Genomic DNA, 44,320 nt, shown 5'->3' on the forward strand with positions numbered 1-44,320 from the left:
ATTTTGAAGGAACATATTTATAAGTTATACCTTCAAATTCAAAATCAGAAAATCTTTTCGAAGAGGATACATATATTTCGTAAAACACCTGATTGGATATTCCCATATATTCGAAAGCAGAATGATGCGATATATAAGCAGTTTCATTTATTGCACAGGCAATATGATACTTTGTAGCTATAACCTGTCCGTCAGCTATGTTAATGCAAGTATAAAGGTTGTTTCTGATTTTTTTTACAAACCCCTTTTTAGAAAGTCTTAACACAAGAGAAGAAGCAGTTTTTTTATTGCCTACAAGATTGCATACATCGTTCAAAGTAAAAGTAGTCATTTTTGAAAGCTCTGCATATCCGACCATGTAATCACCTCTTTAAACCAAGCGATATTTTCTTTGATTATAAAGATTTTCAGCCAAATTTTAAATAATTATATTATTTCTTTAAATATATCACGTTATTCTTTATTTGCAAAGGTATTTTTGAAAAAATTAAAGTGGAAGTAGTAAATAAAACTTGCAGGCTTATTCGCGCTCCCGCGGCTGCCGTATCTTTAAGGTGATTTTCAGATAGTCGTTATAATCCTTTCCTCTCTTCGGCGGTTCGTCGGAAACGGCATAGATGGACGGAAGGATAGTCTTGATAGTTTTTGCCGCCAGCCGTCCAGCCATGTCGTTGTCTGTCCAGGTGTAAAGCGATTTCCTTAATTTGCGGGAAGTCTTTTAAGTATTGCATGAGTGCAGCGGGTGGGGTGCTTTCCGCAAACCCCATCCTCGCCGGAAGGCAGCCGGTCTGTCATAATAGACTGGAAAGCAAAAGGATGTATGTCTATTGGATGTCAAGGGTCAAGATGAACTCGCTTACGCTCACCCTTGAGATCCTCCAATAGAGTGCATAGATGATGGCAAATGAAGTATCTATGGAGCGTATCAGAGATTGGGTTGGTCATAGCGACATCCGGACAACGGTTAACATCTATGGGCATCTGGAATACCAATCAAAGAAAAAGACAGCAAAGATTATCGAAAAGTCTTTGCCTTTTAAAAAGGTAGGAGCCGCTAATGTTTAGTATTAACAGCTCCATGATGGCGGAGGGTTAGGGATTTGAACCCTAGATACCTTGCGGTACACTGGTTTTCGAGACCAGCTCCTTCAGCCTCTCGGACAACCCTCCAAGTTAAATTATCTAAGTGACCCGGATAGAACTCGGATAGAACAGCTCAAAAATTCATTTCTATTCGAACTCCAAGGTCAGTAGAAACTGCATAAAATCAAGGTTTTCGGCTGCAAGACTTCCCCATTGCCCAACACATTTCGAGTCGTGCGCCTTAGACCAGCTCAGCCATCTCTCCGCGTAAATGCATAATCCTATATTAGTATTAATTACAGAAGAAAACAATGAACCTTACTGCACTATTTTAACACATGGAAGAGATACAAATCAACAGGTAACTTTGGCTTTTTCCCTCAATTCTTTGAAAAAATTCTTAAGTATTGAGGAACACTCTTCTTCCATAATACCATATACAACATTTACCTTATGGTTAAATTTTTCTATGCCCAGTATGTCAATTACAGAACCAACAGCACCTGCTTTTGGGTCTGCGGTTCCAATATATACTGTCCTTATCCTAGCCTGTATAAGCGCTCCTGCACACATGACGCATGGTTCAAGGGTTACATACATGTCACAATCATTAAGCCTCCACAAACCAAGTTTTTTACATGCTTTTTTTATAGCGCTTATTTCAGCATGGAGGGTTGCATCATTTTTCAACTCCCTTTCATTGTGGGCCCTGGCTATTATATTATTATCTTTAACAATTATTGCACCAATAGGAACTTCTTCCTTTTTATATGCTTTTAAAGCTTCTTTGTAAGCTTCATTCATAAACCGTTCATGGTATTTATGGTCATGTATTTTATTATAAGCCAAACTTTATCCTCATCCTCCTGTTTCATCATCTCGCGTATTAATCAATTTAAAGATTGTCTTAAAAAGATTATACCTTTTAGAAGCAGATTCAGGCAATAGTTAACTGACCTCAAGATTAATTTTAAAACGGTTTATCCATATTGTCAAAACTTTTTAAATCTAAATTTCTTATTCGAATTTTTGCATTGAAAACTGTTTTCAAATATTAAAAAAATACCCCCAACTTTTTGCAGGGGTGTTTATCATATTTTGTGTTATCTTGTTTTGTTAACTTAGTTTATTTCATTTTCGTGCTATTTGCTATTTCTATTTCTATTTATATTGCTTTTACTTGTCTTTAGAGCCTCTCTATATACATAGTTACAATATGAGGCTTTTTGAGTATTTTGAGAATTTTTATATTCCTCCTTATTTAAATTTTCCGCAGATTTTTGAGGAATATTTTCTGTTTCAAAATCATACATGCGGATTTTTCTTTGGTTGATCGAAAAAGGGTTAGGATGTTTTTTTGTGAGTTCAAGTAGTTCTCTGTAATTCATATTAAAACCTCCTTTATACTTGTATATTTGTAAATTTGAAGTGCAAGTATGCACTTAAATTCATCATAACTTAGTGTCATTCCGGAATTTTTTAGTCTTCCAACTTATTACGCAGCTTAATTATGTTCTAATATATTATATTAAACGAGTTAAAAATTGTTGAATTTATGTAAACAAAAGAGGTATTAAAACTGAATTGAAATAAATATAACAATAAATATAACAACATAGCATAAAATCTTTATTTTCTTATCATCATAGTTTATAATTATGTTTAACATTAACTTACCGGATTTTTAAAGAATGGGGGGGCATAATATACATGGATAATAATTTCCTTTACATTGGTGATAGGGTAGAAATATTTGTAGATACTTGGCTTATAGATAAAATGGATAATGTTTGTCTTAAACTGCATCGACCCGAAAAAAGAGAGATAGTCTTAAGAATGGATAAAAGTTGGGAAGGAAGATGCAGCGGAATATATGTTACAGTATTCAAAGATGAGGATAAAATAAAGATGTACTATAGAGGATTAACTCTCTCCGATATATCGCAAGAACAGGTAACATGTTATGCAGAGAGCAGCAATGGTGTTGATTTTATCCGTCCATCATTGGGATTATATGAGTTTGAGGGGTCAAAAGATAACAATATTGTTTTAAAGGGTAAGGATTCTCATAACTTCGCTCCTTTTAAGGACGAAAACCCGGATGCGGTTCCCGGACAAAAATATAAAGCGCTGGGAGGATTACCGCCTGAAGGCCTTACAGCATATTGCTCGGCTGATGGAATACAGTGGTCAAAGATGCGTGAAGAACCTGTTATAACTAAAGGAGAACTGGATTCACACAATATTGCATTCTGGGATACTGTAAAAAGACTCTACAGGTGTTACTCAAGATATTTCCAGAAAGTTGAAGATAAAGACCTATGCAGTAATATGAATAGCCTTTGTAGGGCTATACAAAGTTCATCCTCAAAGGATTTTTTAAACTGGGATACGCCACAGCCCAATATTTATACGGGAAATGTACCGTGGGAGCAATTTTATACAAATTCCACCGTACAGTGTCCAGGAGCACCTCATATTTATCTTTCATTTCCCAAAAGATTTATACCAAAAAGAAAAAAGGTAAAGGAACACCTGGTAGATGGGGTATCCGATGCCGTGTTTATGAGCAGTAGAGATGGAATTCACTGGGACCGTACATTTATGGAAGGATGGGTAAGACCAGGGCCTGATATAAGAAACTGGACCGACCGAAACAACATGGTGGCATGGGGAATAGTTCAAACTTCTTCCGATGAGTTTTCAATGTATATTAGTGAACATTACAGGTGGGAAGATGCATATATACGAAGAATGACAATAAGGCGGCATGGCTTTGGTTCAGTAAATGCCGGCTGGAAAGTCGGAAGCTTTATAACACATCCGGTCGTCTTTAAAGGGAAAAACCTGGTATTGAATTACTCAACTTCTGCAGCAGGATTTATAAGGGTTGAATTGCAGGATGAATCAGGTAGGACAATCCCGGGATTCGGCTTTGAAGATATGGAAGAATTGTACGGAGATGAACTCGATGGGATAGTGCATTGGAAGTGCGGTTCGGACATCTCCGTGCTTGCGGGGAAACCAATCAGGATTGCTTTTAAGATGAAAGATGCGGATATATTTGCTCTATGTACAAGAGGGTGAGGATACTGTCATACTTGTCATCTTATTAAAATCTTATTAAATTATACAATTTTAACGGCACAGAAAGAGGTGATAATATGTTTTCTGATATTGATACTCCTTCATTAATAGTTGACATTGAAAAAGTCAAAAGAAATTTAAAAAGCATGGCCGATTATACCAAAGCATCACAGTGCAACTTAAGGCCCCATGTTAAAACCCACAAAATCCCTGAACTTGCAAAACTCCAGCTTGAATATGGCGCTACGGGAATTACATGTGCTAAATTGTCCGAGGCTGAAGTAATGGCTGATGCAGGTATATCAGATATATTTATTGCTTATCCCGTGGTAGGGGCAAAAAAAATCGAAAGAGTTGTAAACCTTGCAAGCAGAATACGGCTCATAGTAGGTGTCGACAGCGAGGAAGGTGCACTGGCACTGTCTGAGGCTGCTCAAAAAGAAGGAATAACATTGGAAGTGAGAATGGAAATTGATATTGGCCTTAAACGTACGGGCGTACCTTATGAAAAGGCGGTTTCCTTCGGTAAATGGCTCAATGGATTGCCCGGTATTTCATTAACAGGAATATATGCTTACAGGGGGTTGATATCTAAAAACGACGGAGCAGATGGAGGTGACCTTTCCGGAAGGCAGGAAGGTGAAGAGCTTTACCAGGTTGCTAAGAGATTGAGAGATGGGGGAATAGATATAAGGGATGTTAGTGGAGGTTCTACTCCTACAGGGAGATATGTAGCAAAGGTGAAAGGGATTACTGAAATAAGGCCGGGTACATATATATTCAATGATATGATGCAGGTAAAGAACAAAACAGTATCAATTGAAGATTGCGCAGCTTCAGTGTTAGTAACAGTTGTAAGCACTCCATGTGATGAATATGCTGTTATTGACGGGGGAAGCAAGGCATTTTCAACAGATGTACCTTTAAAAACAGCTCCGTATTTTTTTGATGGATACGGAAGTATTGTAGGAAATGATGACCTGGTTTTCAAGACGCTCTATGAAGAACATGGAATTGTTGTAAGCAGGTCCGGTAAAACAGGATTAAAGCCGGGTGATAGGCTTTTAATTATTCCAAACCATATATGCCCCACTGTTAATCTTTACAACCATGTTTATTTTTTTGAGGAGCACCAGAAATTACGCAAAGTTAATGTTGAAGCCAGAGGTAAGTTATATTAGATAATACTATATCAAGTTAAACATATTATATTTTTTATTTTGATTTAGTATTATATAAGATTTAGTATTATAATTAGTATATACATACCGGAATTATATTATAAGTTGTATGGATAGGTTATATAAATTCATCTTTTAAGGGGTGAAAGAGAAATGTGTATTTATGAAAGAATGAAAGAATTGGGAATTGAACTTCCTAAACCTGCTATACCCATGGGAGTATATTTCCCTGCCAAAGAGTTTGGAGAAAAATTTGTTTATATCTCAGGGCAGGGTCCTATTGTTGATGGCAAACCTTTATATGTGGGTAAAGTAGGAAAGGAATTGTCCCTGGAAGAAGGGCAAAAAGCAGCATATGCATGTATGCTGAATATTTTAAGCGTACTTAATGAAAAGATAAAAGACCTTAATAGGATTAAAAGTGTAGTAAAAATTCTGGGATTTGTAGCGTGTACCGATGACTTTTACGATCAGCCCAAAGTAATTAATGCAGCCTCACAGTTGCTTGTTGATATCTTTGGAGAAGAAATCGGCAAAGCTTCAAGATCCGCTGTTGGGACTAATGTATTGCCGAGCAATATACCTGTAGAAATTGAAGCCCTTTTTGAAATCAAGTAACTGGTAACACGAAATAGATTATCTGGTTGGATAAGGAAATGCTTATGGGAAGGAGAATATATGATATAGTATAAGTATTTTATTATACATAAGGGGATCATTTTCATTTTTTATTTAAAGAATGATCCCCTTTTTTTGAAAATATATCCTTAAACACATACCTGAGGGTTTTTACCTGGTGCGCCCAAAGGGATTCGAACCCCCGGCCTGCGGTTTAGGAAACCGACGCTCTATCCTGCTGAGCTATGGGCGCATATAAAATAATTTCTACAAAATAATTATAGAATGGAATTAGACGTTTGTCAACCGTTTTGAGAATACTTCGGCTTAAAGATAACGTTTTATATTAATAAAGGGATGCAGCCTTATTCATATTGATTTTGCAAACCTGTATAGTGTATAATTCTTACATTGGATTTTTTGTTTCATATGTACAATGCCAGGAGGGGAACAAAAAGAAATGGATACATTTATTTACATAATAATTAATATAATACTTCCTATTTTTTTCCTCATTGCTGTGGGCTTTATTGCCCAGAAAAAATTGAAAATGGATATTAGGACTCTTACTAAATTGAATATATACATATTCGTACCTGCCCTTTTATTTTTAAAAATATATGAAACTCAGGTTACACTTAAGTTTTTCAGCCAGGTACTTGTTTACATTCTCTTAGTGCAAGCAGTTCTGTTGCTATTGGGGCATCTGGTTTCAAAAGTATTTTGTTACAGCAGGAGTATTAAAAAAGCTTTCTGTAATTCACTGCTTTTTTTCAATAGCGGTAATTATGGTTTGCCCCTTGTTGAACTGGTTTTCAAAGGTGACCCGGTAGCAGTTACATCCCAGGTGTTTATCATGCTTATTCAAAATATTACTACTAACACTTTTGGGGTATTTCAGGCCAGCTCAGGGAATTCAACTACCAAAAAAGCTTTAAAAAATATCTTAAAGATGCCTTCAATTTATGTGATCTTTTTAGTAATCTTGGTTAAAGCTTTTCATATTACTATGCCTGGGTTGGTGTTGGTACCGTTAGGATATATTGCAAAGGGCTTTATTGCTATTGCGCTGGTAACCTTGGGAGCACAGCTTTCTGAAATAAAGATTGAGATTAGAGTCAGGGACATCCTGGTATCTACCTTAACAAGGCTTATACTTTCGCCACTGCTGGGGTTCCTTCTGGTATGGGCAATGGGAATAAGAGGCATTCTTGGCCAGGCATTAGTTATCGGTGTATCGACGCCTTCGGCTGTCAATACCGCACTTCTTGCAAAAGAATTTGACAATGAGCCGGAATATGCATCTCAAATTGTGTTTGTATCTACAATACTGAGTGCATTAACAGTATCTCTTGTAATATATCTTACAGGCCTATTTCTATAACTTAATAGGCTTGTTGCTATAATTTGACAGCTTATTCCTGTGAAGGTGTTTAATTAATCTTTTGTTTTGCCGATATATGATATAAGGTAAATAGACGGTTATTGTTCCGGTTAATATTTTAATTGAGGGGAGTAGTACATATGCTTGTAAGAAAGGCAAGAAAAAAAAGGCCCTGCAACGTGTTCGGGCATCTACACCGGCACCTGCGATGTGCCTGCCTTATGTTAATTGTTGGTTTGTTATCAGCTTCAATTTTGCCAATGGCCGTAAAAGTTAGAGCGGCTGAAAGCAGGCAGTTATTAAAGCTAATAATAATTTCTCCCTATCACATTAAATTAGAATGGAAAGATGTTGTGACAGGTGAAAAAGGATTTAAAATTGAAAGGGCCGTTGATTCCGGCCAGTTTGCAACAATAGCTATTACAGGCGCCAATGCTACCTCTTACACGGATTACAGAGTTTCACCGGGATATGTCTATACTTACCGGGTATTGGTAATAGATAAAGATAATAGCGTAAGGTCTTACACAAATGAAGTGTCTACATCAAGCGATATGGTAACAGGTCCTGATTCACTGATATTAACCCCGTTATCTGCAGATCAAATTGAGTTAGCCTGGACTTACCCGGGATATAAACAGTATGATACCGTCATAGAAAGAAAAGAGGGGACAAAGGGTGAATGGAACGTTGTTGCAAGAGTGCCTATGGGTATTTATAAGTATATTGATACGGGACTGTCTCCAGGAACCAAGTATTTTTACAGGATAAAAGGAGCTACAAGTTCCGATATTTATTCTACGAATTATCCCAATGATTATGGAAAGGCAGTTTATACAACCCTGGAAAAACCTTTCGGACTCTATGGATATGCTATTACACATTCGCAAATATTTCTTGTATGGGAATACAATGGAGAGGCAAACTATTTTTTTATCGAAAGGAAGATAAATGATGGCGATTTTATCACGGTAGGTATTATACTATCAGGCAACAAGTGGTTTCATGACAAGGGACTTTCTAAAGGAACGTTTTATACTTACAGGATAAAGGCCGTTAAGGGGGGAAGTGAGTCAGCCTATTCTGAAGAAATTACCATTAATTGTACCTACCTAAATCCTCCTGTAGCCCTATCTGCCAATACTATTTCCGGTTCAATTATAGAGTTGAAGTGGGATAACAGCGGTCTTGATATAGGTACGGAGGTGGAGATTTGGAGAAAAAGCGGGTATGATGGTAATTGGGAGTTATATGAAATATTGGAAAGAAATCATAACAGGTTCATTGATAGAAATATTGATGAAGGCATTTCATATTCATATAAATTAAGAAGCGTCCTTTCTTATAGCAAAGTATACTCAAATTTTTCAAATACGGTAAATACAAGTGTGTACCCATATGTTCCACCGGACAACCTGGATTATGCAGTTATTAATGAAAATAAGATCCAGCTTATGTGGAATGATAACAACAATGATGAGAGCGGGTTTAAAATAGAGAAAAAAATAGGTACCAGTGGGGAATGGAATGAAATAGCGTATCTTCCCCCAAATACAGAAACATATTATTTAGATGGCCTATCACCTGAGAATGTATATTTCTTCCGTGTTAGGGCCTTTAACGATATTACAGGGTTAAGTGCTTACAGTGATGAAATAAAAGTTACTACGCGGGTGCCTGCAACTCCTTCCGGCTTGGAAATTGAACCACTGTCTTCAAGACGGGTCAGGCTAACTTGGATAGGCAGTCCTACTTATGAAACTGTCGGTGAAACTGTTAATGAAGCCGGCTTTATCGTAGAAAGAAAACTGGATGGACAAGAGTCTTACAAAGTTATTGCCAAATTGGATCCGACGACAAATTCTTATATAGATACAGGTCTTTTACCGTCCAGGCGGTATATTTACAGGATAAAGGCTTATAATAAGGCGGGAAGCAGTAATTATACCGTGGAGAAACATGCAGTAACTAAACGCAGAGTTTTCTTTCAAGACATACCTCCTTTGCATCCGGCAAGGGAAGCAATAGAAGAACTTGCAGAAAGGGGTATAATTATAGGAAAGACAGGAGAGTATTTTGACCCGGATGGTTTGATAAGTAAGGCTGAATTTACTAGCTTTATTGTGCGTGCCTTTAAGCTTGAAGGCCGTAAGGTTGGTTCCTTTAATGACGTAATTTATGGGGACGAGTTTTATGACGAGATTATGGTAGCTAAAAATTTGGGAATTGTTACAGGAGATCCGAATAATAACTTTTATCCGGATAAACCCTTAACCCGAGTGGAAATGGCAGTTATAATAGATAGGGTTTTAAAAGCGGTAAATAAGGCTTTGCCTGAAGATATTATTGAAATACTGGACACCTATATTGATAGAGATATTATACCAAATTATACAAAACCTGTATTTGCTTTTCTTGTTTCCGAAAAGGCATTTTATCTGAAAGAGAGTTATATGTTGCTTCCAAAAGAAAGCGTAACAAGAGCTGAAGCGGCTATGGCAATATACAGGATAATTGATAGATAAAATAAAGATCTTAAAATTTTGGTTGCCTTGTTAAAATTTGTGGTACAATAAATAATACGGTTTTGTTGTACTATGAAACTATTGGAAATTACTGGAGGGTATCGGGATGCAGCCTATCAGAAGTAAAGCATTGCCTAAAAGAAATGAGATAGACGACAGGTTTAAATGGAAATTAGAAAATATTTATGCTGAAGATGAGGAGTGGGAAAAGGATTTTCATAAAGTAAAGGAATTATCTTTAGAAATACAGAAGTTTAAGGGAACTCTTGAAAAATCCGGGGATAATCTTCTAAATTGCCTGAAATTAAGAGATCGGCTTTTATCGTTAGGGGATAAGTTGCTTGTTTACGCAAGGATGAGAAGGGATGAAGACAATACGAATCCGGTTTACCAGGCTTTAACCGATAGAGCTACAGCTTTATATGTGAGCCTATATGCGGCAATTTCCTTTATTAAGCCGGAAATAATTGCAATTGATGAAAGGGTTTTAAATGACTTTTTTAATAAGATAAATGGATTGCAAGTTTACAAGCATTTCATTGACGATATTTTAAGACAAAAGCAGCATACATTATCCCAGAAGGAAGAAGAATTAATTGCGTTAGCCCATGAAATTGCCCAGGCGCCTTCAGACATTTTTTCCATGCTTAATAATGCCGACATCAAGTTCCCGTTTATTAAGGATGAAAACGGAGAAGAAGTAGAGTTAACAAAGGGAAGGTACATAAAGTTTTTGGAAAGTACAGATAGAAGAGTTAGAAAAGATGCCTATGAAGCACTTTACAATGTATATGGGAAATTTCAGAATACTTTTGCAGCATCTCTATCAAACAGTATTAAAAAAGACCTTTTTTTTGCAAAGGCTAGAAAATATAATTCCAGCCTTGAGGCTTCACTAAACGATGATAATATATCTACCGGAGTTTATAACACTTTGGTAAAAACCGTAGGTGACAATCTGCACCTTCTCCATAGGTATATGGATGTTCGTAAGAGAGCTATGCGCCTTGAGGAATTATATATATATGACCTTTATGTCCCCATAGTAAAAGAACCGGTAAGCCATATTGATTACCGGGAGGCATATTCCATTGTTGAGAAGGCCCTTGAGCCTATGGGCAGGGAATATTCGAGTTATCTTAAACAGGCTTTTGATTCAGGCTGGATTGATGTATATGAGAACGAAGGAAAAACAAGCGGTGCCTATTCTTGGGGAGCTTATCTTACTCATCCTTATGTACTGCTAAACTATCAGGGTTCAATTAAAGATGTGTTTACAATTGCCCATGAAATGGGGCATGCCATGCATACATTTTATACTAATAAAACCCAACCTTACGTATATTCCGAATATAAGACATTTGTTGCGGAAGTAGCCTCTATTGTAAATGAATTTCTGCTTATGGATTATTTGCTTAAGAATTCTAAAAGTAAAGAAGAAAAAGCTTATCTTCTGAATAACTACCTGGAGGAGTTCAGGGGGACTTTGTTCAGGCAAACTATGTTTGCTGAGTTTGAAAAGATAACTCACGATAAAGTTGCAAAGGGTGAGGCATTAACTTCCCACACATTGTGTGATATATACACCAATCTGAATAAGAAATACTTCGGCAACAGTGTTGTTATTGATGATAAGATAGGTATGGAATGGGCCAGAATTCCTCATTTTTATACAAGCTTTTACGTGTATAAATATGCTACGGGATTTTCAGCAGCGGCTTCTCTCTTAAAACATATTATTGAAGAAGGAAAAGGGGCTATAAAACGCTACATGGATTTTTTAAGCAGCGGTGCTTCGGATTATCCTCTTAAATTATTGGAAAAGGCGGGAGTAGATTTGACTACTCCGAAGCCTATTGAGGATGCACTAAAAAAATTTGAATCTATCCTTGATGAATTTGAGTCAATGCTGTAGAATAAAGCTGTGGGTTATTGAGTTGTAAGGCAAGGAATACTTAGAGAAACTGCGTTTCAGATTGAATAAATTAGAGGTTAATATTACAAACTAATTATAAAAGTTTTGGGTGGGAAATTATGAAAGGAAAACAACTTTATCTAGCGATATCGGTCTTTCTTACTTTTTCAATCATATTAACAACCCTATTTGTATCAGGTGTATTACCTGTAAAGGCTCCTGTTACAGGTAATAAAGGTGAAGGTGACAACGAAAACACCATCAGCGATGGAGATGAAAATCTTTCAGTACCAGGGAAATCGGGAATCTCAGAAACTCAAGGGGATGAAGAAGACAGTGAAACAACTAAGGGAAATGCTCAGGAAGAAATAGGATACCAGTGGGTTTCAAAAAGCAGTATAAATATTATTAACAACTCTCCGGAATATGAAGTGGAAATGTACTTATGCTACGATAATGACAAGCTCCCCTTTATTGAGGTCGAGTATTATATGCAAGGCGTAAGTAAATCCATGTTATATTCAGCCAGTGAAATACCTGCCTTGAAAGAATTTTTGAGTGATGATAATAATAAATTTCACATATCTGAAGGGATATTAAACACGAAATATGCAAAATTATACTTTTTTGTTGAAAAAGAATTAAATCCCAAGGAAATATTGTTTGATTTTTATGTACTTAGCCTGAAAGACGGTAATGTAAAAAAACTCCACGGCGGAAAAGGCCATGGTTTTAACAGGATTACTTTTTCACCGGATAAAGCGCATGCTGCATATAGCTACCTGGTAGGTGATGAGGGAAAAGATTCTTTTATACAGATATTTAATTGTGTGGTCGATAACCTTTTGGTGGCCGATAATAAGACCCTTGATGGAAAGGCAATTGGGAAGGCGGAGGACAATAGCAGGATTTATTCATATTTCATATTAAGGTGGAGATCTTCCGAAGAACTCAGGCTAAAGGAGTATTCATATTTATGGAATAAGGAAAAGTCAACAAGGGAGAATGAGTCTGAAGTTGAAGTTACTTTTAATATAAAAATGGGCCGGGTAATTTATCCGGAAGATAAAAATAAAATTGAAAATGAAGGAAATACAGAAAATACGGCAAGTCCTGAGAATGGGGATGAACAAGCTAAGACAGAACAGGAAGGGAAAACCGGCCTGCAAGAAGGTATAAGCAGTCCAGGCGCAGGACAAGACAAAGAACAACCTGAACAAGAAGAAACTCAAAAAAGAGACCAGAGTGAAACCAGTAGCAATGTTGAGGCAGTAAGCGGTCAACTGCCCAAAGACAGTACACCTCAAGAAAACAGCAATGTGCCTGAAAGTGGAAATGAATCTACAGAAGGTACAAACCGGTTGGATGAAACAGGGGGGAAACTTTCATACAGCGAGGCGGTTTCAGTTCTTAAGTCTTTTTATGAATACGTTAATAACGCCAGGTATGAAGAAGCATATAATTTAGTTGATGAAAAGATAAGGTTTAATGTTTTAAAGAAGATATTGGAGCAAATGTTCCAGGGTGTTGAAGTAAATACCGAAATAAATAAATCCGATATTGACGTTAAGTTTTTTGCAGGTTTAATTGAAACTACAGGTATGTTCAAAAATGTTGAAATTGAGGAGATTATAAAGGAAGAAAAGAGCGATACTATTTCAAAAGTATACTATTACCACACAATGATGATGGATGAAACAAGCTGGCCTGTGACTATGCCGATTATTGCTACTTTAAGAAAAACAGATAATGGATGGAAAATATCCGCCTTTGATGACGGGGATGCGAATTCCCCACCGTTTAAGTAGACAGTATAATGTATAATGTATTGAATATATTTATTGGTATGATACGATAACGGCAAAGCAAGAAGGTTTTCAGTGCCGCTCTGTTGTTGGGGGAGTATTTATAAAACTCCTCAAGGATAAGTCCATACTTAAAAAATAATGTTAAAAGTAATATTAAAGTTATAAGTGTAGAAATGTATTCCCTAACATATTCCCTAATATCTTAATCCTTTTATTGAAAAATAACTTAGTAATGTCATAACAGAGGCCAGCGCAAGGAGGGCAATTGCCGGTACGCTTGAAAGCAGGGATCCTATTGTCGCTGGCAAAACCTTTCCGGATACTTGTTGGCTATACCTGCTGAACAAATCCAATGCCAGCCCCTGGGGAGTAAAAAGCGAAATGGTTTTTATAATTCCTCCCGTATTTGCGTAATTCCAGAAACAGCCTCCAAGAAACCCTGTAATTATAGAGAAAAGAGGGGCCCCTGCCTGCAGTTGCAGCCTTGTTTTCAAAAGGGATGATATAAACAGGCTTATTCCTATTACGCATAAGAGATATATGAAAAGTATCGCAATATTAACCGGTTTGATAAATATATCCACTCCAAAAACCAGTCCGGATATTGCTGCAAAAAGAATTATTTGTACAATTCCTATTAACAGAAGCGAAAGGATATTTCCTGCAAATAGCGCAGTAATGGCACCGGGGCCGGAGATGATCCGCTTCAGGGTTCCGTTTTCCTTTTCATTCACAAGCCAGCTGCTGTTAAACATGATAAGAAACATTATAAAAGCTATAAGCATTCCAAAAGCAGAGGATGAGATTGAGCTTACATGGAAACTGTCTTTTTGATTTTCAACTGTATATACTGAGCCTTCATGGACTTCTTTAAATTCCAACTTCATAGGCGGCTCCGGTTCCCACAATGAATCTGTATATTGCCATGCCTCATTCCATATACGTTCCTTTTTTTCAGTATCATTTAACGAAAGCTCATTCAGTCTTATATACTCATTTACAACCCAGTCCGCAGCACTGATATTGAGCATTATCCTTGCAACTTCACCGCCGATAATTTCTTTTATAACTTCCTGTGAAACAGATGAAGGATGGGCAACCTGTTCAATAATTCCCCGGATATCCCCTGAAATAATATTATCTTTAAAACCTTCTTTTATAATAAATGCACATTCTACTTTATAATCTTTTACAAGTTTTATAGCTGTGGTTTCATCGGTTAAAAAGATTTTGAATCCTTTAATTTTTGAAATACCATTTATTATCATTTGAGAATAATCCGTGTTATCAACATCACATATGGCCACGGGTATTTCATTATGCTTCTCGAACCTCAATGCGTATCCTGTGATAAGGGTAAGGAAAAGGGGGATTGCGGTCATTGCTATTAAAAAGCTTTTGTCTGAAAATAAAATTTTTAGTTTATACTTTAGCACTGTAACAACCTTAACCATGTTTTACCTCCACTTGCAGTTATGCTTGCAGTTAGCAATTATGCTTGCAGTTATATTTATAGTTATACCTATAATTATGCTTGCGGTTATGTCCGTTTTTGCATCAGCTTTAAAAACGGAACCGACAGGCCCAGATAAACCAGGCCCATTCCAGCAAGTACAGCCATATCAATAAAAAACGCCGAACTAAGTTTCCCGGAAAATATTTCTAAAAAACCCTGTACAGCCCACCTGTTTATTGTAAAGTAGCTTAAGTTTTTTATGCTATCGGGAAGTGCGGTAAGGGGATAAATGCTTCCACCCACAGCGGCCATAAGAAGAGTACCGAGACTTCCTGCCAGGTCTGCTGCAACCGGTGTCGGTGAAATAACGGCAATAAAAACCGCCCATGCCGATACGGTAAATACCGTTATTATAAACATAATTAACATGTATATGGGTGATGTCCTTAAATATATTTTAAAAATAATTCCCCCAGGGATGATAACTGATAAAAACTGCAGCAGCGACAGGATAAACACGGTTACAAACCTGGCTGTAATGAATTCCATGCCTGTAAGGGGTGATATATTCAACCTGGTGCTTATACCTAATTGCTTTTCACCTGCAGTAAATTTAATTCCCATAATACCTCCGAACATGATAAATACGGCAAGGAGCGCGGCGGTAAAGTATTCATACTTGGTGACGTCGGGTATGTAGGACGCCGTTCTTGTGACAAATGCCTCAGTTCTTGAAAGTGCCTTTAAGGAAAATTTGGTTATAACATCAGAATACTTTTTATCATAAAACTCTTCGGGGGAGGTTGCTTTTGAATAAAAGACATATGCTGTCATAATTCCGTTTTGAGAAGCGGATATTATATCTGCATAACTTTGCATATAATTTTTTATAAAGTTGGCAATGAGCGGTTGCCTTGAGTCGGTTATAACTTCAAAGGGTTTGTTTTCTCCAACCGACATACTGTAAACAAAGCCTTCAGGTATAATTACAACTCCTGCAGCCTCACCTTTTTTAAGCATTTCCAGGCCTGTGGCTTCATCGGTTTTAACAAAATTTATCAGGTTGCCTGACTCTTCTCCGGAAATATTATCTGATCCTGCCTGGCTTAAAAACTGGTTTATAAGCATCCTGGATTCCAGGGAATTCTCTTTGTCAACTATGGCTATATTGAAGGAGTCGATAAACCTGTTTCCTTCAAGAAGGGGGGACAGGGAGACTATAAAGAGGCTGACGAAGGCAAATGGAAGGCCGAAAAAAAGCACTACCGCCTTCCAATCGGAGAAAAAAAGTTTCATATCATTTCTAATTAAAACGAATATCCTCACTTTCAGTACCTCCCATAACATCAATCTTCCTGTGTAAAGGCATTTATAAGGTATTGATTGGTTAGAAGAAACTTTGCAGCTGTAAACTGAATTTCGGTTTGTACTGCTTTAATCCCCTCTTCATCAATTGAATTTATATCAATTGCAGTAGCTTCATTTATATCCGGCAATTCAAAATCAACACCATACCGATCTTCTCTTTTTATATCTACAAGTATATTCCCATTCTCTATGTTCAATGACTTGCAGGTCAGATTAATGTCCAGGGAATAACTTGTGTTTATTGCCTTCTTTTTGTTATCTTCAATCATTTCTTTCCTTGTATTAATTAAGACTTCAAAGTCCGGCCAGATGTTATTTATACAATTTATATGCAAGAATCGGCCGCCGGTGCCATCTTGCCTTACCGTTTCTATCTCAATACGTGCATTTTCAGCCGGGTTACTTCCGGCTTCCTGCTCTATGACAAGATTTGTAAAGAATTGTCCGGCATTAAGGTTAAACATCCTTTTGGATTCACCTTCCGCTTTGCTTGCAAAAGATATTTTCCTGTTTACCATGTTTCCACTTTTGTCTACTGCAAGAAACATTTCGAAACCTTCAGGGAAGGATGTGTTTTCTATTATATCCAATAAATCCTGCCTTAATTTTTCCGTATCCTCATATTTTTGGAGTTGCCCTACCGTACTTTCCATATCTTTTACCAAATCAAAGTATCCTGCACCTTTCAGCATATCCAGGACTGAATATACTTTCCCCAACGTAATATTGAGTAGCCTTTTATCAGTACATAGCATATCTACTGTTTTTGTAGCGATAGCCTTAAACTGGGATTCATTAAGCTTTACTGTAAAAATATCAAATTTCCCAGGTGTTGCTCCTGGTTGTGAAGTAATTTTAACATTTCTTGACATGGATACTTGCTGGTCGGTAATGTTTTCTTCCAAGAACTTGATATAATCTATCAATATATCCCTGAATTCTCCGGTAGAAAAATTCACAGTATCTTTTATATCCGAAATAGTTAATATTTTTTTTACTGGAATATCGATGCCAAACTTATTTAAAGCATTTGAAATATTATTTTTGTTAAACACAAAGTATTTATCATAAATAACAGGAACCTGAATACCCATAATATCCTTATCCCAAAATGCATTTATATCCAGGAAACTTTGTCCCTCAAGCAGGAAAGACAAAGACCCTGTTTTTTTATCATTTTTCAGGTCATACCAGGAATTTAAAACCAATTTACTGCTGTTAATAACATCTACCGCCTGCGCGGGTAAATCACCGAAAGAATTGTTTCCGTTTTTATTATCCGGTTGGGATAGTTTTGCCGATATTTCGTACCTTGTACGGGAAGGCTGTTCCCTAAATGGTTTTGTTTTAGCTATATTGTCATTTTGCCTTTTTTCTATTTCATTCATGAAATTAACAAAATTTCTTGTTTCAATTCTGAAATATAAATCTTTTACATTCTTATTCCTGTTTAATACCAGTAAAGTAACAACAATTGCCACGGCAATAACTAATATTGCAGCAATTAAAATGCATATATTTTTCTTTTTCAAAGGACTTATCCTTGCTTTTATATCTGCAATTGTCATTGTTATTTTGCACCTCCCCTAAATTGAAAATAATTTAGTTCCAAGTTGAACTTGGAGTCATCAGATAAAATTACTTCAAGAACTACATCTTTCAGGTTTTTTGTGCTTGCTTCTTTTTTTAGGTTATCAACTGTATCGCATTTTAAGATTTTACCTGCGTTCATTATTGCAATTCTGTCGCAGACCATTTCCATTTCTTCGATATCATGACTTGTGTAAATAATTGTCCTGCCGTCGTTTTTCAAATTTTTGATGGCATCTATAATATAGTACCTTGAAATTATATCTACTCCTACCGTAGGTTCATCCATAACCAGTATTGCAGGATGGTGAAGAAGGGCAACAGCAATGTTAATACGCCTTTTCATGCCACCGGAGTATTCATCAACCTTATCACGGGCCCTATCCTCCATGGCTACGAAGGATAAAGCCTCATCAATCCTTTCTTTAAGTTGGTTACCCTTAAGTCCGTAAAGGCTTCCCCAGAATTTCAGGTTGTCATAACCGGTAAGGGCAGGGTATAGGGCTATATCCTGGGGTACAAACCCGATCATCCTACGAATGGACGGAGCTTCATTCAACACGCTGCATCCACCTATAATAATATCACCGCTGTCTGGTTTGATAAGGGTTGTAAGCATTGAAACCAGGGTGGATTTTCCTGCACCGTTTGGACCAACCAGGCCGAAGATTTCATCTTTATAAATTTCAAGCGTAATATTATTAACGGCAGTAATCCTGTTAAACCGCTTTGTCACCTGTTTTATGCTTATTAGCGTCTCGTTTTGCATATTGACCCCCAATAATATACAATTAAAATAAAATATGTACATATATTTTAGCATATTAGAAGAGTTTTGTCTTGTGCTAATTTTGGCTGGGGAGCATTTAATTTAAGTGTAAGTGAAGAAAATATTAGGTTGCTAATTTTTGGTATATCTTACTGCACAGGTAGAAAAATTTTTAAAAATTTTTCTTGAAGAGGTCCTTTTTACGATTTTGTGGGCGCATTTTATTTTTATGAAGAAAATGCGCCCTACGATTGTTGTTTTCCTTATAAAATCCCTATTTTTCTGCTATAATTAAGAAAAAAATATAGAGTGGTGAGAATATGGAACAACCAATTTTCAGTATAAATGAAATAAAAACAAAACTATTTCCGGTATTTGAAACCGCCCCTGTCTATCGCGCCATACTGTTTGGTTCGTATGCCAAAGGTAGCCCCACCGGCAATAGTGATATAGATATTGTCATAGACAGTAAAGGCGAGCTTTTAAACATGGATTTTTACGGAGTATTGGAAGACATTACAACCCGGCTAGGTAAACGTGTTGATCTTTTTGAGATTACGGAACTAAAAAACAATGCAACCATGCAATCCATAATAGAACGGGAGGGAATTGTTTTATATGATCGGCAAAGATAGGATTATTTTGTAAAAGATTAGCACTTATATAGACGATGTGATACAGTATGTTGACGGTTTTTCTTTCGAGGACTTTATGGCAGATAAAAAAACCCTTTCTGCCTGTGCCTTTTCAGTTTCTCAAATTGGGGAGCTGGCAAAGGAAATCAGCGGGGATACGCAGGAGAAGTATGACTATATACCTTGGAAGGAAAGGCATTCGGGGCATGAGAAACAAAATTGTACACGTTTATGAAAACATTGATTTAGCAGTGCTTTGGGGAATCATTACAAAAAGTTTACCGGAGCTTGCCAAGCAAATTGATGGTGTCTTATATAACGAAGTTGAGAAAATCAATGTTTTGGACGATGAAGAAGATGAGGAAGTTGAGAGGTAGTTTTATAACCTAAACAAACCGCCCAAACTTTATAGTCATTAAATTCTAAAATGGTTTAAGCTTTAAATCCGATATAAACTGACCTGTTGCACGGTCGTAATACCTCGTCCTTAGATAAGCTCAATTATTATTATAACAATAAGTATAATATATGTGGAGGTGTTTTTATGTGCCAACAGTCCTCTGAAAAATACATAAAGGGATTACTAGTATTACTGCAAATAAACTTTAAAAAGTCACATAATTTGACTTATCTTTTAGAATTACTAAATCAAGACATTCCTGATGATATAAAGAATAATTTTCTTGCTTAATGTTTTACAGCTCCTATTCCTGCTCCTACACCTGCTGTTATAAGGTTTATTGCTAAGAGAAATGATCAAATTTAAACGGTTTAACTGGCCAGACTGAAATGAATAAGGTGGTCAAATTAAGCTAGTTTTGTATGGTCAAATTCAAGAATAATAACAGGAATAATAAAAAAAAGGTTAGTCTTTAAGACTAACCGTTGTAAAGGGGGTCAAAATGTATTTTGTGAGGTCATTATTTATTATTGACCGATATTCACATTTTATACACCTATTTGCAAAATTTTATAAAAGTAAAAATGTTGCGTTGTTTTGAAACAGGAATCTAATGTAGGGATTTATAATATGTTTTAGGAGGTACTCCATATGCATTTTTAAATGCCCTTATAAAATTGGAGTAGTCCCCGAAACCACAACGGCCATATACTTCTGTTACAGAAATGCCTTCTTTTAAAAGAGATTTAGCCATAATAAGCCTTTTCTGGCGGACATAATTATGGATTGTATAACCTGTGTATTTTTTAAACTCCCGGAGCAAATGGTATTTGCTGAGGTAGAATTTTTGTGCTAATGTGTCCAGGGACAGGTCTAAGTTCAAATTTTTATTTATATAGTTAATGATGCTGTTTATTTTTTCGTCATATTCCACATCCTCTTCAACCTTGTCGCCAAAAGATTCAAGGAAGGCTTTGTTAATATAAATTATGAATTCCATAAGATAGAGGTCTTTCAATATATTGCTTCCGTAGCTCATGCTGTTACAGGCATTTTCAAACTTGGACAAAATATTTCTGATTTTACCTAACAGTTCCGGATCTGCCCTTAAAAGGTTGGTTTTCCCAGGGAATGAATATTCAAAACATAAAGAAAGGTTTGTATTTTCGACGCTTTGTCTTTTAAGAAAATTCGGGTTAATCCATAATACTATCCTTTCATATATTTCTCCTTGTTCAACTATTGGTTTGTGAAGCTCATTATTATGTATAAGAAGAATATCTCCGGGTTTTAACCTGTAGGATTTTCCTTCTATCATGTAAGTTACCCTGCCTGATACAAAAAGGTATATTTCATAGAAATCATGGTTATGGTATTCTATATCGGTGGATGACCTGTCAATGTAATGAAAATATTCATAATCAGGAGTTATCATGTATTGCCTTGACGTGAAATCATTAAAAAACGTATGCATATTATTTTTCAAACTAATATCACCTGCCACAGATATTATTTTGTTTTTTATAGAAGTTGGTTACTCTAAATAATAAAGCTATTATACAGCAATAATTGCAATAATACAAGCAATATATGCAAAGAAAGTTGCAAATATATTGGGATATAATATAATTAGTTAATAATATGATTTGAACACAACTAAAAAGATAATAATAAAAAAAACCAATACAAAAAACAGGATTACCAGGCGAAAGGAGAGATATTATGCCAAGACCTAAAAATGTAATTGTTGCCCAGTCGGGAGGGCCCACTCCTGTTATAAATAATTCTCTAAGGGGAGTAATTGATACCTGCAAGGAATATGGGAAAATATTCGGCACTGTCTATGCTGGCTGGCACGGTGTTGAAGGAATTCTCAAGGAAGAGCTCCTTAACTTAAGCAGCCAGGATGAAGAAGAAATAGCTCTTTTGAGGACGACTCCCACAGCTGGTTCTATCGGTACCTGCAGGTATAAATTGAAAAAGCAGCAGGAAGAAGACTTTGAAAGAATAATTGAAGTACTTAAGGCTCATGATGTAGGGTACCTTTTCTATATTGGCGGAAACGATTCTATGGATACGGCCAATAAAATAAGCAAGCTTGCCCACGAAAAGGGTTTGGATCTTGTTGCCATAGGAGTACCAAAGACCATTGACAACGATGTAGGGGATTCCGAATTTAAACTTATAGACCACACACCTGGTTACGGAAGCGTGGCACGTTATTGGGCCTCCATGATCCAGAATGCCAATGAAGAGAATGCAGGTTCATGCCCTTCGGATCCCGTCCTTGTATTGCAGGCAATGGGTAGAAAAATAGGGTTTATACCTGCTGCAGCAAGGCTTGCGGATCCAAATAGGGAACTCCCCCTGCAAATATATATGGTAGAATCAAAAGTTACTTTGGAAGAAATGGCCGAAAAGGTAAATGAGCAGCTGAAAGCTTCGGGAAGATGTATTGTTGTGGTAAGTGAAGGGTTCCCTGTAGGAGATATTGGAGAAACCAAGGATTCATTCGGGCATACCCAGTTTAGTGCAAGTCAGACTACGGTTGCCCAGGTGGTGGTCAACTACTTAAACAAGGTCGGGCTTAAAGTTAGGGGAACAGCAAGAGGGCAAGTACCAGGTACTGACCAGAGGGGATGTATTAATATGGCTTCGCCTGTTGACCTTGATGAGGCGTATAAGCTGGGGCAAAAAGCCGTACAGATAGCTGTAGAAGACGGAAATGGTTATATGTCCACCATTTTGAGAAAACCCGGCCCTATATACAATGTTTATTTTGATAAAGTACCCCTGGAGCTGGTAGCCAATTCGGAACGTACGTTCCCGGAATCCTGGATTGCCTCAAATCGTATCGATGTTACCGATGAGTTTATTAAGTATGCAAAACCATTGATTGGCGAAGATTGGGTAAGCATACCCATGGTAGGTGGAAGAATGCGCTTTGCCAGGTTAAAACCGATATTTGCGGAAAAGAAGCTAAAACCTTATGTGCCGCAAGCATATAGGTAATAAAAAAATCTAAGGAGGCGAAATGTAATGACCAATGTTGCGCAACCCCTTATAGAAATGAAGAAGGAAAAAGGCTTTTTGATTTGTATCGATTCTGACGGATGTGCTTTTGACACCATGGAAGTAAAGCATAAGGAGTGCTTTATTCCCAATATAATTAACGAGTGGGATTTGCAGGCTATTTCAAAATATGCAAGAGAGGCTGCGGAGTTTGTAAACCTTTATTCAAAGTGGAGAGGTATAAATCGTTTTCCGGCTTTGATCAATGTTATGGACCTTTTGGCCGACAGAGAAGAAGTAAAAAAACGTGGATTTAAAGTGCCTGATTTAGGGCCTTTACGCAAGTGGATTGAGAAGGAAACAAAACTTGGGAATCCTGCACTTGAAGCTGTAGTTAAAGAAACGAAGGACCCTATTCTTGCAAAAACCTTGAAATGGTCTATCGCAGTAAATGATACGGTGGCTAAAATTGTAAGAGGTGTACCTCCTTTTCCATTCGTACGTGAAAGCCTGGAAAAAATGCTTGAGTTTGCGGATGTTATTGTAGTTTCGGCAACACCTGGGGAGGCTCTGGTAAGAGAATGGGAAGAGCATGATATTGCAAAGTATGTAAAGGTTATAGCCGGCCAGGAAATGGGCACCAAGGCAGAATGTATCGGTTTTGCAAAGGATAAACGTTATGAAGATAATAAAGTGCTCATGGTTGGTGACGCACCCGGAGATTTAAAAGCAGCAAGGGTTAATAACGCTCTTTTCTATCCAATTAACCCCGGAAATGAAGACGATTCCTGGGAACGCTTCTATAAAGAGGCTTTTGACAAGTTTATTAAGGGTGAGTATGCAGGAGCATATGAAGAAAAATTGATTGCGGAGTTTGATAAATATTTGCCGTCAACACCGCCCTGGAAGAAAAAATAGGGTTTTAGTCCAGTAAAAAATCGGTAATCATACGGTAAGGCAAGCTTGAAATTAAGGTGGACATGTAAAAATTTAAATTGGGAAAGAAAAAGTAATTTAGAAATAAAAATCGAGTAGGAGGGTAATTATGAGTAAAGCGGATATTGGACTTATAGGTCTTGCAGTTATGGGTGAAAACCTTGTTCTGAATATGGAGAGCAAAGGTTTTACAGTTGCGGTTTTCAACCGTACCGTTGATAAAGTAAAAAGTTTTGTTGAAGGCAGGGGTAAAGGTAAAAACATAATTGAGACTTATTCACTGGAAGAGCTTGTTGGAGCTCTGAAAAAGCCACGTAAAATCATGCTGATGGTAAAGGCTGGGAAACCAGTGGACGATTTTATTGAAATGCTAGTTCCCCTTCTGGAGAAGGGAGATATAATAATCGATGGGGGGAATTCGCATTTCCCTGATACCATACGCCGTACTAAATATGTTGAGGAGAAAGGGCTTCTTTATATCGGGACAGGGGTTTCCGGAGGCGAAGAAGGAGCACTTTTGGGCCCAAGCTTAATGCCCGGAGGTTCTCCTGAAGCTTGGCCTCATGTTAAACCAATCTTCCAGGCAATAGCAGCAAAAGTTGAAGATGGTTCTCCGTGTTGTGATTGGGTAGGGGAAAATGGGGCAGGACATTTTGTAAAAATGGTGCATAATGGAATTGAATACGGCGACATGCAGCTTATATGTGAAGCTTACCATTTAATGAAAGATGTTCTTGGAATGTCTGCGGATGAAATGCATGAAGTCTTCAAAGAGTGGAATGAGGGAGAGCTGAACAGCTATCTTATTGAAATTACCCGGGATATACTTGCATACAAGGATGAAGACGGACTTCCCCTGGTAGATAAAATTCTCGATACTGCAGGGCAGAAAGGTACAGGTAAATGGACAGCGATTGCAGCTCTGGATGAAGGCATTCCATTAACACTGATAGGAGAAGCGGTATTTTCAAGGTGCCTTTCAGCCATGAAAGAAGAGAGAGTTAAAGCATCAAAAGTCCTCTCCGGACCTGCACCGGGGTTTGAAGGGGATAAAAAGGCATTTATAGAAGATATAAGGAGAGCTCTCTATGCATCAAAAATAGTTTCATATGCTCAAGGCTTCACACTTATGCGCGCTGCTGCCCAAACTTACGGTTGGCACCTTAACTATGGCGGGATTGCCCTTATGTGGCGCGGCGGCTGTATAATCAGGTCGGTATTTCTTGGTAAAATTAAAGAGGCTTTTGAAAAGAATTATGAATTGCCAAACCTTTTATTGGATCCATTCTTCAAAGAAAAGGTTATATCCTCCCAGGACAGCTGGAGAAAAGTAGTATCAACAGCAGTTGTCAATGGAATTCCGGTGCCTGCATTTGCTTCCGCTCTTTCATACTATGACGGTTATAGAAGTGAAAGGCTGCCTGCAAACCTGTTACAAGCACAGAGAGATTACTTCGGTGCCCATACCTATGAGCGCATAGACAGGCCGCGTGGAGAATTCTTCCATACCAACTGGACAGGCCGCGGAGGTACAACTTCTGCGTCGACATATAATGTGTAATGTGTAAGGGTAGGTAAAATTTTCATTCTTATTTATTAAGGCAGAGGTGGAAAAATGGTGGAAATAATTATGAAGTCAAAAGCGTGCGAAGGCATAAACGATATTGAGTTAAAGAAAGCCCTTGAGTGTTCTATAGAGGCAAAAAGAGCAGGCTTGAAAAAAGTGTTGCTTATACCTCCCGATTTTACCAGGGGACATTCCGGTGCTGGTAAAATTACGGCAATGTACTTTGAAATGCTGAAAGACACCTGCCAGGTTGATATAATGCCTGCCCTGGGAACCCATGAGCCTATGACAAAACAGGAATGCCTGGAGATGTTTGGGGAAGGTATACCCATGGATCGCTTTATTGCCCACAACTGGAGGACAGATGTTGTGAAAATTGGGCAAGTGCCGAGAGAATTTGTTGAGGAAGTGTCTGAAGGACTTTTAAACGAACCTGTTGATATAGAGATTAATAAGCGTTTGTTGGATAAATCCTATGATTTAATAATATCCATAGGCCAGGTGGTACCCCACGAAGTTATTGGAATGGCCAACTACAGCAAAAATATTTTTGTAGGATGCGGTGGAAGCTCAACCATTAATAAATCCCACATGTTGGGTGCATTTTATGGAATGGAAAGGATTATGGGAAGGGACCATTCACCTGTAAGAAAGGTTTTTGATTATGCCGAAGAGAACTTTATAAAGGATATTCCCCTTATGTATGTTCTTACAGTAACTACTGCAAAAGAAAATAAAGTATTTATACATGGATTATTTATAGGAAGAGAAAGGCATATACTGGAAGAAGCCATCAAGTTAAGCCAGGAAAAGAACCTTACTTTCGTAGAAAAGCCTTTTAAGAAGGTTGTTGTATTCCTTGACGAGAAGGAATTTAAAAGCACATGGCTTGGCAATAAGGCTGTTTACAGGACAAGGATGGCAATTGCCGATGGCGGGGAACTTATTATACTTGCACCCGGTGTAAGGAAGTTTGGAGAAGATGATGAAAATGATGTACTCATCAGGAAATATGGGTACGTGGGAAGAGAAAAGGTTCTCCAGCTTGTTAAAGAAAATGAAGATCTGCAAAAGAACTTATCCGTTGCGGCACACCTTATCCATGGCTCATCGGACGGAAGGTTTTCAATTACATATGCAGTAGACAAATTAAGCAGGGAAGAAGTGGAAGGCGTTAATTTTAAATACATGCCCCTGGAAGAGGCCTATAAAAAGTATAACCCTAAAAAATTGAAAGATGGTTACAATACACTGGATAATGGAGAAGAGATATTCTATATCAGTAACCCTGCTTTAGGGCTGTGGGCTGATAAGAGTAAGTTCTAAGTTTGTGAAATGTATTAAAGGAGTACGGCGATGCTAAATAAGCTTAAAGAAGATTTTCTTAATCCGGCTTCCGAGTTTACTCCAATTCCCTTTTGGTTTTGGAATGACTGCCTTGATAAGGATGAAATAATACGGCAAATTAATGGCTTCAAAGAAAAAGGGGTTGATGGATTTGTAATACATCCAAGGATAGGGATTCCTGAGGCTATTGAATATCTGTCGGATACATACATGGAGTATGTTGAAACTGCTGTTGAAGAAGCATCAAGATTGAAGATGACGGTATTTTTATACGATGAGGCCATGTATCCCTCGGGGTCTGCCCATGGAAAGGTGGTGGAAGGCAACCCTGAATATGCAAGCCGTGGGTTAAAAATGATTGAATATCCATGTAAAGGTGAGACAGAAATTAATGTGAAACTTGAAAAGGGAGAGAGTTTGGTATCGGCACAGGCTGTTATAAAGATATCTGAAAGAGAAATAAACCCTGATAGTATAAGGAAATTGGGTTTTGACAATGGTAAAATCAAATTTATCCCTTACTAAACTGGTAGAACTCCTGGACAGATTTATTAAACGTGACGTTGTTTTAATTCCTTCAAATGACGATTTAAGGGTTAGCCATGTGGTCAAAGGTGGGGTGCATTTTTATCTATTGGTAAATGAAGGGGAGGAAAGTATAAAGGGTGAATTAAAGACAAACGTAATAGGGAGAGTTGAGAAGTGGGACGCATGGAATGGAAAATGTGAGGAAATTGTAGTGCATGGGGAAACTGTAGCGAGTGAGGCAAGAATTCCCTTACTTCTCCAAAGAAGAGAAAGTGCAATACTTTGTATTGATACATCACGGCCACCTAATATAGAGACTTCCAACATCGTTCGAAGGGAAACAATGAGGCGGATAAAAGAATTAAAACCGGATAATGAATGGGACATAAGAATTGATGAACATAAAGTTGATGGAAGCTTTATGTATAAATCATGGACCCAGTGGCCTGGAATGGAAGATTACTGGGGGACGGTTAGTTACAAGAATGAGTTTGTAATAGATGCAGATGAAATGGAAAATATAACTTCAGTTGTACTAGATTTGGGTGAAGTATATGAAATAGCCCATATAATTGGTTTCTTTAAAATGTGCATATTTTAATAGTTCGTTAAATAAGCAGTAATTGAACCACAAACAACTGCAAGAGCAAATGGAAACCCGTTTATGTCATCTTTATTTTCAAAACTTATGTATGGCTGAAATGAAAGGGTTAAGAAACAGTGTTTCAAGTACTGAAAAAAGTATACAAAACGTTGTTTGAAGTTTTTCCTTGACAGCATTAGGAACAGTGCAATCACACCTCCTTCCAGGAATGAAAATGCCATACTGTATAAAATAAACCTATTGCCCATTACGGCACCTATGGCGGAGAAGAGTTTTATATCTCCGGCTCCTAACATTCTCAAGGCATATAAAGGAGTAAGGAATATTATGGGTATTAATATCCCCATGATAGAGGTAAAAAGGCCGTTAATTCCATTCAGATATATGTTTGTAACGGTTCCCATAAATATAAATGGCAGAGTGACGGCATTTTTTATTTTATATGTTTTTATGTCGCTCAAAAGAGCAAGGCCAAGTAACAGGACAGTTTCTATTAACCTTATATATAACCTCATGTAATTACCCACAAACAACTATACCTTAATAAAACATAATAATTATAATAATATAGCAATAATACTAAATATTAACATAATTTCTATATTATATTATAACATAATCTGGATACAATTGTAAATATAATTGTTGGATCCTTTATTATAGGGTTTGACAAGCAAAACAAAACTTAATAAAATAATAACGAAAGCAAAACGAAATAATAAACAATGCATATAAACTTTATTATTAATTATGCGAGGTAAATGTTTATGGATGAGAAAAAATTAGATGAGGGGAAATTGGTGGAATACGGCACTGAAGAACGAAGAAACAAAATACTGGAAATACTTACCCAGCAAGGTAAAGTTAAAGTAAACCAATTAAGTAAGTTATTTGGAATTTCAGAGGTTACAATAAGGAATGACCTGACCAGGCTTGAAAGCATGGGACTGCTGGAACGGGTCCATGGCGGTGCGATAAGCAATTACAGGTCTTACTACAGGATGTCTGTTTCAGACAGAATGAAGGCCAATGCGGAAGAAAAGAAAAAAATCGCTGCTGCAGTTGCTTCCATGATTTCAGATGACGATACCCTGATGATTAGTTCGGGCACTACTACGCTTTATGTTTTGCAAGAACTAAAAGATGTGAAGAACCTTACAATTGTAACTAATGCCATTTACTATTCCCAAGAATCCACTCACTTGAAGGATTTTAATGTAATACTTCTCGGGGGGATTTTAAACCTCCGGGACCAGTTCACGTATGGTGATGATGTTATAAATCAGCTTAATCGGTACAAGGCAGATAAACTCATACTTTCTGTTGATGGGATAAATTCTGAAGATGGTATTTCTACTTACCAATACCTTGAATCGGAGATTAATAGGCAGATGATAGCCCGGGCTAAAAAAACCATAGTGGTTGCTGATTATACAAAGGTTGGAAGGACCAGCTTTGCACTAATATCTCCTTTGGAAAACGTGGATATGCTTGTAACAAACCAGAACGCCAATGAGGACGAAATTAGGGAAATAAGGGACAGGGGAGTTGAGGTAATACTGGCTTAGTGTATGATTGTAAAAGATACAGTTTAATTCCCTCCCGTGAGATTAATAAAAGAAAATTGACGGGTTTGGTATAAGCTATAAATTCTACTAAGAAAATTCCGATAACTATTTTATAAAGGATTATCATGCCCATACTACTTAGACTTTATGGCTATAAACTGTAAACTTTATATTGGGGGTTGGCGATGAAGGCGCTTAATAAAACGCTGGTTTTCGTGCTGGTTATTAGCTTTATATTTGCATTTTATTTTCCTTTACCGGAAGGTATTTTTGCAGCATCTATGTCAATAAATATTTATGTGGAAAATTACAAGGACGGCACCCTGAATATCAAGTGGGATGCTTTGCCTCAAGCTGAGACGGTTAGGATTTCCTACCATTCTCCTCTTTCTTTAAACCCGGATAAGCTTGAAACTTTTGTATTGCCACATGTAAGTAATGAGGCTGAAATTACGGGACTTATTAATGATGTAATTTACGATATTGACTTAATAGTGTACAATAACATGGGAATTGAAATAGGGAGGGGATTTTTATATTTTCTTCCTGGCATAACTTTTCAGGCAAAGATTCTTAACCAAACTTACAGGGATATTGAGGGGGGAGGCCGGGAAATTGGCATAGATCCCGGTGTGAACCTTAAATGGGCAGTGCCCAAGGTTTGGGATGGGGATAAGTTTGATTTTTCCCATAATGCCCTTTCATATATGGAGGAACAGATAGAGAACGTCTACAATGACGGAAGAGAAATAAGTAAACTGAATTACAGGATAAACATTTCTACTGATTCATCAAAGTTAGATGGCAGCTCCTTGCAGGCTGCGGTAATTATTGATTATGACTGTGATAATGAAGAATATTTGGCTTATGTATCCGGAAATGAGTTGTTGAAGTCAAAAGTCCGCTGCATGGATGCAAACGGATTTATGAATTTTGACCTGATTGGAAGAAAGGATAATGAAGCCGAGCTACCCCAACCCCTTGAATACCAACTGCCCCATGCAGGAATTTTGCCCGGAACTGTGTACTATATGAATATAAAACCTGTGTTCCAGGACAGCAATAACTCTCCTGTTAGAGTTGTTACTGTGGGAGCTCCGGAGGCAATGAACGGAAGCCCTCTTTTAGGGCCTGTTTCATACGTGTTTACCCCTACAAGGTTTCAAATTACAAAGGACGACATGAATAATATCTACATTAAAATTTACAGAATAAATCAAGGAAGCCTTGATTTACCTAGGCTCTATTATGAAGTACAGTCAATTGATGATCCCACGGTATCGGGCGATTGGGTGGTGAAAAGGAGAATTGACGATACATATTTCAGTGGAGGTATTGCTGTTACTGTGATATCGGGTGTAAACCCGGATAATGAATTTTTCTATAAAATTGTTGTGAAATCCGATAATGTAGATGACAGGCTTGAATCTTCCAAAATGCCCTATACGTTGGTTAAAGACAAAAGCAGGCCGCCTGTACCTGTCAATATAAGTATAATAGAAAGATTATATTCTCCTGGAATGGTTATTTATCCCGTAACGGGGGAGGAGGTACTTGTCAAGTCTACAGATGTAACTATATGTTGGGATAAGCCTGAAGACTGGGAATTAATAAAAGATGACTTATATTTCCATATAATGTTAAGCACCAATCAGACTGACCTGGACAAGGATGTAGAACTTTATGCTGATGGTATTAACTGGGGAAGCTATCGTGTGAAATACCGGCTTGTGAAGTATATAAGCGCAAAATCGCCCAACATTAAAGAAATTGGGAGCAGGCTTTCCTATACTATTAAAGGATTTGAGCTTTTTAGAGGTGAAGGTGATGATGGAGTAGCTGATGAGTTAATAGACAATCCTGACAATTATCCCCATTTTCTTCTACCAAACAGGGTTTACTATATACAAATGTATACCACAAGAGCTGTTGATGCTGGGGCTCAAGAACCTTCAAAAACATCGGACAAGTCACTGGTTAAAAGCTTTACTACTCTTTCGGGAATAGAAAGGGATGTACCTTCACCTGCAAATGTAAAGGTTAACAAAAATGAAATAGACAAAGATACAAAACAAAATGTAATTGAGCTTCAATTTGATAAGGTAAATATTGATTGGAACCTATACACTGATAATTCCGATACGGAAAAGGCAGTATATTATGATTTATACATGAGTACGAGGACAGAAGCCGATTCCTTTATATGTATTGGGACTACGCAGTACCTCGATAGGGATGTAATATTTAGAGGGATAGATGACCCAGGAAGCAGTTATATCAGGGCAACTGTAAGCAGTTTCAGAAAAGATGTTAATAAATATATTCCGGATAATGACAGTGACTATATTGACCCTTATGAAGTATTTGGGGCAGGTTTAAGGCCTAATACAGTATATTATTTTGTTTTAAGAACGAGATTAGCTATTGAGGGACAACCGCGGGACAGGGAATCTTCACCTACGCCTGTATTGGCAGTAACTACTCCGAGAACTGACATAAGTGAACCGGATGAGACTGCCAGAAGACCGCTGGCTCCTTCTGACTTTAGCATTGCCTTGGATAAGGAAGGAAATCCTGAAGTTTCAGGGTCAAGAGTAACCTTCAGCTGGACTTTATTAGAACAGGGAGTATCATACAGGCTGATATGCACTTCGGAAAGGGTTGAGCCGGATGCAGACTCATCGGCATATGAAAATGACCCGGTTTATAGGAGTTTCATTGCCCATTTTGGAAATAAGGACAGTGATGGGGATAAAAACACATATACTTTAAATCCCGAAAAAGATTTAAAGGAGGGTGTGTTTGAATATGACAATATAACAAAAACATATAAACTTACCATTGATGAGTGGCTTTTCCCCAATAGCCTCTATTATTTCAGCATTAAAGCGCAAATAGAGGGAAAAGAAAGTGTATGGGTGTCTATACCGGTAACAACCGCCATTATTGAAATGCCTGATTTACTTGAACCAATATATGACTCTGAAATAGGGTTTTTCTGGTATGAATATAACAGCAACATAAAGGCAGAAGATTATAAAATCTATTTAAAAGGGCCGAAAGATAATGACTATAAACAGGTAAATAAATCCGACATTATATTGATAAAGGATGGTATGGTGTTTTATGCAAGGATAAGAAATCTTGAGCCTGATTCAGCGTATAGTATAAAGGTTTATAGAGGTGAAAATAACTCCATCCTCACATATGAGAAGGAAAACATATACACAAGGCAGGCCTGTTATGAGATTGAAGTAAAATGGAGAGGGACGGAAGGGTATGAGTATGAAATTGCGGTAAGAACAGAGGATGATGAAGATTATATTACAGTCAATGATGCTGGGCTTGAGCATTTTAAAGATAGGTACGAACGCACCCTACCCTATTATGTTGAAAAAACCTCCCAAACAACCGGAACTGATAAAAGCTTCTATTATGCAAGAATAAAGTCCATACCCCGTACATCTTCTAACGGGCAGGTAATACAGTCCCCACTTGAGCCAAATACTAAATATTATGTTAAGGTAAGGGCTTTAAAGGTCGACCCGTTAGATAATACCCTGGTGGCATATTCAAAGTATATAGGGCCTGTGTTTTTACGTACGGAATTTAGCCAGGGAGATTATGACAGGAAGGAAGAAGAAGAAAAGAGAAGGGCTGTTTTCGAAGATAAAATAGAAGAATTCGAGAACGCCTTATATTGGGAGATTAACACGTGGAATAGTTCCGAGTATGTAGTTTTGTTGAAAGGAGACAGAATTGCCAATTATATTGCCAATAGCAGAGATTCTTCTGTTTTACTGGACTTAGGGGACATGCCTTATGGTGTAAATACCAATATAATGTATGTCCCCGAAAATGTAGTCAATGTGCTGAAACAGGAGAATAAAGAGCTTAAAATAAATATTGCGGGAATTAGTTGCAGTTTCAGACCGGGAACTTTATATGTCCTGGAAACTATGGAAGTCAAAAAGCTTAAAGATAACCAGGGAGTAAAGGAGACTTTTATTGAGCTGAAAATCGCACTAAAAAACGGTCCCATAGCCGGCCTGCCTTCAAATACTAAGCCTGTATCCCCTGTTGTAGAATTTGGGATAAAGGCCTTTGGGACATCAAAGACTTATGACGAACTTAAAAATATGATTGAAAATAGGTTGTATAATTCTGAAACGGGCCTGGTTAAGGAAAAAACAACATTTATTGTAGATTATTACGGCCGGGCTATATCTGATGATAAAATTGAGGAATATATGGAGGGGTTGATAAGGCAAATGGAAAAAGAATTGTCTTTGTTTATACAAAACACTTTACAATGGATGAAAGTTAAAAATGCAGAAACAAACATAAATTCCTTTGGAAGCTCTTTAAGTATAAAACTTCCTGTAGATTATAACTCGCAGGGGTTAAATGTGCCCTATGTGAAATATATGGGTAATGAAAAATGGTCAAAAGTGTCACAAAATGTAAACCATTATGAAACGTTTGTAGCCTTTAACGTCGTAGCTCCGGGGGAATATGTTTTGCTTGGAGAAAAACAGGAATATAAAGATATCCCTGGAGACTATCCTGATAAAGGCCATATCCTGGACTTTATATCAAAGTATGATGTAGCAGGAATATTTAATTTGTCTGGCGGATACTTTTACCCTGAACGAAGCGTATCCGTAAAAGAAGCTGTGCTACTGTATGAGTTGGTAATGGGGAGGACAGGAGAAGGTACCGCGTTGGACATAAAAGAAAAGGTGAAAAGGTTGGGCTTAGAAGGCATAATAAATGCCGGTGCTCCTGCCAGGGATATAACAAGGCAGGAAACCGCCGGGTTAATAATGAAAATGTACTCTGTAAAAGCCGGGGTAGATTATGACCGGTTAAGACCGGTGAATTACGTTTTTATAGAGGATGAAGGAGATATAAATGATAAATACTATAAAGCAGTAGTAATTCTTGTTGAAAATGGTATCATGAAACTTGACGACAGAAGGTGTTTTGGACCTGGAAAACACATAACCCGTGGAGAAATGCTTGCAGCCATGGATAAGATTATTAATAATTAGATGCTTAAAATAAGAGGGGTACTTGTTATGATGAAATCCTTAATTCCTTCTAATACAATGAACACAACAAAAATAATAAAAATGGTAAGAATAGTTGGGATAAAAATAATAAGAATAATAGGCAACAGGAATCTGCGAGGACTTTTAGCTGCATTATTGGCTGCAAGTGTTATTCTGCTGCCTTTTTCCCAGTTTCTGCGCTATAGTACTGTTTTTGCTCAAACCATACCCATGCAGCCCGCACCTGAAAAATTAAGGGTTGAAGCTATATACAATACTCCGCCGGATGTTCAGCCTCCTATAGGTTATAATGAGTTTGACGGGTATTATGCAGATCTTAAATGGGACCCTTTAAAGAATCCTGAACCAAATATCGCACAGAGCAAATATATGAACTTTTACCTCCAGGAGGTTGCTAAACCTTATAAGCCTACTATACCCATTGTACTCAAAGAAGCAAATATACCGGCAAATCCTGGGTCTGCCACTACCTTGAGGATGAAGGGCCTTTCCTCGGGAACCGTATATTATACCTATGCTACAGCTTGGTACACATATGTGCAAAATGAAACCTCCCTTAAAAGCCCCGAATCAGTCCCTTCGAACATGGTCAAATTTCTTACCGATATCCAATTGGAAGCTTATTCATATGGTATAAGGCAAATCAAAATTATTTGGGACGATGTATGGGAATCCGGGCGGCGAATAGACTATAAATTGTATATTTCTGAAGACAGGAGTTTTACCAATACACCTCCAATATATATAAGGCAGTTTGATATTGGTCCTGGTAGACCAGTAAGCGTAAACGAAAATACCGGAAAATTGGAATATATTTATACTGTGAGAGACCCTGGAAGAGTCTATTATATAAAGATAATGCCAGATATAACCGACACTGAACTCAAACATTCTAAAGAGAGTAATGTGGTAGCGGTAAGCAGTTTTATCCTTGCCAAAACGACAAAGATGGCATCTACTGAAACTGGAACAATATGGAAAATAGAGTGGAGTCCGGTTGTTACAGGGCTGAATACAGGAGATGTTAAAATAACCTACCATATATATAGGGGAGTTCTTGATTCTAATGATATTCCACAATATGTAGCTGCAGTGGATGATACCATTTTTATTACTACTCTTTTACCTGAAGATGAAAATAACTATTATTTTATAATCAGGGCTTTTGTTACCAGGCAGGGAATAGATGTTTACCCTGGAATAAAAATTGAATCGGACAAAATTATTATACGGGAGACGGAAGTTCCCTACATTCCTGCTGCCCCCTTATTGGTAGATAAGTTTGAGGACAGGGATGGGAGAACTATAATAAGTTATATTGAAGAGTTAAAGCCTGATTTGGCAACCATACTTTGGAGAGTTCCCGAGACAGGAAAGGGGACGGTAGATATTGATATAAGCTACGATATATGGCTTATTAGTGATCCCAATATGATAGATTCTCCTCCTGAGAGCACAAAAATTGCTTCATCAATAAAAATGACTGACGCAAACAAGGTTATGGACGGAAGTAAACTGGTAGGATATAAATACAATATTTCTAACCTTACTCCAAATACAATATATTACTTTAAAATTACTGCTAAAAAATCTTTTATTGATTACGAAGGAGAACGGTTGGAAGAAATAACATTAAGCTCGGAACCGGTGGTTAAGGTTATAATAACACCGCCTGAAGACATTGCCTACCTCCCTCTTGTTCCCGGCAGGCCTCCGCTGAAACTTAAAAAACATCCGGGACAACCGGACAAATATATGATTACGGAAACTACAGCCGTAATACAGCTTAAGGATAAATGGTATGAAGAATATAATCACAGCACCGGGAAATGGGAGTACAGGGCACCTGAGGAATTGGGAGAAGAAATAATTGACCAGCTGGAGAAAGGTACCGGCAGCAATGATTACCGTATAGTCCAGTATGACAGTGGAATTTCTTTGGATGTAGGATGTGTGGAACACAAGGAAGGAATGTCTTACAGTGATATTGCGAAGATACCGGCAGATAAGGTTAAGGGTTTTCCTGCTGCCCCCAATGATCCTTATGAAGACCCACTACTAAACCCCGATAAGAAGAAGCATAATATTGACATTATTTTGACTGATCTTAAACCAAATACATCCTATATTGTATGGGTCAGGGCCGTAAGGACAGCATACGCCCTTGTTTCAGGACCTTCCGACCCCATAATTATTACTACAACCCCGGAACTTGTTGTACCTGTAGAAAAGCCTACAGTCCCATCGTTTAACTACTATCATGCCGGCGACAATTTTGTTGACCTGGGATGGGATTTTAGGGCAGGGTATTATTATAATATAAAATATGGCACAGAGGATAATATTAATTCTGCGAAAGGTTCTGCAGAAGTAAAACCGGAAGACTTGTTTTATGCTGCCTATTATAGAATAAAAGGTCTTGAACAGGAAAAGGTGTACTATTTCTGGATACAGGCTGTAGCTGTAGGAGCTGATGGGCAGAAGGTGCCTTCTGACTGGAGCGATTCTCTTGTTGTTAAAACATTACCGTATATACCTCCTGAAACACCACGCGGCTTTGGTGTAAAGAATACCAAAGATGCAGTAACAAAAGATAGTATTACATATGAATGGATTATGGAGGATGGAATTGAGTATATTATTGAAATAGCGGGTGATATAGATTATAACGGTTCCATAGAGTATAAAGCCGGTAAGGTATCTGAATTTACTGTGGAAGGTTTAAGGTCAAATTACAGGTACTATGCAAGGCTATATGCCTACGACCCTGAGAAAGACTTAAGGTCCCTTCCTACTCAAAGTGTTGTATGCAGGACCAGGAGGAGTCTTTTGGATTACGACTCTGATGAGTACGCAGAAGACGTAATAAAAGGAGACTACATTGTAAAAGAATATATTATAAAGGATAATACCTGGAATATAAGGATTGAAGGAATTAATGCAGATATGTTCATAGAAAACATGATGAATGATAATGTAGTTGATTATATACTAGATGTTACAGATACTCCTTACGGGACAAAACACATAGTTATATCAATTTCTGGCAGAGTTTTTGATGCAATGTATCAATTAAAAGAAAACCTAATAATACTAAATCCAGTAAACCAGATAGTTATGAGGCCTGGAGTTTTTGCAGGAACAAATATAAAACAATTTTACAATTCTAATTATGAAATAACAATTACATTAAAGGATGAAATAAATGGTGCAATTCCTGAAAGCAAACTAGGAGGTATTAAACTTAAAACAGATGTTACAGGACTTAAAATACGGATCAGGAATGGACAACTGTTTAACCCCATCTACAGGTTGGGTAATCCCTTACAGATTATATATTCTTATTCCGGACAGGAATGGAATATTCCCGGGGTTACTACAGGGTTAATCTATGATATGGTTTTACCCGGATGGGAAAAAACCGATACCATATCAGAATTTGATACAGATTTGGACAAAGGCCGCCTTATATTTGACATGCCTGTTACCGGTGGCATGGCTGTGGGGGACTATACAAAAGACAAATATGACGACATAAGTGCAAGCAGATACAGGACAGCCATTAATAATGTGGCTTCAGCCCATGAATTGAAAAGCATAAAAGGAAACCTTTTTTATATAGGTAAAGATCTTTCAGTAGCAGATGCAGTTAAGTTTATATTGGATGTAATGGACTACGATTATGGGAATAATTTCCTTAATGCTGCTTTAAGGGCGGGAATTATTAGTAAAACAGACCTGGATATGCCCGAGAAAGGCTGCACCAGGGAGAAAGCCTTGTTTATGGCAGCCCGGCTTTATGAGCTAAAAACGGGAGAAAAGGCGAAACCACGAGAAAATGGACCATATCCTTTTAAAGATATGGACAAAATTTCACCACATTTTCTTGATAAAGTAAAATTTGCAATCGAAAACGGGTTTATGTCATACAGAATCAGCGACATGTTAGAACCGGACAGCGTTATAATGAGAGGCGAGTTTATGGGAATTCTTGAGAAGGTGCTTGAGGCTGCCGGGGAATTGAATTAGATTTAGTGATTACTATTATTTATTATAAAAAATTTTGCTAGTAAGCTGGATTAAAATAACAAATCTTTTCTCATTCATGCTTTAAAAGGCATACACAGCCTGCATATTAAATTTTTTCAATGTATATGACCCTATTTTAAAGGCAATAATCATTACTGTACGCTTAAGTTTTTATCAAGCGTAAAATCAACATGCACTTTAAGGGGGATATGCATGAAAAAGGCTTTTTTTATTTTTATCTTAAGCCTGATTATTACTACATTAGTATTTACAATATACTATTTTAAAATGCATAATGATTTATGTTTGCCTGAAACAATGCTGCTTGAATTATTTAAAAACTCCGGCGCCAAATTTGTTAACAGCGAAATGAATTTCCAGGCAAAACTTAATAAGGAGTGTCAAAATGAAGAGTATTTGAATAGACTAATGGAGGATTTAACTAATAGTTTAGGGCTTGATAAGAATTTCGAAAGTGATTTGGATATTGTTGAAAATGACTTTATGCAAAAACTGGAAATAAATGGAGAAACAGAATATAAAGAAATTGTAAATATTTGTATTGAATTAATAAAAGGGCAGGGGGAGAACTTAGCGCAAAATAAATACACAGAAGGAATTGTTAATCTTTCTATAACTGAAACTGAAAGTTGCCCTTACAGCAGGCTTCAAGATATTCGAAAACATGTTGAAGCTGTTTTTACACGTTACAAAATAAAGCCTGAGGTTAACTGTACAATAATAGGCTGCTTTGAGGGCAAGTTGGACAATAAGGGTATGAATGAGGTATGTAAAAATGTGTTTAGTACAGTAGAAGCAAGAAAGGTAGGGGGATTTGCCGAGAAGAATTTAATCAATGTATCTGCTTATTCTCCTGCTATCGGCAGTTTTATTGAAGTTAATGGTAACAGGACCAATATCCATATAAATTTTAGGTATAGCTCATATGAAAAAAAGACTTTTGTATGGATTGGTATTCCTGTTATTATTAAGTAATTTGGGTATGAGAGATTAAAGTATGAGACGTTATGAGAGGTAAAGATAATGGCAAAATTTATGATACATGAAGCGACTGAGTTAAAAGGAAAAATTAAAATAAGCGGTGCAAAAAACTCTGCTCTTCCGATAATTGCAGCATCTCTCCTTACCGAAAAGCAGAGTGTTATCAAGGAAGTACCATCCTTGAATGATGTAAAGACCATGTGTAACCTTTTGAAGTTTTTAGGGGCGGAGATAGAGATATCCGGAAAAAATAATGTGCTAACTGTGTCGCCCGGTAATAATATTAATGGAATAGCACCCTATGAACTGGTAAATAAAATGAGAGCCTCATTTTTAATAACAGGTCCTCTTCTGGCAAGAATTGGTTATGCAAAGATACCTCTTCCCGGCGGATGTGCCATAGGTTTAAGACCTGTTGACCTTCACCTGAAAGGGTTTACTGCTATGGGAGCGGAAATTAACCAGGGCCATGGATACATTGAAGCTAAAACTAATGGAAGACTTAAAGGTGCAAAAATATACCTTGACTTTCCGAGTGTTGGGGCCACTGAAAACATTTTAATGGCAGCAGTGCTGGCAGAAGGACAGACTATTATAGAAAATGCGGCTATTGAGCCTGAAATAGTTGATTTAGCTACATATTTGATATCAATGGGTGCCGACATAAAAGGAGCGGGGACGGATACCATAAAAATAAACGGGGTAAAAAGTTTAAATGGGGTTAAACATTCAGTAATACCTGATAGAATTGAAGCAGGGACATTTATGGCTGCTGTGGCAATGACAGGAGGTGATGTGGTATTGGAAAATGTTGTTGCAGACCATTTAAAACCTATCAGTGCCAAACTGAGGGAAGTAGGAATAGAAATTTCTGAAGAATTATCAGTTATAAGGGTAAAATCAGAAGGAAAACTAAAGGCAGTAGATATAAAGACACATCCTTATCCCGGTTTTCCAACCGATATGCAGGCACAAATGACTTCCCTTATGACAAAAGCGGACGGCACAAGCATGATTGTTGAAACCATATTCGAGAATAGATTTATGCATATTCCCGAACTAAAAAGAATGGGAGCTAATATAAGGATTGAAGGAAGGAGTGCAGTAATAGAAGGTAAAAACAAATTAACGGGTACACAAGTGAAAGCTACCGATCTAAGGGCAGGAGCAGCTTTGATAATTGCCGGGCTTGCAGCAGAAGGGGTGACTGAAATTCATGATATTGAGCATATAGATAGGGGTTATGTGAAAATTGACGAAAAACTAAGAGGGCTTGGCGTAAATATTACGCGGGTTGAGTAAAAAAATGATAATCTTATATATTGCATAAAAAGGCATAGGAAGAATATATATTAATGTGTAAACCAAAAAAATTAAAGGGATATCTAACTACTAAACATAACCGGGGTTAAAATGAAAAAAATTGGTTACTTTTTAATTTTGATAATAGCAGTTATCATAATTCTTCCGATGCTTATTGTGAAAAGCTATAGTTTCAACACTACAGGGAAAAAGACAAGCAAAACAGGTAATGAAAATAGGGAGGGAAAACAAGGAGAAAGCCAGATAGGAGCAGGAGACCAAAGAGAAGAAGAAAAGGATAAAATTAAAATAAAGGTATACATAGAATCGGAAGATAAAGTAAAAGAAATGGAGCTGGAAGAGTATGTGATAGGCGTTGTGGCTGCAGAAATGCCTGCGGAATTTGCTTTTGAGGCGTTGAAAGCGCAGGCGGTTGCTGCAAGGACTTATGCTTACGGCAGATTAAAAGGGATTTACACAAGTAAAGACGATATGCATAGGGGTGCGGATATATGTACGGATTTTACCCATTGTCAGGCCTGGATTAGTAAAGAGGAAGCAATAAGAAAGTGGGATGTTGATTATGCAAATACTTACTGGGATAAAATTAAAAAGGCAGTGGAAGAGACGAAAGGAATAATAATATTATATAAGGGTGTTATAGCCAATCCTGTTTTTCATTCCAACAGTGGCGGAAAGACTGAGAATGCTGAAGAAGTATGGGATGTAGCACCTGTTGATTATTTAAAAAGTGTAATAAGTGAAGGAGAAGATGCTAGTCCTGTCTTTAAAACTGTTACAAAAATATCGTCAACAGAATTTTACGACACGTTAAAAGAAAATTATCCTGACATAAAGCTAAATAAAAATAATATTTTGGGAGACATAAAAATACTTGAATATACAGAAGGGGAAAGGGTAAAAAGGATTAAAGTAGGAAATATTGAAATGAAAGGGACAGACTTTAGGAAAATATTTTCTTTACGTTCTGCAAATTTTGAATTAAATAAAGACGAAAATGATATGATTGAAATAATAACTTATGGTAATGGGCATGGAGTTGGGATGAGCCAGTGGGGAGCCAATAATTTAGCAAAAAACGGCAAAAACTGGGAGGAAATCATTAAGTATTACTATATTGGAGTTGAATTAGATACAATAGATAATGTTGAAAATATTTTGGCAGGGTCATAAAATATTTTTCTCCCATATGTATATTGTTGCCATATACGGAAACAATATTATATGGAGGTGGAAATTGCGAATATGAAAAATATATTTTCTAATAAAAAACGACCAAATAAAGGCATTTTGGAGTTTCTAAATAGAAAGGGGTTTTACCTTGTCCTAATATTGGGCATATTTGTAGTTGGTGTTACAGCAATACTGCTTACAAAACCAAATTTAAAATTCTTTAATTTTATAACAAACACTGAAGATAATTTCATCCCCGAAGATTTTGAAGATTATTTGGATTATTTACCGGACGTTGGCGAAGAAGAGGATATTAATGAGAATGGAGGCGTTAACGAGGCAAATATAGGCAAAGAAGCAAATGTAGGTGTAAATACAGCTGAATATGGACAAAAACTTGCAATAGTAGATAATACTTTATCTGAGAAACCTAAATCGGATGTAAAAGATGTAGATGTAAAAGATGTAAAGGATGTAAATGATGTAACTGATGTAAAACCTAAAGAAGAGGAAAGTAGTATATTCCTGGCAAAAAATGATGAGAACAATGAGAATAATAAGGTTGCTGAAGTGGAAAAGCCGGATTTTATTATGCCTGTTTATGGAAACATAATTTACGACTTTGCTGTAGACAAACTTGTTTATTCTAAAACTCTGGAAGACTGGAGGACACATAAGGGAATTGATATTGCTGCAGCAAGGGGGACGGCGGTGAAGGCTTCCGCGGGTGGAATTGTATGTGAAATCAAAAATGATCCAAGATTGGGAAATACAATAGTTATTGACCATGATAACGGCTTTAAAACTGTGTATAGTAATCTGGCGTCCCTGGATATGGTCTTGCCCAATCAAATAGTGGCTCAAGGGGAAAGCATAGGTTCCGTAGGAGATACTGCAATCTTTGAAATTGCATTGGAACCCCATTTGCATTTTGAAGTTTTAAAACAAGATGTAGCGGTTGACCCCAAGCTCTATCTGCCCGGATACTAATTAGCTATAATGGAATGGATTAGAAGATCCATTTGGGATAGCTATAAAAGGGTAACCCGCAAAGGGATACCCTTTTGGCTTGTCATCGCTTTATCTTTGCTTCCGATGCATAACTGAATTCTATTTCTTCTATGCTGTCAAGGGCTTTGCCTGTACCAATGGCTACACATGAGACGGCATCTTCTGCAATTATCACATTAATACCGGTTTCTTTTTGTATCAGCTTGTCCAAACCATAGATTAGACAACCTCCGCCTGTCATTATAATACCTCTGTCACCGATATCAGCTGCTAATTCCGGGGGTGTTCTTTCAAGTACGGTATGTACAGCTTCAACGACAGCTGAAATAGGCTCCTCCAAAGCTTCCATAATTTCTGTTGATGTTACGGTTATGGTTTTGGGTAAACCTGTTATCAGGTTCCGGCCTCTGACATCCATGGTAACTTCCTGTACCCTAGGATAAACAGTGCCTATATTAATTTTTAATTCTTCAGCAGTACGTTCACCGATCATTATATTGTGTTTTTTTCGCATATACCTGACTATTGCTTCATCAAATTTGTCTCCGGCAATTTTTATTGAGGTACTTACAACAATTCCTCCAAGGGATATTACTGCAATATCTGTTGTTCCGCCTCCTATGTCAACTACCATACTGCCACAGGCTTTTGATATATCAATACCCGCACCTATTGCTGCTGCAATAGGTTCTTCAATAAGGTAAATTTTTCTTGCTCCTGCTTGGATGGCGGCGTCTATAACTGCTCTCCTTTCAACTTCAGTAACTCCGCTGGGAACACACACCATTAATCTCGGTTTAATTAATTTAAAAAGACGGTTGCCAAGCACCTTATTAAGAAAATACTTAAGCATTTTTTCCGTTATGTCATAATCGGATATTACGCCATCCCTTAAAGGCCTTATGGCAACAATATTCCCCGGTGTACGTCCAAGCATTCTGCGTGCTTCTTCACCTACCGCAAGAATTTTATTTGTGTTTTTATCAATTGCTACTACAGACGGTTCCCGTAATACAATTCCTTTTCCCTTTATATAAACAAGAATAGTTGCGGTACCAAGATCAATTCCAATATCCTGTCCGAAACCCAATAATAACAACTCCTTTGTCTCAGAATAATAAGCATTTTATAATAATAATATTATGCCAATATTAATATTATCATATAATTGAAAGATTGCAATAATTTTTAGATGCATTCAGAGCTGAAGCATGAAAATTTTATTCTTATCCATTAATAGTGGCTGCGTTAGTAATTTTATCCAATTATATAATAATATTACATAAATTTAACCATACGTTTAAGTCATCGGATAACACTATAACC

General features: G+C 37.2%; 33 protein-coding genes, 2 tRNA genes and 2 pseudogenes. 24 read left to right on the top strand and 13 right to left on the bottom strand.

Annotated features, from left to right (window positions below; all coding sequences use genetic code 11):
• A partial coding sequence (locus HPY74_05680) for a hypothetical protein (protein NSW90162.1) occupies window positions 1-358 on the bottom strand: 358 nt, incomplete at its 3' end.
• Window positions 359-520: 162 nt separating this feature from the next.
• Window positions 521-767: pseudogene (locus HPY74_05685) on the bottom strand (toprim domain-containing protein).
• 148 nt (window positions 768-915) lie between these two features.
• Here HPY74_05685 and HPY74_05690 point away from each other — a divergent pair.
• Window positions 916-1,065 (top strand): recombinase, encoded by a 150-nt coding sequence (locus tag HPY74_05690; protein ID NSW90163.1) that lies wholly within the window; start codon window positions 916-918, stop codon window positions 1,063-1,065.
• Window positions 1,066-1,082: 17 nt separating this feature from the next.
• Here HPY74_05690 and HPY74_05695 read toward each other — a convergent pair.
• The 3 genes from HPY74_05695 to HPY74_05705 all read right to left on the bottom strand — a co-directional run bounded on the left by HPY74_05695 (window position 1,083) and on the right by HPY74_05705 (window position 2,471).
• Window positions 1,083-1,170 (bottom strand) — tRNA-Ser (locus HPY74_05695).
• A gap of 267 nt (window positions 1,171-1,437) precedes the next feature.
• The gene (locus HPY74_05700) at window positions 1,438-1,887 is read right to left on the bottom strand and encodes a nucleoside deaminase (GenBank protein ID NSW90164.1); all 450 of its coding nucleotides are present in this window, start codon (window positions 1,885-1,887) and stop codon (window positions 1,438-1,440) included.
• Between the two features lie 338 nt (window positions 1,888-2,225).
• Complete coding sequence (locus HPY74_05705; GenBank protein ID NSW90165.1) at window positions 2,226-2,471, bottom strand: hypothetical protein; 246 nt, start codon at window positions 2,469-2,471, stop codon at window positions 2,226-2,228.
• Between the two features lie 322 nt (window positions 2,472-2,793).
• Between HPY74_05705 and HPY74_05710 the strand changes: the two genes are divergently transcribed.
• From HPY74_05710 to HPY74_05720, 3 genes are all read left to right on the top strand, one after another.
• Window positions 2,794-4,170 (top strand): hypothetical protein, encoded by a 1,377-nt coding sequence (locus tag HPY74_05710; GenBank protein NSW90166.1) that lies wholly within the window; start codon window positions 2,794-2,796, stop codon window positions 4,168-4,170.
• Window positions 4,171-4,247: 77 nt separating this feature from the next.
• Window positions 4,248-5,351, top strand: a complete 1,104-nt coding sequence (locus HPY74_05715; protein ID NSW90167.1) for an alanine racemase — start codon at window positions 4,248-4,250, stop codon at window positions 5,349-5,351.
• A gap of 153 nt (window positions 5,352-5,504) precedes the next feature.
• Window positions 5,505-5,969, top strand: a complete 465-nt coding sequence (locus HPY74_05720) for a RidA family protein (protein NSW90168.1) — start codon at window positions 5,505-5,507, stop codon at window positions 5,967-5,969.
• Window positions 5,970-6,145: 176 nt separating this feature from the next.
• Here the strand turns inward: HPY74_05720 and HPY74_05725 are convergent.
• Window positions 6,146-6,222: transfer RNA gene (locus HPY74_05725), tRNA-Arg, on the bottom strand.
• Window positions 6,223-6,429: 207 nt separating this feature from the next.
• Here HPY74_05725 and HPY74_05730 point away from each other — a divergent pair.
• From HPY74_05730 to HPY74_05745, 4 genes are all read left to right on the top strand, one after another.
• Entirely contained in the window at window positions 6,430-7,353 is a 924-nt protein-coding gene (locus tag HPY74_05730; GenBank protein NSW90169.1) for an AEC family transporter, read from the top strand.
• Window positions 7,354-7,493: 140 nt separating this feature from the next.
• Window positions 7,494-9,878, top strand: coding sequence for a fibronectin type III domain-containing protein (locus tag HPY74_05735; GenBank protein ID NSW90170.1), 2,385 nt, complete (start codon window positions 7,494-7,496; stop codon window positions 9,876-9,878).
• A 106-nt stretch (window positions 9,879-9,984) separates the two neighbouring features.
• Window positions 9,985-11,793, top strand: coding sequence for an oligoendopeptidase F (pepF, locus tag HPY74_05740; GenBank protein NSW90171.1), 1,809 nt, complete (start codon window positions 9,985-9,987; stop codon window positions 11,791-11,793).
• A gap of 119 nt (window positions 11,794-11,912) precedes the next feature.
• A complete protein-coding gene (locus HPY74_05745; protein NSW90172.1) occupies window positions 11,913-13,601 on the top strand; it encodes a hypothetical protein in 1,689 nt (562 codons plus the stop codon).
• 194 nt (window positions 13,602-13,795) lie between these two features.
• Here HPY74_05745 and HPY74_05750 read toward each other — a convergent pair whose 3' ends face one another.
• The 4 genes from HPY74_05750 to HPY74_05765 all read right to left on the bottom strand — a co-directional run bounded on the left by HPY74_05750 (window position 13,796) and on the right by HPY74_05765 (window position 18,784).
• On the bottom strand, window positions 13,796-15,055 hold the full coding sequence (locus tag HPY74_05750; GenBank protein NSW90173.1) for an ABC transporter permease: 1,260 nt from the start codon (window positions 15,053-15,055) through the stop codon (window positions 13,796-13,798).
• 86 nt (window positions 15,056-15,141) lie between these two features.
• Window positions 15,142-16,383: an ABC transporter permease gene (locus tag HPY74_05755; protein ID NSW90174.1), complete on the bottom strand. Its 1,242-nt coding sequence runs from the start codon at window positions 16,381-16,383 to the stop codon at window positions 15,142-15,144.
• A 20-nt stretch (window positions 16,384-16,403) separates the two neighbouring features.
• A complete protein-coding gene (locus tag HPY74_05760) occupies window positions 16,404-17,993 on the bottom strand; it encodes a hypothetical protein (protein ID NSW90175.1) in 1,590 nt (529 codons plus the stop codon).
• Between the two features lie 2 nt (window positions 17,994-17,995).
• The gene (locus HPY74_05765) at window positions 17,996-18,784 is read right to left on the bottom strand and encodes an ABC transporter ATP-binding protein (protein ID NSW90176.1); all 789 of its coding nucleotides are present in this window, start codon (window positions 18,782-18,784) and stop codon (window positions 17,996-17,998) included.
• Between the two features lie 320 nt (window positions 18,785-19,104).
• Between HPY74_05765 and HPY74_05770 the strand changes: the two genes are divergently transcribed.
• The 3 genes and pseudogenes from HPY74_05770 to HPY74_05780 all read left to right on the top strand — a co-directional run bounded on the left by HPY74_05770 (window position 19,105) and on the right by HPY74_05780 (window position 20,110).
• Entirely contained in the window at window positions 19,105-19,419 is a 315-nt protein-coding gene (locus tag HPY74_05770; GenBank protein NSW90177.1) for a nucleotidyltransferase domain-containing protein, read from the top strand.
• Window positions 19,403-19,796 (top strand): annotated as a pseudogene (locus tag HPY74_05775) (DUF86 domain-containing protein). The gene HPY74_05770 and the pseudogene HPY74_05775 overlap by 17 nt, the downstream one beginning before the upstream one ends.
• Before the next feature lie 167 nt (window positions 19,797-19,963).
• Window positions 19,964-20,110, top strand: a complete 147-nt coding sequence (locus HPY74_05780; GenBank protein ID NSW90178.1) for a HEPN domain-containing protein — start codon at window positions 19,964-19,966, stop codon at window positions 20,108-20,110.
• Between the two features lie 319 nt (window positions 20,111-20,429).
• Here HPY74_05780 and HPY74_05785 read toward each other — a convergent pair whose 3' ends face one another.
• Entirely contained in the window at window positions 20,430-21,305 is an 876-nt protein-coding gene (locus tag HPY74_05785; GenBank protein ID NSW90179.1) for an AraC family transcriptional regulator, read from the bottom strand.
• Between the two features lie 236 nt (window positions 21,306-21,541).
• Here HPY74_05785 and HPY74_05790 point away from each other — a divergent pair, with 236 nt between their 5' ends.
• The 6 genes from HPY74_05790 to HPY74_05815 all read left to right on the top strand — a co-directional run bounded on the left by HPY74_05790 (window position 21,542) and on the right by HPY74_05815 (window position 27,810).
• A complete protein-coding gene (locus tag HPY74_05790; GenBank protein NSW90180.1) occupies window positions 21,542-22,831 on the top strand; it encodes a diphosphate--fructose-6-phosphate 1-phosphotransferase in 1,290 nt (429 codons plus the stop codon).
• Between the two features lie 27 nt (window positions 22,832-22,858).
• Window positions 22,859-23,749 (top strand): HAD hydrolase-like protein, encoded by an 891-nt coding sequence (locus tag HPY74_05795; protein NSW90181.1) that lies wholly within the window; start codon window positions 22,859-22,861, stop codon window positions 23,747-23,749.
• Between the two features lie 127 nt (window positions 23,750-23,876).
• The gene (gnd, locus tag HPY74_05800; protein NSW90182.1) at window positions 23,877-25,328 is read left to right on the top strand and encodes a decarboxylating NADP(+)-dependent phosphogluconate dehydrogenase; all 1,452 of its coding nucleotides are present in this window, start codon (window positions 23,877-23,879) and stop codon (window positions 25,326-25,328) included.
• A 54-nt stretch (window positions 25,329-25,382) separates the two neighbouring features.
• Window positions 25,383-26,660: a DUF2088 domain-containing protein gene (locus HPY74_05805; protein NSW90183.1), complete on the top strand. Its 1,278-nt coding sequence runs from the start codon at window positions 25,383-25,385 to the stop codon at window positions 26,658-26,660.
• A gap of 30 nt (window positions 26,661-26,690) precedes the next feature.
• Window positions 26,691-27,206, top strand: a complete 516-nt coding sequence (locus HPY74_05810) for a hypothetical protein (protein NSW90184.1) — start codon at window positions 26,691-26,693, stop codon at window positions 27,204-27,206.
• On the top strand, window positions 27,172-27,810 hold the full coding sequence (locus tag HPY74_05815) for a hypothetical protein (GenBank protein NSW90185.1): 639 nt from the start codon (window positions 27,172-27,174) through the stop codon (window positions 27,808-27,810). The genes HPY74_05810 and HPY74_05815 overlap by 35 nt, the downstream gene beginning before the upstream one ends.
• On the opposite strand, the gene HPY74_05820 is transcribed toward HPY74_05815, so the two are convergent.
• On the bottom strand, window positions 27,807-28,328 hold the full coding sequence (locus tag HPY74_05820) for a prepilin peptidase (GenBank protein ID NSW90186.1): 522 nt from the start codon (window positions 28,326-28,328) through the stop codon (window positions 27,807-27,809). The genes HPY74_05815 and HPY74_05820 overlap by 4 nt on opposite strands.
• A gap of 252 nt (window positions 28,329-28,580) precedes the next feature.
• On the opposite strand from HPY74_05820, the gene HPY74_05825 reads away from it, so the two are divergent.
• The 7 genes from HPY74_05825 (at window position 28,581) to HPY74_05855 (ending at window position 42,973) form a co-directional block, all read left to right on the top strand.
• Window positions 28,581-29,381: a DeoR/GlpR transcriptional regulator gene (locus HPY74_05825; protein ID NSW90187.1), complete on the top strand. Its 801-nt coding sequence runs from the start codon at window positions 28,581-28,583 to the stop codon at window positions 29,379-29,381.
• Window positions 29,382-29,566: 185 nt separating this feature from the next.
• Window positions 29,567-34,435: an S-layer homology domain-containing protein gene (locus tag HPY74_05830; GenBank protein ID NSW90188.1), complete on the top strand. Its 4,869-nt coding sequence runs from the start codon at window positions 29,567-29,569 to the stop codon at window positions 34,433-34,435.
• A gap of 81 nt (window positions 34,436-34,516) precedes the next feature.
• Window positions 34,517-38,485, top strand: coding sequence for a fibronectin type III domain-containing protein (locus tag HPY74_05835; protein NSW90189.1), 3,969 nt, complete (start codon window positions 34,517-34,519; stop codon window positions 38,483-38,485).
• 213 nt (window positions 38,486-38,698) lie between these two features.
• The gene (locus tag HPY74_05840; GenBank protein ID NSW90190.1) at window positions 38,699-39,481 is read left to right on the top strand and encodes a YwmB family TATA-box binding protein; all 783 of its coding nucleotides are present in this window, start codon (window positions 38,699-38,701) and stop codon (window positions 39,479-39,481) included.
• A 48-nt stretch (window positions 39,482-39,529) separates the two neighbouring features.
• The gene (gene murA, locus HPY74_05845) at window positions 39,530-40,789 is read left to right on the top strand and encodes a UDP-N-acetylglucosamine 1-carboxyvinyltransferase (protein ID NSW90191.1); all 1,260 of its coding nucleotides are present in this window, start codon (window positions 39,530-39,532) and stop codon (window positions 40,787-40,789) included.
• 111 nt (window positions 40,790-40,900) lie between these two features.
• Window positions 40,901-41,983: a stage II sporulation protein D gene (spoIID, locus tag HPY74_05850; GenBank protein NSW90192.1), complete on the top strand. Its 1,083-nt coding sequence runs from the start codon at window positions 40,901-40,903 to the stop codon at window positions 41,981-41,983.
• A gap of 72 nt (window positions 41,984-42,055) precedes the next feature.
• Window positions 42,056-42,973, top strand: coding sequence for a M23 family metallopeptidase (locus HPY74_05855; protein ID NSW90193.1), 918 nt, complete (start codon window positions 42,056-42,058; stop codon window positions 42,971-42,973).
• A gap of 82 nt (window positions 42,974-43,055) precedes the next feature.
• Here the strand turns inward: HPY74_05855 and HPY74_05860 are convergent, their stop codons facing one another.
• The gene (locus HPY74_05860; protein ID NSW90194.1) at window positions 43,056-44,084 is read right to left on the bottom strand and encodes a rod shape-determining protein; all 1,029 of its coding nucleotides are present in this window, start codon (window positions 44,082-44,084) and stop codon (window positions 43,056-43,058) included.
• Window positions 44,085-44,320: the final 236 nt, after the last annotated feature.

Source organism: Bacillota bacterium, assembly GCA_013314855.1.
Taxonomy (GTDB): Bacteria; Bacillota; Clostridia; order Acetivibrionales; family DUMC01; genus Ch48.

Coding starts and splice junctions, on each gene's coding strand:
- HPY74_05840 (NSW90190.1), top strand. CDS start 38,699: ATGAAAAAGGCTTTTTTTATTTTTATCTTAAGCCTGATTATTACTACA.
- HPY74_05770 (NSW90177.1), top strand. CDS start 19,105: ATGGAACAACCAATTTTCAGTATAAATGAAATAAAAACAAAACTATTT.
- HPY74_05735 (NSW90170.1), top strand. CDS start 7,494: ATGCTTGTAAGAAAGGCAAGAAAAAAAAGGCCCTGCAACGTGTTCGGG.
- HPY74_05720 (NSW90168.1), top strand. CDS start 5,505: ATGTGTATTTATGAAAGAATGAAAGAATTGGGAATTGAACTTCCTAAA.
- HPY74_05790 (NSW90180.1), top strand. CDS start 21,542: ATGCCAAGACCTAAAAATGTAATTGTTGCCCAGTCGGGAGGGCCCACT.
- HPY74_05705 (NSW90165.1), bottom strand. CDS start 2,471: ATGAATTACAGAGAACTACTTGAACTCACAAAAAAACATCCTAACCCT.
- spoIID (NSW90192.1), top strand. CDS start 40,901: ATGAAAAAAATTGGTTACTTTTTAATTTTGATAATAGCAGTTATCATA.
- HPY74_05855 (NSW90193.1), top strand. CDS start 42,056: ATGAAAAATATATTTTCTAATAAAAAACGACCAAATAAAGGCATTTTG.
- HPY74_05780 (NSW90178.1), top strand. CDS start 19,964: ATGTGCCAACAGTCCTCTGAAAAATACATAAAGGGATTACTAGTATTA.
- HPY74_05760 (NSW90175.1), bottom strand. CDS start 17,993: ATGACAATTGCAGATATAAAAGCAAGGATAAGTCCTTTGAAAAAGAAA.
- HPY74_05765 (NSW90176.1), bottom strand. CDS start 18,784: ATGCAAAACGAGACGCTAATAAGCATAAAACAGGTGACAAAGCGGTTT.
- HPY74_05715 (NSW90167.1), top strand. CDS start 4,248: ATGTTTTCTGATATTGATACTCCTTCATTAATAGTTGACATTGAAAAA.
- HPY74_05795 (NSW90181.1), top strand. CDS start 22,859: ATGACCAATGTTGCGCAACCCCTTATAGAAATGAAGAAGGAAAAAGGC.
- murA (NSW90191.1), top strand. CDS start 39,530: ATGGCAAAATTTATGATACATGAAGCGACTGAGTTAAAAGGAAAAATT.
- gnd (NSW90182.1), top strand. CDS start 23,877: ATGAGTAAAGCGGATATTGGACTTATAGGTCTTGCAGTTATGGGTGAA.
- HPY74_05750 (NSW90173.1), bottom strand. CDS start 15,055: ATGGTTAAGGTTGTTACAGTGCTAAAGTATAAACTAAAAATTTTATTT.
- HPY74_05825 (NSW90187.1), top strand. CDS start 28,581: ATGGATGAGAAAAAATTAGATGAGGGGAAATTGGTGGAATACGGCACT.
- HPY74_05820 (NSW90186.1), bottom strand. CDS start 28,328: ATGAGGTTATATATAAGGTTAATAGAAACTGTCCTGTTACTTGGCCTT.
- HPY74_05710 (NSW90166.1), top strand. CDS start 2,794: ATGGATAATAATTTCCTTTACATTGGTGATAGGGTAGAAATATTTGTA.
- HPY74_05835 (NSW90189.1), top strand. CDS start 34,517: ATGGTAAGAATAGTTGGGATAAAAATAATAAGAATAATAGGCAACAGG.
- HPY74_05690 (NSW90163.1), top strand. CDS start 916: ATGGAGCGTATCAGAGATTGGGTTGGTCATAGCGACATCCGGACAACG.
- HPY74_05830 (NSW90188.1), top strand. CDS start 29,567: ATGAAGGCGCTTAATAAAACGCTGGTTTTCGTGCTGGTTATTAGCTTT.
- HPY74_05805 (NSW90183.1), top strand. CDS start 25,383: ATGGTGGAAATAATTATGAAGTCAAAAGCGTGCGAAGGCATAAACGAT.
- HPY74_05700 (NSW90164.1), bottom strand. CDS start 1,887: ATGAATGAAGCTTACAAAGAAGCTTTAAAAGCATATAAAAAGGAAGAA.
- pepF (NSW90171.1), top strand. CDS start 9,985: ATGCAGCCTATCAGAAGTAAAGCATTGCCTAAAAGAAATGAGATAGAC.
- HPY74_05745 (NSW90172.1), top strand. CDS start 11,913: ATGAAAGGAAAACAACTTTATCTAGCGATATCGGTCTTTCTTACTTTT.
- HPY74_05810 (NSW90184.1), top strand. CDS start 26,691: ATGCTAAATAAGCTTAAAGAAGATTTTCTTAATCCGGCTTCCGAGTTT.
- HPY74_05730 (NSW90169.1), top strand. CDS start 6,430: ATGGATACATTTATTTACATAATAATTAATATAATACTTCCTATTTTT.